The 55,689-nt window shown below is 71.4% G+C and carries 53 protein-coding genes and 1 pseudogene; 28 read left to right on the top strand and 26 right to left on the bottom strand.

Going from position 1 to position 55,689, the window contains the following annotated elements:
• Window positions 1-19: 19 nt before the first annotated feature.
• Window positions 20-1,087: an acyl-CoA dehydrogenase family protein gene (locus ACFOVU_RS12220; protein WP_378532975.1), complete on the bottom strand. Its 1,068-nt coding sequence runs from the start codon at window positions 1,085-1,087 to the stop codon at window positions 20-22.
• 98 nt (window positions 1,088-1,185) lie between these two features.
• Between ACFOVU_RS12220 and ACFOVU_RS12225 the strand changes: the two genes are divergently transcribed.
• Window positions 1,186-2,427 carry an acyl-CoA dehydrogenase family protein gene (locus ACFOVU_RS12225; protein ID WP_378532977.1) on the top strand — a complete coding sequence of 414 codons (1,242 nt, stop codon included), beginning with the start codon at window positions 1,186-1,188 and terminating at the stop codon, window positions 2,425-2,427.
• A 34-nt stretch (window positions 2,428-2,461) separates the two neighbouring features.
• On the opposite strand, the gene ACFOVU_RS12230 is transcribed toward ACFOVU_RS12225, so the two are convergent.
• On the bottom strand, window positions 2,462-4,189 hold the full coding sequence (locus tag ACFOVU_RS12230; RefSeq protein ID WP_378532979.1) for a class I adenylate-forming enzyme family protein: 1,728 nt from the start codon (window positions 4,187-4,189) through the stop codon (window positions 2,462-2,464).
• Between the two features lie 404 nt (window positions 4,190-4,593).
• Between ACFOVU_RS12230 and ACFOVU_RS12235 the strand changes: the two genes are divergently transcribed.
• A complete protein-coding gene (locus ACFOVU_RS12235) occupies window positions 4,594-5,835 on the top strand; it encodes a GTP-binding protein (protein ID WP_378532981.1) in 1,242 nt (413 codons plus the stop codon).
• A 22-nt stretch (window positions 5,836-5,857) separates the two neighbouring features.
• Here the strand turns inward: ACFOVU_RS12235 and ACFOVU_RS12240 are convergent, their stop codons facing one another.
• The 4 genes from ACFOVU_RS12240 to ACFOVU_RS12255 form a co-directional block, all read right to left on the bottom strand.
• Window positions 5,858-7,180: a ferric reductase-like transmembrane domain-containing protein gene (locus ACFOVU_RS12240; RefSeq protein WP_378532983.1), complete on the bottom strand. Its 1,323-nt coding sequence runs from the start codon at window positions 7,178-7,180 to the stop codon at window positions 5,858-5,860.
• Complete coding sequence (locus tag ACFOVU_RS12245) at window positions 7,167-8,129, bottom strand: FAD:protein FMN transferase (RefSeq protein ID WP_378532985.1); 963 nt, start codon at window positions 8,127-8,129, stop codon at window positions 7,167-7,169. Before ACFOVU_RS12245 ends, ACFOVU_RS12240 begins: the two co-directional genes overlap by 14 nt.
• Window positions 8,119-8,859, bottom strand: coding sequence for a DUF2271 domain-containing protein (locus ACFOVU_RS12250; protein WP_378532987.1), 741 nt, complete (start codon window positions 8,857-8,859; stop codon window positions 8,119-8,121). The genes ACFOVU_RS12245 and ACFOVU_RS12250 overlap by 11 nt, the downstream gene beginning before the upstream one ends.
• 604 nt (window positions 8,860-9,463) lie before the next feature.
• Window positions 9,464-9,640: a hypothetical protein gene (locus ACFOVU_RS12255; RefSeq protein ID WP_378532989.1), complete on the bottom strand. Its 177-nt coding sequence runs from the start codon at window positions 9,638-9,640 to the stop codon at window positions 9,464-9,466.
• Between the two features lie 340 nt (window positions 9,641-9,980).
• Between ACFOVU_RS12255 and ACFOVU_RS12260 the strand changes: the two genes are divergently transcribed.
• Window positions 9,981-10,610: a TetR/AcrR family transcriptional regulator gene (locus ACFOVU_RS12260; RefSeq protein ID WP_378532990.1), complete on the top strand. Its 630-nt coding sequence runs from the start codon at window positions 9,981-9,983 to the stop codon at window positions 10,608-10,610.
• Window positions 10,611-10,625: 15 nt separating this feature from the next.
• On the opposite strand, the gene ACFOVU_RS12265 is transcribed toward ACFOVU_RS12260, so the two are convergent.
• The 3 genes from ACFOVU_RS12265 to ACFOVU_RS12275 all read right to left on the bottom strand — a co-directional run bounded on the left by ACFOVU_RS12265 (window position 10,626) and on the right by ACFOVU_RS12275 (window position 15,010).
• Entirely contained in the window at window positions 10,626-11,147 is a 522-nt protein-coding gene (locus tag ACFOVU_RS12265) for a pyridoxamine 5'-phosphate oxidase family protein (RefSeq protein WP_378532992.1), read from the bottom strand.
• Between the two features lie 120 nt (window positions 11,148-11,267).
• Window positions 11,268-12,491, bottom strand: coding sequence for an aromatic ring-hydroxylating oxygenase subunit alpha (locus tag ACFOVU_RS12270; protein ID WP_378532994.1), 1,224 nt, complete (start codon window positions 12,489-12,491; stop codon window positions 11,268-11,270).
• Window positions 12,492-12,532: 41 nt separating this feature from the next.
• A complete protein-coding gene (locus ACFOVU_RS12275) occupies window positions 12,533-15,010 on the bottom strand; it encodes a GcvT family protein (protein ID WP_378532995.1) in 2,478 nt (825 codons plus the stop codon).
• A 370-nt stretch (window positions 15,011-15,380) separates the two neighbouring features.
• On the opposite strand from ACFOVU_RS12275, the gene ACFOVU_RS12280 reads away from it, so the two are divergent.
• Together ACFOVU_RS12280 and ACFOVU_RS12285 are read left to right on the top strand one after the other, a co-directional pair.
• Window positions 15,381-15,782, top strand: coding sequence for a bifunctional 3-phenylpropionate/cinnamic acid dioxygenase ferredoxin subunit (locus ACFOVU_RS12280; RefSeq protein WP_378532997.1), 402 nt, complete (start codon window positions 15,381-15,383; stop codon window positions 15,780-15,782).
• Window positions 15,779-16,936, top strand: a complete 1,158-nt coding sequence (locus ACFOVU_RS12285; RefSeq protein WP_378532999.1) for an NAD(P)/FAD-dependent oxidoreductase — start codon at window positions 15,779-15,781, stop codon at window positions 16,934-16,936. Before ACFOVU_RS12280 ends, ACFOVU_RS12285 begins: the two co-directional genes overlap by 4 nt.
• A 64-nt stretch (window positions 16,937-17,000) precedes the next feature.
• On the opposite strand, the gene ACFOVU_RS12290 is transcribed toward ACFOVU_RS12285, so the two are convergent.
• Complete coding sequence (locus ACFOVU_RS12290) at window positions 17,001-18,989, bottom strand: N-acetylmuramoyl-L-alanine amidase (protein ID WP_378533001.1); 1,989 nt, start codon at window positions 18,987-18,989, stop codon at window positions 17,001-17,003.
• A gap of 306 nt (window positions 18,990-19,295) precedes the next feature.
• On the opposite strand from ACFOVU_RS12290, the gene ACFOVU_RS12295 reads away from it, so the two are divergent.
• The gene (locus ACFOVU_RS12295) at window positions 19,296-20,015 is read left to right on the top strand and encodes a hypothetical protein (protein ID WP_378533003.1); all 720 of its coding nucleotides are present in this window, start codon (window positions 19,296-19,298) and stop codon (window positions 20,013-20,015) included.
• A gap of 46 nt (window positions 20,016-20,061) precedes the next feature.
• Here the strand turns inward: ACFOVU_RS12295 and ACFOVU_RS12300 are convergent, their stop codons facing one another.
• A complete protein-coding gene (locus ACFOVU_RS12300) occupies window positions 20,062-21,645 on the bottom strand; it encodes an OmpA family protein (RefSeq protein ID WP_378533005.1) in 1,584 nt (527 codons plus the stop codon).
• 197 nt (window positions 21,646-21,842) lie between these two features.
• Here ACFOVU_RS12300 and ACFOVU_RS12305 point away from each other — a divergent pair, with 197 nt between their 5' ends.
• Entirely contained in the window at window positions 21,843-24,233 is a 2,391-nt protein-coding gene (locus ACFOVU_RS12305) for an ATP-binding cassette domain-containing protein (protein ID WP_378533007.1), read from the top strand.
• A 53-nt stretch (window positions 24,234-24,286) separates the two neighbouring features.
• Here the strand turns inward: ACFOVU_RS12305 and ACFOVU_RS12310 are convergent, their stop codons facing one another.
• Window positions 24,287-24,661, bottom strand: coding sequence for an ArsR/SmtB family transcription factor (locus tag ACFOVU_RS12310; protein ID WP_378533008.1), 375 nt, complete (start codon window positions 24,659-24,661; stop codon window positions 24,287-24,289).
• Window positions 24,662-24,745: 84 nt separating this feature from the next.
• Between ACFOVU_RS12310 and ACFOVU_RS12315 the strand changes: the two genes are divergently transcribed.
• Entirely contained in the window at window positions 24,746-26,020 is a 1,275-nt protein-coding gene (locus ACFOVU_RS12315; RefSeq protein WP_378533010.1) for an MFS transporter, read from the top strand.
• 7 nt (window positions 26,021-26,027) lie between these two features.
• Here ACFOVU_RS12315 and ACFOVU_RS12320 read toward each other — a convergent pair whose 3' ends face one another.
• From ACFOVU_RS12320 to ACFOVU_RS12330, 3 genes are read right to left on the bottom strand one after another with little or no spacing between them, the layout of a single operon-like run.
• Window positions 26,028-26,642 (bottom strand): bifunctional 4-hydroxy-2-oxoglutarate aldolase/2-dehydro-3-deoxy-phosphogluconate aldolase, encoded by a 615-nt coding sequence (locus tag ACFOVU_RS12320; RefSeq protein ID WP_378533012.1) that lies wholly within the window; start codon window positions 26,640-26,642, stop codon window positions 26,028-26,030.
• Window positions 26,629-27,390 carry an IclR family transcriptional regulator gene (locus ACFOVU_RS12325; RefSeq protein WP_378533014.1) on the bottom strand — a complete coding sequence of 254 codons (762 nt, stop codon included), beginning with the start codon at window positions 27,388-27,390 and terminating at the stop codon, window positions 26,629-26,631. Before ACFOVU_RS12325 ends, ACFOVU_RS12320 begins: the two co-directional genes overlap by 14 nt.
• Complete coding sequence (locus tag ACFOVU_RS12330; protein WP_378533016.1) at window positions 27,375-28,367, bottom strand: sugar kinase; 993 nt, start codon at window positions 28,365-28,367, stop codon at window positions 27,375-27,377. The genes ACFOVU_RS12325 and ACFOVU_RS12330 overlap by 16 nt, the downstream gene beginning before the upstream one ends.
• Window positions 28,368-28,615: 248 nt before the next feature.
• Between ACFOVU_RS12330 and ACFOVU_RS12335 the strand changes: the two genes are divergently transcribed.
• Together ACFOVU_RS12335 and ACFOVU_RS12340 are read left to right on the top strand one after the other, a co-directional pair.
• Window positions 28,616-29,305, top strand: coding sequence for a helix-turn-helix domain-containing protein (locus tag ACFOVU_RS12335; RefSeq protein WP_378533018.1), 690 nt, complete (start codon window positions 28,616-28,618; stop codon window positions 29,303-29,305).
• A 105-nt stretch (window positions 29,306-29,410) separates the two neighbouring features.
• Window positions 29,411-30,301, top strand: a complete 891-nt coding sequence (locus tag ACFOVU_RS12340) for a hypothetical protein (protein WP_378533020.1) — start codon at window positions 29,411-29,413, stop codon at window positions 30,299-30,301.
• Window positions 30,302-30,359: 58 nt separating this feature from the next.
• Here ACFOVU_RS12340 and ACFOVU_RS12345 read toward each other — a convergent pair whose 3' ends face one another.
• The 3 genes from ACFOVU_RS12345 to ACFOVU_RS12355 all read right to left on the bottom strand — a co-directional run bounded on the left by ACFOVU_RS12345 (window position 30,360) and on the right by ACFOVU_RS12355 (window position 33,270).
• On the bottom strand, window positions 30,360-31,103 hold the full coding sequence (locus ACFOVU_RS12345) for a class I SAM-dependent DNA methyltransferase (RefSeq protein ID WP_378533022.1): 744 nt from the start codon (window positions 31,101-31,103) through the stop codon (window positions 30,360-30,362).
• A 198-nt stretch (window positions 31,104-31,301) separates the two neighbouring features.
• Window positions 31,302-32,027 (bottom strand): CE1759 family FMN reductase, encoded by a 726-nt coding sequence (locus ACFOVU_RS12350; protein WP_378533024.1) that lies wholly within the window; start codon window positions 32,025-32,027, stop codon window positions 31,302-31,304.
• 58 nt (window positions 32,028-32,085) lie between these two features.
• Window positions 32,086-33,270, bottom strand: a complete 1,185-nt coding sequence (locus tag ACFOVU_RS12355; protein WP_378533026.1) for a CE1758 family FMN-dependent luciferase-like monooxygenase — start codon at window positions 33,268-33,270, stop codon at window positions 32,086-32,088.
• A gap of 406 nt (window positions 33,271-33,676) precedes the next feature.
• Here ACFOVU_RS12355 and ACFOVU_RS12360 point away from each other — a divergent pair, with 406 nt between their 5' ends.
• Both ACFOVU_RS12360 and ACFOVU_RS12365 read left to right on the top strand, forming a co-directional pair.
• The gene (locus ACFOVU_RS12360; RefSeq protein WP_378533028.1) at window positions 33,677-34,402 is read left to right on the top strand and encodes a flavodoxin family protein; all 726 of its coding nucleotides are present in this window, start codon (window positions 33,677-33,679) and stop codon (window positions 34,400-34,402) included.
• A 24-nt stretch (window positions 34,403-34,426) separates the two neighbouring features.
• Window positions 34,427-35,368 (top strand): DUF5996 family protein, encoded by a 942-nt coding sequence (locus tag ACFOVU_RS12365; RefSeq protein WP_378533030.1) that lies wholly within the window; start codon window positions 34,427-34,429, stop codon window positions 35,366-35,368.
• A gap of 21 nt (window positions 35,369-35,389) precedes the next feature.
• On the opposite strand, the gene ACFOVU_RS12370 is transcribed toward ACFOVU_RS12365, so the two are convergent.
• Entirely contained in the window at window positions 35,390-35,746 is a 357-nt protein-coding gene (locus ACFOVU_RS12370; protein WP_378533032.1) for a MerR family transcriptional regulator, read from the bottom strand.
• A 150-nt stretch (window positions 35,747-35,896) separates the two neighbouring features.
• Between ACFOVU_RS12370 and ACFOVU_RS12375 the strand changes: the two genes are divergently transcribed.
• The 7 genes from ACFOVU_RS12375 (at window position 35,897) to ACFOVU_RS12405 (ending at window position 41,768) form a co-directional block, all read left to right on the top strand.
• Window positions 35,897-36,817, top strand: coding sequence for an NmrA/HSCARG family protein (locus tag ACFOVU_RS12375; RefSeq protein ID WP_378533034.1), 921 nt, complete (start codon window positions 35,897-35,899; stop codon window positions 36,815-36,817).
• A gap of 150 nt (window positions 36,818-36,967) precedes the next feature.
• Window positions 36,968-37,435, top strand: a complete 468-nt coding sequence (locus ACFOVU_RS12380) for a MarR family winged helix-turn-helix transcriptional regulator (RefSeq protein ID WP_378533036.1) — start codon at window positions 36,968-36,970, stop codon at window positions 37,433-37,435.
• A 290-nt stretch (window positions 37,436-37,725) separates the two neighbouring features.
• Entirely contained in the window at window positions 37,726-38,034 is a 309-nt protein-coding gene (locus ACFOVU_RS12385; RefSeq protein ID WP_378533038.1) for a GNAT family N-acetyltransferase, read from the top strand.
• A gap of 37 nt (window positions 38,035-38,071) precedes the next feature.
• Complete coding sequence (locus tag ACFOVU_RS12390; RefSeq protein WP_378533040.1) at window positions 38,072-38,317, top strand: (4Fe-4S)-binding protein; 246 nt, start codon at window positions 38,072-38,074, stop codon at window positions 38,315-38,317.
• Between the two features lie 157 nt (window positions 38,318-38,474).
• Entirely contained in the window at window positions 38,475-39,602 is a 1,128-nt protein-coding gene (locus ACFOVU_RS12395; protein WP_378533042.1) for a serine hydrolase domain-containing protein, read from the top strand.
• Window positions 39,603-39,690: 88 nt separating this feature from the next.
• Window positions 39,691-40,530: an alpha/beta fold hydrolase gene (locus tag ACFOVU_RS12400; RefSeq protein ID WP_378533044.1), complete on the top strand. Its 840-nt coding sequence runs from the start codon at window positions 39,691-39,693 to the stop codon at window positions 40,528-40,530.
• 338 nt (window positions 40,531-40,868) lie between these two features.
• Window positions 40,869-41,768, top strand: coding sequence for an extracellular catalytic domain type 1 short-chain-length polyhydroxyalkanoate depolymerase (locus tag ACFOVU_RS12405; RefSeq protein WP_378533046.1), 900 nt, complete (start codon window positions 40,869-40,871; stop codon window positions 41,766-41,768).
• A 142-nt stretch (window positions 41,769-41,910) separates the two neighbouring features.
• Here ACFOVU_RS12405 and ACFOVU_RS12410 read toward each other — a convergent pair whose 3' ends face one another.
• The 4 genes from ACFOVU_RS12410 to ACFOVU_RS12425 all read right to left on the bottom strand — a co-directional run bounded on the left by ACFOVU_RS12410 (window position 41,911) and on the right by ACFOVU_RS12425 (window position 45,407).
• Complete coding sequence (locus ACFOVU_RS12410) at window positions 41,911-43,197, bottom strand: glutaminase (RefSeq protein WP_378533048.1); 1,287 nt, start codon at window positions 43,195-43,197, stop codon at window positions 41,911-41,913.
• Between the two features lie 220 nt (window positions 43,198-43,417).
• A complete protein-coding gene (locus tag ACFOVU_RS12415; protein WP_378533050.1) occupies window positions 43,418-43,876 on the bottom strand; it encodes a carboxymuconolactone decarboxylase family protein in 459 nt (152 codons plus the stop codon).
• Window positions 43,873-44,262, bottom strand: coding sequence for a GNAT family N-acetyltransferase (locus ACFOVU_RS12420; protein ID WP_378533052.1), 390 nt, complete (start codon window positions 44,260-44,262; stop codon window positions 43,873-43,875). The genes ACFOVU_RS12415 and ACFOVU_RS12420 overlap by 4 nt, the downstream gene beginning before the upstream one ends.
• A 92-nt stretch (window positions 44,263-44,354) precedes the next feature.
• The gene (locus ACFOVU_RS12425) at window positions 44,355-45,407 is read right to left on the bottom strand and encodes a pirin family protein (RefSeq protein WP_378533054.1); all 1,053 of its coding nucleotides are present in this window, start codon (window positions 45,405-45,407) and stop codon (window positions 44,355-44,357) included.
• 440 nt (window positions 45,408-45,847) lie between these two features.
• Here ACFOVU_RS12425 and ACFOVU_RS12430 point away from each other — a divergent pair, with 440 nt between their 5' ends.
• The 3 genes from ACFOVU_RS12430 to ACFOVU_RS12440 are packed head-to-tail and all read left to right on the top strand — an operon-like array spanning window position 45,848 to window position 48,472.
• Window positions 45,848-46,504 carry a hydrolase gene (locus ACFOVU_RS12430; protein ID WP_378533056.1) on the top strand — a complete coding sequence of 219 codons (657 nt, stop codon included), beginning with the start codon at window positions 45,848-45,850 and terminating at the stop codon, window positions 46,502-46,504.
• A gap of 1 nt (window position 46,505) precedes the next feature.
• Window positions 46,506-47,768, top strand: coding sequence for an amino acid ABC transporter substrate-binding protein (locus ACFOVU_RS12435; protein ID WP_378533058.1), 1,263 nt, complete (start codon window positions 46,506-46,508; stop codon window positions 47,766-47,768).
• Window positions 47,720-48,472 carry a MerR family transcriptional regulator gene (locus ACFOVU_RS12440; RefSeq protein WP_378533060.1) on the top strand — a complete coding sequence of 251 codons (753 nt, stop codon included), beginning with the start codon at window positions 47,720-47,722 and terminating at the stop codon, window positions 48,470-48,472. Before ACFOVU_RS12435 ends, ACFOVU_RS12440 begins: the two co-directional genes overlap by 49 nt.
• A gap of 7 nt (window positions 48,473-48,479) precedes the next feature.
• Here ACFOVU_RS12440 and ACFOVU_RS12445 read toward each other — a convergent pair whose 3' ends face one another.
• The 3 genes from ACFOVU_RS12445 to ACFOVU_RS12455 all read right to left on the bottom strand — a co-directional run bounded on the left by ACFOVU_RS12445 (window position 48,480) and on the right by ACFOVU_RS12455 (window position 50,767).
• Window positions 48,480-48,872 carry a hypothetical protein gene (locus ACFOVU_RS12445; protein ID WP_378533062.1) on the bottom strand — a complete coding sequence of 131 codons (393 nt, stop codon included), beginning with the start codon at window positions 48,870-48,872 and terminating at the stop codon, window positions 48,480-48,482.
• A gap of 354 nt (window positions 48,873-49,226) precedes the next feature.
• Window positions 49,227-50,261, bottom strand: coding sequence for a helix-turn-helix domain-containing protein (locus tag ACFOVU_RS12450; RefSeq protein ID WP_378533064.1), 1,035 nt, complete (start codon window positions 50,259-50,261; stop codon window positions 49,227-49,229).
• A gap of 113 nt (window positions 50,262-50,374) precedes the next feature.
• On the bottom strand, window positions 50,375-50,767 hold the full coding sequence (locus ACFOVU_RS12455) for a hypothetical protein (protein ID WP_378533066.1): 393 nt from the start codon (window positions 50,765-50,767) through the stop codon (window positions 50,375-50,377).
• Between the two features lie 438 nt (window positions 50,768-51,205).
• On the opposite strand from ACFOVU_RS12455, the gene ACFOVU_RS12460 reads away from it, so the two are divergent.
• The 6 genes and pseudogenes from ACFOVU_RS12460 to ACFOVU_RS12485 all read left to right on the top strand — a co-directional run.
• Window positions 51,206-51,967, top strand: a complete 762-nt coding sequence (locus ACFOVU_RS12460) for a helix-turn-helix domain-containing protein (RefSeq protein WP_378533068.1) — start codon at window positions 51,206-51,208, stop codon at window positions 51,965-51,967.
• Window positions 51,964-52,131, top strand: a complete 168-nt coding sequence (locus tag ACFOVU_RS12465; protein WP_378533070.1) for a DUF397 domain-containing protein — start codon at window positions 51,964-51,966, stop codon at window positions 52,129-52,131. Before ACFOVU_RS12460 ends, ACFOVU_RS12465 begins: the two co-directional genes overlap by 4 nt.
• Before the next feature lie 545 nt (window positions 52,132-52,676).
• Entirely contained in the window at window positions 52,677-53,000 is a 324-nt protein-coding gene (locus tag ACFOVU_RS12470) for a hypothetical protein (RefSeq protein WP_378533072.1), read from the top strand.
• Between the two features lie 81 nt (window positions 53,001-53,081).
• Complete coding sequence (locus tag ACFOVU_RS12475) at window positions 53,082-53,381, top strand: WXG100 family type VII secretion target (RefSeq protein WP_378533074.1); 300 nt, start codon at window positions 53,082-53,084, stop codon at window positions 53,379-53,381.
• A gap of 61 nt (window positions 53,382-53,442) precedes the next feature.
• Window positions 53,443-53,859, top strand: a complete 417-nt coding sequence (locus ACFOVU_RS12480; RefSeq protein WP_378533076.1) for a hypothetical protein — start codon at window positions 53,443-53,445, stop codon at window positions 53,857-53,859.
• 87 nt (window positions 53,860-53,946) lie between these two features.
• A pseudogene (locus ACFOVU_RS12485) lies at window positions 53,947-55,689 on the top strand (hypothetical protein); the annotation flags it as partial.

Genomic DNA, 55,689 nt, shown 5'->3' on the forward strand with positions numbered 1-55,689 from the left:
GGCGCCCGCCCGGCGGCGCTCACCCCAGCCCGAGCGGGCCCGCCAGCCGCCGCCGGTGCCACTCCGGGCTCCCCAGCAGCAGCGCCGAGGAATGGGCGCGCTTGAAGTACCGCTGGCAGGGGTGCTCCCAGGTCACGCCGATGCCGCCGTGCAGCTGGACGGACTCCCCGGCGACCGTCCGGAACGCCTCCGCACACGCCGACGCCGCCAGCGACACCACCTCCGCGGCGTCCGGCGCACCCTCGGCGAGCGCGAACGAGGCCGCCAGCGCGGCCGAGCGGGCGCCCTCGACCAGAACCAGCATGTCGGCCAGCCGGTGCTTGACGGCCTGGAAGGCGCCGATGGGCCGGCCGAACTGGACCCGCTGCTTCGCATGGGACACCGCCGCCTCCAGACAGGCCGCCGCGCCGCCCACCTGCTCGGCCGCCAGCGCGGCCCGTCCCGCGTCCAGCGCGCGCCCCAGCACCGCGGCCCCGTCGCGGGCCACCCGGCGAACGGGGACGCGGTCGAAGGAGACGCGCCCCTGGGGCCGGGTCGTATCCACCGGTATCCGGGCGGCGACGGTCACGCCCTCGGCGCCCGGGGCGGCGGCGAACAGGCCCGGCCCGTCCGATGTGTGCGCCGCGACCAGCAGCAGCCCCGCGGTACCGGCGTCCAGGACGCGGTCCTTGGCCCCGGTCAGCCGCCACGTTCCGCCGGGCGCGGGCTCGGCGCGCGCGGCCGTGCCCGCGATGTCGCAGGAGCCCCCTTCCGCCCAGGCGAGGGCCGCGATGAGGGAGCCGTCGGCCACGCGCGGCAGCCACCGGCGGCGCGCGGCCGCGTCCTCGCTGCCCGCCAGCGCCTGACCGGCCAGGACGGCCGACCCCAGGAAGGGGACCGGGGCCAGCGCCCGGCCCAGCTCCTCCATGACCACGTGCGTCTCCCGGCAGGAGAACCCGCCGCCGCCATGGTCCTCGGGCAGGGCCAGGCCCTGCGCCCCGATCTGGCCGGCGAGCTCGCGCCACATCCGCCCCGGATCGCCGGCCCGCCGCGCGACCAGGCCGCGGACGGCCGCCCGGAGCTCCTCCTGCTCGGCACTCAAGCGCACGGCCCGCCCCCTGTTCCGAAAGACCAAACAAGTGTTTGCTAGGCTAACCGGCGTCCCGGCGCCGCAACAGGCGCCGGACCCGACCGCCGGGAGGGAGCGTGGACACCGAGCGCGAATTCCGCGACGAAGTCCGGACCTGGCTCGCCGAGAACCTCGTCGGCGACTTCGCCGCCGCCCGCGGGCTCGGCGGCCCCGGCCGCGACCACGAGGCCTTCGACGTCCGCCTGGCCTGGGAACGGCACATGGCCGCCGCCGGGTGGACCTGCCTGGGCTGGCCCGTGGAGTACGGCGGGCGCGGAGCGGGCATCGAGCGCCAGGTCGCCTTCCACGAGGAGTACGCCCGCGCCGACGCCCCGGCCCGGGTCAACCACATCGGCGAACACCTGCTGGGCCCCACCCTCATCGCCTTCGGCAGCCCCGCGCAGCGCGCCCGGTACCTGCCCGCCATCGCCGCCGTGCGGGAGCTGTGGTGCCAGGGCTACTCCGAGCCGGGCGCGGGATCGGACCTCGCGGCGGTCGCCACCCGCGCCCGCCCCGACCCCGGCACCGGCGGCTGGGTGGTCGACGGCCGCAAGATCTGGACCTCCCACGCCCGCGAGGCCCACCGGTGCTTCGTGCTCGCCCGGACCGAACCCGGCTCCCGCGGGCACCGGGGGCTGGGCTACCTGCTGGTGCCCATGGACGCCCCGGGGGTCGAGGTGCGCCCGATCACCCAGCTCACCGGCACCTCCGAGTTCAACGAAGTCGTCTTCGACGGCGTGCGCACCGGCCCCGACGCGCTCGTGGGCGAACCCGGCGACGGCTGGCGGATCGCGATGGCGACGCTCGGCTTCGAGCGGGGCGTCTCGACGCTCGGCCTCCAGGTCGGCTACGAGCGCGAGTTACGGGAGCTGATCCGCGTCGCGCGCGACAACGGAGCCGCCGGCGACCCGCTCATCCGCGACCGGCTCACCCGCGCCTGGATCGGCGTGCGCACCATGCGCTACACGGCGCTGCGCACGATGGCCGCCACCGCGGCCGGCGCACCGGGCCCCGAGGCCTCCATCGGCAAGCTCTTCTGGGCCCGCTGGCACCGCGACCTGGGCGAACTGGCGATGGACGTGATCGGGGCGCCGTCGATGCTCACCGCGGGCACCGCCGGCGACGCGGCGCCCGAAGCGGTCGCCGGGGCGGACCCGGGGGTCCCCGAGGGCTACGATCTCGACCGCTGGCAGCGGCTCTTCCTCTTCTCCCGCGCGGACACGATCTACGCGGGCACCGACGAGATCCAGCGCAACGTCATCGCCGAACGCGTGCTCGGCCTTCCCCGCGAGCCCCGCCCCGCCGGCCCGCCCGCGTGAGCGCGCGCCGCCCCGGCCCGTGCCCAGAGGGGGTCTATGCGTCCCAGCCCTGCTCCTCCTTCACGCGCTTCTTCAGCAGCTTGCCGGCCGCGTTGCGCGGGAGGTCGTGGCCGGCGATCCGGATGTGGGCGGGGATCTTGAACGATGCCAGACGGCCGTCCAGGTGGTCGCGCAGGTCCGCCTCTTCGAGGCGGTGCCCGGGCAGCGGCCGCACCACCGCGCCCACCTCCTCGCCCCAGACCTCATGGGGGACGCCCACCACCGCGACCTCGCCCACAGCGGGGTGCTCGTGGATGGCGGCCTCGACCTCTGCGCAGTACACGTTCTCCCCGCCGCGGATGATCATGTCCTTGGCGCGGTCGACGATGTAGACGAACCCCTCCTCGTCGATCCGGCCCAGGTCGCCGGTGTGCAGCCAGCCGTCGGTGAAGGTCTCCGCGGTCGCCTCGGGCCGCCCCCAGTAGCCCAGGACCACGCCCGGCCCGCGGATCCACACCTCGCCCACCTCGCCGGGCGGCAGTTCGGCCCCCGCCGGGTCCACCACCTTGACGTCGACCGTTGCCACCGGCACCCCTGCGCTGTCCGGGCGCAGCAGGTAGTCGCTGCCCCCGTTGACCGTCGCGGTGGCCGAGCACTCGGTCATCCCGTAGCCCTGGGCCAGCAGGAGTTCGTGCAGGCGGCCGCGCGCCCGCCGGACCAGCGCCGGCGCGGCCGGCGCGCCGCCGGAGCTCAGGACGAGCAGGCTGGACAGGTCGTGGTCGGCCAGCCGCGGTGCGGCGAGCAGCTGGGAGATCATCGCCGGCACCGCGGTGATCGCCGTGACCCGCTCCCGCTGCACCGCGCGCAGCGCCGCTTCGGCGTCCCACCGGTACATCAGCACGAGCGTCCCGCCGGTGGCCAGGGCGGGCAGCATGACGGTCTGCGCGCCCGTGGCGTGGAACAGCGGGACCACGCACAGGATTACGGGCGGCGGCAGCGCGCCCAGGAATTCCTGCGCCTCCGGCAGCTCCAGGCCCAGCCGCATGATCGCCCGGTGCCGGGCATAGGACGACGCCATGATGTTGGCGATCATGTTGCGGTGCGAGCCGAGCGCGCCCTTGGGGACGCCGGTGGTGCCCGAGGTGTAGAAGATGGTCGCCGGGTCGTCGGGGGCGAGGTCGGCCTCGGGCAGGGCGGCGTCGCCGGGCACCTCGCCCAGCACGTCGGGCCAGGCACGGGTGCCCGCCGGCAGCGGGCCGGGGGTGCGCACCGCGACCACCGCGATCCCCAGCCGCTGTGGCGCCCCGGCCAGCCGCTCGATGCGCTCGGCGTCGGCCACCAGCACCTTCGCGCCGCTGTCGGTGAGCCCGAATTCCAGCTCGCCGCCGGTCCACCAGGAGTTGAGCGGGACGACGATCGCGCCGATCCCCGCGGCGGCGAAGAACGCGATCACCCATTCGGGGTAGTTGCGCATGGCGATCGCGACGCGGTCGCCCTTGGCCACGCCGTAGTCGTCGGCGAGGCGGCGGGCGAAGGCGGCGGCGCTGCGGAAGTAGTCGGCGTGGCTCATCCGCTCCTCGCCGTAGACCAGCGCCGTTGCGCCCTCCTGCCCGCGGCTGCCCTCCAGGACCGCGCGCAGGTGCACCGGGGCGTTGGCCCAGACCCGCGTGGGGACCCCGTTGATGTCGGCGGTCGCGGTCTCGAAGGGGCCGCCGCTGACCAGGAGGCGGGCGGTGACCGCCGCCAGCGAGCGCACCGGCCGGGCGATGTCGGGGTCGGCCATCGGCACCTCCGCCGGGTCCCTGGCGTGTGTCGCCGGTCACAAGGAAGTCGTGCAAGCGAGGGTACGCGACCGACCGGTCGGTATCCAGAGGTCGAATGGACAGAGAGCGGGGCGGGCTGCTAGAAAGAGATTCGCAAATGAAAATCATTTTCATTTGCCCGCCCTCCGGCCGGGAGGCATGGGCACGCACATCACGCCTCGGCACTCTCGATCCCGGCCGTCCGCGGCCGCCCGGCCCCCACCGTCGGCGCCGCGGAACCGCCGGACCGCCCCTGGCGCGAGTCCCGGCCGGAGGGCCCGCCCCGCGACCCGGCCGTCCGCACCGCGGCGGCGGAAGGGGCGGCCGACGCGCGCCGCGCGAGCACACCCGACACCAGCACAGCGAAAGGGCGGCCCGCCCCACCATGTCCACATCCGCAACCGGCCGGCTGCCGGTCACCGTCCTGTCGGGGTTCCTCGGCGCGGGCAAGACGTCCCTGCTCAACCACGTCCTGCACAACCGCGCGGGACTGCGCGTCGCCGTGATCGTCAACGACATGAGCGAGATCAACATCGACGCCGCCCTCGTCCGCGACGGCGGCGCCGCCCTGTCGCGCACCGAGGAGCGGCTGGTCGAGATGTCCAACGGGTGCATCTGCTGCACCCTCCGCGACGACCTGCTGACCGAGGTCGGCCGGCTCGCCCGCGATGGCCGCTTCGACCACCTGCTGATCGAGTCGAGCGGCATCTCCGAGCCCATGCCGGTGGCCGCCACCTTCGCCCACATCGGCGACGACGGCGCCGGGCTGCTCGACCGCACCCGCATCGACACCATGGCCACCGTCGTCGACGCCGTGAACTTCCTGGCCGAACTCGACCGCGGCGACGACCTCGCCGGCCGCGGCCTCGACGCCTACGAGGACGACGACCGCACCGTCAGCGACCTGCTCATCGACCAGGTCGAGTTCGCCGACGTGCTCGTCGTCAACAAGACCGACCTGGTCGGCCCCTGGTCAGTGGAGCGCGTCGAGGCCGCGCTGCGGCGGCTCAACCCGCAGGCGCGCATCGTCCGCGCCGTGCACGGGCGCATCGATCCGGCGCAGATCGTGGGCGCCGGCCTGTTCGACCTGGACCGCGCCGCGCTCGCCCCCGGATGGGCCGCGGAGCTGAACGGCGACCACGTGCCCGAGACCGAGGAGTACGGGATCTCCAGCCTGGTCTTCCGCGCCGACCGCCCCTTCCACCCCGCGCGGCTGTGGGAGCTGGTCACCGCCGGGATGGACGGCGGGGACCTGGGCACGGTGCTGCGTTCCAAGGGCTTCTTCCGGCTCGCCACCCGTGCCGCCGTCACGGGCCTGTGGTCGCAGGCCGGTCCGGTGGCCCGGTTCGAACCCGCGGCCCTGGCCGGCGCCGACGAGATCGACGACCCCCAGGCCGGCCGGCCCTGTCAGGAACTCGTGTTCATCGGGGTCGAGCTGAAGGCGGAACGGCTCCGCGCACGCCTGGAGTCCTGCCTGCTCACCGACGCCGAGGCCGCCGCAGGCCCGGCAGCGCTGGCCGACCCGTTCCCCGCCTGGGACCTCGGCGACCTCCACGACCACCGCCACGGCCCGGGCCACGCCCACGACCACCCCGGCCACGGGCACCCCGCCCACGCGTCCCCCTGACCCGCCCCCTCCGCCGGGGCCACTACCACTCGAATTTCTCGGTGAAGCGCTGGTCGGGGCCGATGCCCTGCTCCTCCAGGGCCGCGTCCACCGCGGCGACGAAATCCGGGCCGCCGCACACGAAGAACCGGGCAGTGCGTGCGGTGCGCGGGCCGATGTGGCGCAGCACGGTCTCGGCGTCGAACCCGGGGCGCTCGCCCCGCTCCGTCCGAGCGGGGGCCAGGTGCACGTAGTCCGGGCCGAGTTCGGCGCGCAGCTCCGCGGCGAACAGTGCGGTGGCGGGCGACCGGCTGACGTGGAAGAGGGCGAGCCCGCCGGCGGGGCGCGACCGCACCAGCTCCACGAACGGGGTGACGCCGATCCCGCCCGCGATGAGGACGGTCGGCAGGTCCCCGCGCAGCGCCTCGTGGGTGAAGGTCCCGTGCGGGCCGTCGACGTAGAGGGTATCGCCGGGCGCGAGCCCGCTCAGCTCACCGGTGAACGGTCCCGCGTCGCGCACGGCGAACGTCAGCTCCCCGCTGCCGGGATCGGTGCGCACCACGCTCAGCGGATGCGACCGTGACATGAGCCGCGTGCGCACGTTGCAGAACTGCCCGGGCAACGGGCGCATCCACCGGCCCTTGGGCGCCATGGTGTAGACGGCCGCCGCGGGGCCCGCCCGGGTGGCGCCCGTCAGCTCGTAGCGGGGTGCGCCCAGCGGGGCGGCCAGGCGCCAGGCGGCCGCCGCCGCGAACGATGCGCCCAGCACCAGCCAGTAGGCGCGCAGCCAGGCGTTGTCGTGCATGAACGAGCCCACGCCGTAGGCGTGCACGAACACCAGCGCCCCCAGCGGATAGGACAGGTAGTGGACGTAGTTCCAGGTCCGGTAGCGCACCAGCGCCCGCAGCAGCGTGCTGGCCAGCCACAGCGCCAGGAACATCAGGAACGCCGCCCGGCCCAGTGAGGTGAAGCTCGATTCGGCCCAGGTGAAGTCGAACCGCACCAGGTACCCGAGGTCGTGGCGGTCGGCGATCATCTCCATCAGCGGGTGCAGCAGGATGAAGAACGCCCCCGCCGACCCCAGCCACGCGTGCAGCGCCACGATCGCGCCGCGGTCGGGGGTCAGCAGCGCCGACACCGGCCGCATGCCCAGGACGAGCTGCCACCAGATCAGCACGCCGCCGACCAGGCCGGCGATGTTGGCCAGCCCGGGGACCGGCCCGCCCACCTCGTCCACCATCCGCAGCAGGGGCACGAACGGCAGCAGCGAGACGGCGATGGCCGCCACCACGTAGCCGGTGGCCAGCGGGCGCAGCACGGTGGCCGCGCCGCGCCGGGCGGTCAGGGTCTGTTCATGAAGGGTCATCGAAGGCCGCCTCGTGGCAGTGGAGGTCGAGGTTGGGGGAGGGGCGCACCCGGCCGTCGCGGTCGACGGTCATCCACGCGGCGGTCGCGTCGAGGTCGGCGAGCAGGTCCGGGCCGTCGCCGGTCCCGAGCAGGACCAGGCAGGTCGCATAGACCTCGGCCGCGCCGAGGTCGGATGCGAAGACCGTGGCCTGCGCGCAGTCCGACACGGCGGGGGCGCCGGTGCGGGGGTCGAGCAGGTGGTGCACGGGGGTGCCGTCGGCGCCCTGCCAGGTGCGGCGGGCGATGCTGCTGGTGGCCACGGACGTGGCCGGCGCCAAGGTCAGCTCGGCGGCGGTCGCACCGGTGAGCGGGTGCTCCACCCCGATCCGCCACGGCGGGTCGTCCCGGGTGCGCCAGGCGGCGATGTCGCCGCCCGCGTCGATCAGGCCGCGCGGCGCGCCGCCGCGCCGCAGGGCGTCGGCGGCCTGCTGGACGCTCCACCCCTTGACGAAGCCGCCGAGGTCCACGTGCAGGCCGGGGGAGAGGGTGACGGTGTGGCGGTCGTGGTCGATCTCGACCCGGGGTGCGCCCGTGCCGCGCGGCGCCCGGGGCGGGGCGGCCGTGTGGCCGGATCCGGCCACCCCCTCGGCGGCGATGAGCGCGAAGTCGCGGTCGTAGCCGATGCGCTCCATGTCGGCGGCGAGGAACGGGTCGAACAGCCCGCCGGTGCGCTCGCAGTGGGCGCACGCCTCGGCCAGTGCGGCGGCGAACATCGGGGCGACCTCGGTGGGCCGCCCTCCGGCGGAGTTGACCCGCGTGGTGTCGCTGTCGGTGGTGAACCGGCTGAAGGTGCGCTCGACCGCGCCGAGCCAGCCGAAGACCTGGGCCTGATGGGCGGTGCCCAGCGCCGCGAGGAGGATCTCCGTGCCCATCAGGCGCTCGCGGGCGCCGCGGTCCTCAGGAGCCACGGGTGAAGGTGGTCAGCATGGCCGGGTCGAGCGGTTCGCCGGGGCTGAACTCCGCGCCCACGTTCTCGACCATCGTGCCGTCGCGCTCGGCCGCCGCGGGCAGGAACTCCTGCTCGGCCTGCGAGGAGGCGGGCTCGTCCCCCAGGGTGATGGTGCCGGTGAACATGATCCGGTTCTCCCAGGAGGTGTTGCCCTCGATGCGGTACACGTAGTCGCCCGGGGGGACCGGGCGGCCGGTGCGGTCGGTGCCGTCCCAGTAGAGGGTCTGGTCGCCGCTGTCCTGGGCGGGGCGGCTCGCGCTCTCGACCTCCTCCTGGGGGGCGGATTCCCACTGCGCGGCGGCGCGCCACTCCACCAGGGATTCGGGGCGGCGGACATAGCCGCCGTTGGCGGTGAAGCTGGTGGCGAAGAGGGTGCGGATGTAGGTGCCGTCCCGGTCTTCGATCCACACCGCGATCTGGTTGCTGGCGAGCTGCGGCAGGCGGTGCAGGCGGTAGTTCACCCGTACCAGGCCCAGGCCGGCCGCCGCGGGCTCCTGGGCCGACTGGCCCGGGGAGGCACCGGGGCCCTCGCTCGGCGACGGCGCCTGGGGGGCGGCCTGCTGGCCCTGGGGGGCGAAGGCCACGGCCTCGACGGGCTCGCGGTGCAGGAAGTAGGTGCCGGTGGAGACGGTGGCCACACCGGTGACCACCACCAGCGGGACGACCATCCGGATGCTGCGGTCCGACATGGGCTGCGGCGTCCTTTCGGGGGTCCGGTCAACGGCGGACGGGTCGAGCGGTCGAATGCGTGCGGATGACAACGTGTGCCGATCATCAGCTCTCGCACGAGTATAAGATCACTGACGAAAATCCGGCGAAAGACCAGGTGGACGGCGTAATCGCGGGTCAGGGTACCCCGGTGTGACCGTGGGGGCGCGGCGCCGCCCGCCGACGTCCCCCGCAGAGCCTCGGCGAAGACGAGGCCACAGGAGGGGAGTTCTTCCGGTCACGTGTCCGCGCGGGCGGTTTTTGCGGGAATCATCGGGAATATGCGTGAATCCGGGTGAATTGGCATCGCGCGGTCAATGTGTTCGCCCGGCGGGCCGTGTGGACGTGAGGGAGATAACCATGGCCGGGTTTCCCGATGGGCTGTGGAAACCGCGCCGAGATCGTAGAGTGCGAATCCAGGGATCTCGGAGGGAACCCGGATATTCGGATTTCGGACTTCCCCGGCCACATTCCGGCGAGGGGTGGGCGGGCCGGGGAGCAGGGAAGCCCCGGGGCCGTGAACCCGCCCCGGGGCTTCTTCCGGACCACGTCGGCCGTGGCCCCTTCCGGCCGCTCACGGCCGGGTCAGCTCAGGAATTCGATCTCCACCACCTCGTCCTGGAAGTGCACGGGAAGGCTCGATCCGGGGATGGAGATGAGGGAGCAGCGGGCGGCTTCGAAGCAGATGTCGCCCATTGCCGGTGTGGGTACGAGGGCGATCGCCGAGGCGGTGATGGATGCGGCGGTGAGCCGTCGCAGCATGGTGGGCTCCGTTTCCAGGAGTGTCTTTCGGGTGTGGACGTGCGATTCCGCGGCGCCCCTCCGATCCGCGGGCGCGGGGCGGTGATCCGCCGTTTTCCGACCGCTGGGAACGCCGGTAAAAGCGTGTCCCAAATCGGGTCTATGGACGCCCGGGAAATACCCAACATGGGCCAAAGGCGTGGTCGGGTGCCGGGCGGCGCCGCCGCGCACCGGGAATGTGGCGAGGGCCACCGCAGCGCCCCTGGCGCGCACGGTGCGATGGTCACACCGGGTATCCGGCCCATCGGGCCCGGCCGACGGCGGCGGGACGCCCGATGACGCGTCGGTAGGGTCGGGAACCGTGTCCAGCAAACAGAAACGGCTGCCCCGCGAGGTCCGCGAACAGCAGATGATCGACGCCGCGATCCAGGTCTTCTCCCGCTCGGGATACCACTCCACGAGCGTCGAGGAGGTCGCCGAGGTGGCGGGGATCTCCAAGCCGATGGTCTACATCTACCTCGGCTCGAAGGAGGGGCTGTTCACGGCGTGTATCCACCGTGAGGCCGACCGGCTGGTGCAGGCCGTGCGCGACGCGATCCGCGCCGACGACCCGCCCGAGCTGGGGCTGTGGCAGGGGCTGCGCGCGTTCTTCGGGTTCGTCGCCGAGAACCGCCAGAGCTGGGTCGTCCTCTACCAGCAGGCGCGCACCCAGGGCGAGCCGTTCTCCCATGAGGTGGCGGCGGCCCGGGCACGGGTCCTGGACGAGATCACCGCGATGGTGGTGGCCGGGACCGGGCTGCCCGGCGGCGGGCGCATCATCTCCGCGAAGGACGCCGAGATCCTTGCGCGCATCGCCACCGGCGCCGCCGACGCCCTGGTGGACTGGCTGCTCGACCACCCCGAGGAGACGCCGGAGAGCCTCAGCGACCGGGTCCTCAACCTCGCCCTGGTGGGGGTGGAGCGCGCCACCGCCGACTTCCCCGTCCCCTGATCCGCGCGCCGGGTATCAGCCCAGGCGCCAGCCGGTCTGGGCGAACCGGTCGTCGCCCTTGCGGAACGCGAAGACCCTGGTCGGGGTGACCTCGTAGACGCCAGCCAGGCCGCCGCCCTCGTGCCAGAAGTCGCCGTCCCTGACCTCGAAGCGCCAGACTTCGCCGTACTTGCCGACCCAGGCCGCCGCCAGCGACGCCAGCCGGCCGGGGTCGCCGATGCGCACCGCCGTGCCCTCGGCCACGACGTCGAGCCCGCCCTGGAGGGCGTTGTTGCCGGTGGTCAGGGAGACGTTGGGGTTGGTGGCGAGGTTGTGGGCCTTCTGCTCGCGGTCGCCGGTGCTGAAGTACAGCGACGTGCCGTCCCAGATGCCGATCAGCGGCGTGACGTGCGGGCGCCCGTCGGAGCGGACGGTCGACAGCCAGTACGTCTCCGCCGTGTCCAGCACCTCGCTCACCTCGCCCCACCGGCTCGGCCGGGCATCGGGCCTGCTGTAGCGCGCGTCGAGTGTGCCGGTGGGCGCGGGTGTAGCGGTCATGGCGGGCTCCTCCCGTGTGGTCCGAGGCCGGGCGGCCGGCCCGGTGCACGATAGGGGCCACCGTAGAGGGGCCCTGTGACACACCGGTGCAGCCGCCCGGCGGCACCTGCCCGGTGGCGCCTACCCGCCGGCGCGGCCGGCTACGCGCGGCTCCGCGGCGCCGCTCGCCCCGGCCTCGCCGGTCGCGGCCCCGCCGATCCGTTCGGCCAGCCAGTCGTGGAACGCCGCGATGTGGTGCTCCATGGGCACCAGCACCCCGCCCGCCCGGTAGGCGCGCGAGGCCATGGTCGGCTGGCACCGCTCGCAGGCGTCGAAGTCCTGCCGGTTGACCCGGTCGAACAGCTCCACCGAGCGGGAGACGTCGGCCCCGCCCGCGAGGGTCTCGGGCGCATAGAGCCAGTCGCACTCCACCCGCGTGCGGTCGGCGGCCAGCGGGAACATGCGGTGCACGATCACGTGGTCGGGCACGAGGTTGACGAACACCTGCGGGGCGACGGTGATCGCGTAGTAGCGGCGGTCCTGGTCCTCGCTCACGCCGTCGAGCCGGCCGAACCCCGCACCGCCGTCGACCGTGAACCCCTCGACCCCGGCACCGAACTCCGCGCCGTGGCCCACGTAGTACTGCGCGGCGTAGCCGTCGGCGAACTCCGGCAGCACCTCGGTCAGCTCGGGGTGGATGGTGCCGCAGTGGTAGCACTCCATGAAGTTCTCGATGATGAGCTTCCAGTTGGCCCGGACGTCGTAGGTGATGCGCCGCCCCAGGTCCAGGCCCTCGACCCGGTAGTTGCCGATGGCCTCCTCCGATCCCAGCCGCTCGGCCACGACGCCCTCGACCGTCTCGGCGAACGACGGCGGCTCCTCGGCCAGGCACACCCACACGTACCCGAGCCATTCGCGCACGTGCACGCCGATCAGGCCGTGCGCGGCGCGGTCCACGCCGGGCATCCCCGCCAGGTTGGGCGCGGCGATGAGCCGGCCGTCGAGGTCGTAGGTCCAGGCGTGGTAGGGGCACTGGAAGGAGCGGCGGACCTCGCCGGCCTCCTGGACGCACAGCTGCGCGCCCCGGTGCCGGCACACGTTGAGGAACGCGCGGACCTCCCCGGACCGGTTGCGGCTGACCAGCACGCTCTCCCGGCCCACCTGGACGGTCCGGAACGCGCCGGGGCGATCGAGGTCGCCGGAGCGCACGGCGCAGAACCACATCGCCTCGAAGACGCGCTCCTGCTCCCGCGCGAACACCGCGGGGTCGGTGTAGTAGTGCCCGGGCAGCGTGGCGATCAGGTCGGACGCTGCGGCGGGGTCAGGGGGCAGGGCCGGGGCGGCGGGGTCGTATGAGGTGGCCATGGTGTGTCGGGCTCCTCCGGTCGGTGCTTCGGGCGCGGTCGTCAGCGGCGGATGCGGGTCATCTTGGGGTCGACCAGGGGTTCGGCGGCGACGGTCGCCGGAACCTTTTCGCTGAAGTAGGCGATGGAGACCGGTGTGCCCGGCACGGCGGCGCGGGCGGGCAGCCAGGCGTAGGCGATCGGCCGGTCGATGGTGTAGCCGTAGGCGGCGCTGGTGACGTACCCGGCGGGGGCGCCGTCGACGAAGACGGGCTCCTTGCCCATGACCATGTGGGCGGGGTCGTCGAGGGTGAGGCAGGTCAGCCGGCGCTCGGGTGTGCGCCCGGCCAGTTCCACGAGTGCGGTGCGGCCGATGAAGTCGCCCTTGTCCAGGCGCACCGCGAACCCCAGGCCCGCCTCGTAGGGGTCGTGCTCGGCGGTCATGTCGGTGCCTGAGGCCCGGTACCCCTTCTCCAGCCGCAGGCTGTTGAAGGCGCTGCGCCCGGCGGCGATCGCGCCCAGCGGGCGGCCCGCCTCCCACAGCGTGTCCCACAGCCGTAGCCCCAGGTCGGCGGTGGTGTACAGCTCCCAGCCGAGTTCGCCGACGTAGGAGACGCGCAGCGCGGTCACGGGGACGTCGCCGATGTGGGCGCGCCGCGCCTTGAAGTACCCGAACCCGGTGTGGGAGAAGTCGTCGCGGGTCAGCGGCTGCACCAGGTGGCGGGCGCGCGGCCCCCACACGCCGATGCAGGTGGTGCCCGAGGTGATGTCGCGGACCACCACCGACCCGTCGCCGGGGGCGTGGCGCAGGAGGTGGTCGAGGTCGAGGGGGCCGTTGGCGCCCACCTGGAAGGTGGTCTCGCCGAGCCGGGCGACGGTGAGGTCGCTGCGCACGCCCCCGGTGTCGTCGAGCAGCAGCGTGTAGGTGACCGCGCCGGGTTTCTTGTCGAGCCGGTTGGTGGTGAGCCGGTCCAGGAACGCCAGGGCGCCCGGGCCCGTGACCTCCAGCCGGGTCAGCGGGGTCATGTCGTAGAGCGCGACGCCTTCGCGGGTGGCGCGGGCCTCGGCGGCGGCGATGGGCGACCAGTAGCGGGCCGACCAGGGGTCGCGCTCGGGCACTTCGGCGCCGGGCAGCCGTGCGTTGGACTCGAACCAGTGGGGGCGCTCCCAGCCCGCCGATTCCAGGAAGTAGGCGCCCAGCCGCTGCTGGCGGACGTGGAAGGGGCTGGTGCGCAGCGGGCGGGGCCGCTCGATGGGCTGGAGGGGGTGGACGACGTCGTAGACCTCCACGAAGCTCTGCCGGCCCCGTTCCTCGATGTAGGCCGGGGACAGCTGGGCGGTGCCGAAGCGGTGGACGTCGCACTCGTGCACGTCGGTGCCGGGCCGGCCGTCGACCAGCCATTCGGCGACGGCCCGCGCGACTCCGGCCGAGTGGGTCACCCACACCGCCTCGGCCAGCCAGAACCCGCGCACCTCCCGGGACTCGCCCAGCAGCGGCATGCCGTCGGGGGTGAAGGAGAACACCCCGTTGAAGCCCTCGGCGACCTCGGCCCCGGCCAGGGCGGGCAGCAGGGCGACGCTGTCGTCCCAGCTGGGCGCGAAGTCATCGGGGGTGAACTCCAGCATGGAGGGCATGACCGGGGCCTGGCCCGGTGCGGCGACGTCGTCCAGCTTCACCGGCATCGGGCGGTGGGCGTAGGTGCCGATGCCCAGGCGGTCCCCGTGCTCGCGGAAGTACAGGTCGCGGTCCTGGTGGCGCAGCAGCGGCATCGACGCCTCCTGCTCCGCGGTGCTGCGGCCGTGCAGCTCGGGCAGCGGGCCGGTGGTGGCGTACTGGTGGGCGAGCGGCAGCAGCGGCACCGTCATCCCCGCCATGGCGCCGATCCGCTGCCCCCAGAACCCGGCGGCGCTGACCACCACGTCGGCGGGGACGTCGCCGCGATCGGTGCGCACCCCGTGGACACGCCCGCCGCTGTGGTCGATGCCGGTGACCGTGTGGTGGGCGCGGAACACCGCGCCGCGCGCCATGGCCGCGCGCGCCTGCGCCTCGGCGGCGCGCAGCGCCTTGGCGATGCCGTCGTCGGGGGTGTGCAGGCCGCCGAGCACGGCGCCGGGGGCCAGCAGCGGCCACAGCCGGCGGCACTCCTCCTCGGAGACCAGCGAGGCGCGGACCCCCCAGGCTTCCGCCCAGCCGTGCTTGCGCTTGAGGTCGGCCCAGCGCTCGGGGGTGGTGGCCACCTCCAGCCCGCCCACCGCCCGGAAGCACCATTGGCCGTCGAGGTCGAGCCGCCCGTATTTGCGTACCGTATAGGCGGCGAACTCGGTCATGGTCTTCGACGCGTTGGTCTGGAACACCAGGCCGGGCGCGTGTGAGCTGGACCCGCCGGTGGCGAACAGCGGGCCCTGGTCCAGCACGGTGACGTCGGTCCAGCCGCGTTCGGTCAGCTCGTCGGCGAGGGCGCAGCCGACGATCCCGGCACCGATGATCACGACGCGCGGACCGGTGCCGGGGGAGGGGGCAGGGGCGGAGGAAGCACTCATCGCGAGGTCCCTTCTCAGGGCGGAGTGAGCACGGAAGAACGGGGGATTGGGGGGTTGCGTATGGCGCTACGAAGTGCGCGACTCCCAACAGTGCAACCCATGTGGAGCGGCGTCAAGCCTCCCGCCGTTACACCTTCTTTACCGCCGGATTGCCGGAGAAAGGCGGAATCCTGGGGCTTGACGGCCGGGCGCGAGCGCCTGAGACTGTTGCGTAATCGACCCGAGGTTGCGCACTAGGGAACACTCAGGCCCGTTGCGGACCCCGTCGACGAGCCGTCCGCACCACAGAATCCGTACCGCCGGACACCGGCCGCGCCCTCCTTCGGCGTGCCCGGAAACCCCCGGCGGCGGTACCCCACGAGGAGGCGTGATGATCTACGCATGTCACCTGGACGAGCTGCCCAAGGGGGAGTCCCTGCGCGTCACCGCCGACGTGCCGATCGCGGTCTTCAACGTCGACGGTGAGGTCTATGCCATCGACGACACCTGCACCCACCAGAACGCCTCGCTGTCCGACGGCTGGCTGGAGGGGTGCTTCATCGAGTGCCCTCTGCACGAGGCCGCCTTCGACCTGCGCACCGGGATGCCCACCTGCCCGCCCGCCAAGCGCGCGGTGCGCACCCACCCGGTGACCGTCCGGCCCGACGGCCACATCTACGTGCACGCCCCCGCAGCCGTGCCCGCCGCCCCCTCCGCGCCCGGCGCCCACGCAGCGCCCCTCGCCTCCTCCGCCGCCGCCGTTCCCGCCGCATCCGCGGAGGGCGCCGCGTGAAGGCCGTGACCGTGGTCGGCGCCTCCCTCGCCGGCCTCGGGGCCGCCCGCGCACTACGCGAACAGGGCTTCGACGGCACCCTCACCGTCGTCGGCGAAGAGCCCCACCCGCCCTACGACCGCCCCCCGCTGTCCAAGGACTTCCTCCTCGGCAAGGCCGGCCCCGCCGACCTCGCACTCCACGACGACCACGGCGACAGCGGCCTGGACATCCGCTGGCGCCTGGGCACCCGCGCCACCGGGCTCGACCCCCGGCGGCGCGCGGTCCTGCTCGCCGACGGCTCCGAGGTGGCCGGCGACGGCGTCGTCATCGCCACCGGCGCCACCCCCCGCCGGCTGCCCGGCCCCGGACCGCAGGCCGGCGTCCACGTGCTGCGCACCCTCGACGACGCCGAGGCGCTGCGCGACGACCTCGCCGCCGGCACCCCCCGGGTCGCGGTGGTCGGCGGCTCCTTCATCGGCGCCGAGATCGCCTCATCGTGCTCGGCGCTGGGCCTGGAGGTGACCGTCATCGAGGCCGCCCCCCTCCCGCTCGCACCGGTCCTGGGCGAGGAGATGGCCGCGCACTGCACGGCCCTGCACGCCGACGCCGGTGTCCGGCTGCTGTGCGGGACCGGCGTGGCCCGGCTGCTGGGCGCCGACCGGGTCACCGGGGTCGAACTGGCCGACGGCCGGCGGATCCCCGCCGATGTGGTGGTCGTGGGGATCGGCGTCCGTCCCGCCACCGGGTGGCTGGCCGGGAGCGGGGTCGACGTCGACGACGGGGTGGTCTGCGATTCCGGGTGCCGGACGTCCGTCCCCGGGGTGGTGGCCGCCGGCGACGTCGCCCGCCTGCCCGCCCCCGGCGGCGGCAGCGCCCGCGCCGAGCACTGGAGCAACGCCAGCGACCAGCCCGCCGTGGCCGTGCGCAACCTCCTGGCCGGCGCCACCGTCCAGGACTACCGCCGGACCCCCTACTTCTGGTCCGACCAGTACGGGGTCCGCATCCAGTTCGCCGGGGCCGCCCGCCCCGGAGACACCGTCCGCGTGGTCGACGGCGCCCCCGCCGACCGCTCCTTCGCCGCCGTCTACGAACGCGACGGAGCGGTCACCGCGGCCATCGCCCTCAACCGCCCCCGCCCCTTCACCCGCCTGCGCCGCACCATCGCCGCGTGATGGCGCGCACCGCCGGAGGCCCCGCGCCAAGGCGAGGCCTCCGGAAACGACGGCGAGGGCGGGGCTACTTCGGCCAGTAGAAGACGTCGGCGGTGGCCGAGGAGATGGTCGCGGGGGCGCCGCCGAACTGGGCGATGCGCACCCGCACCCGGCGGCCCTCGGCGAGGTTGCCCTTCCAGGAGTAGGTGAAGTGGCCGTTGCCGCCCACCTGGACGGGGGAGTCGATCGGGCGGTTGCGGGCGATCTCCCAGCCCCCGCCGCCCTCCTCGTACTCCGTCGCGCGGATCTGCACCTCGGCGCCCGCGGCCAGGCCCTCGATCGTGACGCCCACCGACAGGTCGTACAGCGCGCCATCGGGTTCGTCGACGCCCACCAGCGAGTACAGCTCGCCGGTGGCGCCGTCGTGGCGCCGGTCGAACACCAGCGACGCCCACTGGCCCGAGGCCAGCTCCTGGGCGTCGTCCTTCTCGAAGCGGCGGTGCTTGGGCATGTCATCCTCTCCATCGGGCGGGAAGCTCCCGCTGGGGGCCTTGCGGAACGTGCCGTCGCGCACCATGGCGTAGGCCTTGTCGCCGGGGCACGAGGTGGAGATGAAGTCCCGGTGCCCCTTCACGGTGCGGGAGATGGAGGACTCCGGCTCCACCAGCCACTGGAGGAGCTGGCGCACCGCCTCGATCTGGGCATCGGTGATCGGGTCGGAGGGGCCGGTGGCCAGGGTGACCGAGTAGTAGGTGGAGTTGCCGCCGGGCTGGGCGGCCTGCTGCTTGAACAGCCCCCGCCCCTCGATCACATAGCCGTGCGGGCAGGCCATGAAGGAGTTGCCGGTGAAGTACACCGTGCCCGCGCGCCGCGCCAGCCAGGTGCGGTCGGGGGTCGAGGGGCACCAGATCCGGCCGGTGTAGGTCTCGGTGGTGACGGAGAAGCCGGCGCCGCGGTCGGCGGCCAGCGGCGCGAGGTGGGAGTCGCTGCGCAGGTCCACCCGCCACCCGGCCCGGCCCGAGGGCGACGCCGGCGGCGTGCGGCGCAGCGCGGTGGCGTGCCCGGCGAGGGTCGCGGCGAACTGGAACGCCTCGGCGAGCCGCCGGCCGACCGGCCCGAACGACGACACCGCCCCCGCCGCGCGGCCGCCGCCGGCGGCCTCGACGAACAGCGCCAGCTGCGCCCGGGTGAGGGTGCGCAGGAAGGAATGGCGCGGGACCCCGCCGGGCGCGTGGTCCAGGGTGACCCGGGCCGCCTCGGGCCCCAGCCGGAACCGGGTGAGGACGCCGTCGGCCGATTCCCACCAGCGGGGCATCCCCCGCGACCGCGCCCCGGCTTCGGGATCGTCGGGCGAGGGCGGACCGCACGTGGCGCGCAGCGCCGCCCGGACCCGGGAGGCCAGGCCGGGGTCGGCGACCTCGATGAGGTGGCCGCCCGTCTCGTCGTCGGCGCGGCCCAGCGTGCAGCACCACGCGACCGACTCGACCAGCGGATCGGACCACTTGGCCTCGGCCGGGAGGTCGCCGCACGGGGCGCTCAGCGGGATCCGGTCGCCGGGCCCGAGGTGGGCGGTGGTGGTCCAGCCGCGCCGCGTGGCCGCCGAGGGGCCGTCGGCGGCGGCCCGCCCGTGGGGGCGCACCACCGGCCACCGGTGGGCCGTGGTCGTCAGTGACGAGTGCCCCTCGCCCTCCATGCGGACGAGCTCCCTGCGCATCGCCGGGAACTCGTTCATCGCGCCCAGCGGCTGCCAGCGCGACAGCCCGGTGGTGTGGTCGAGGGTGAGGACGACGTCGCCCGGGGCGATCTGGAGGAAGCTCCGCCAGCCGTCCTCGGTCAGGATCTCGGTCTGCTCGTCGACGCAGTAGCCGATGTCGACCCAGCCGCGGGACGGCCCGGTGTGGAAATTGCGCGTATTGCGCCAGTAGGAGATGCAGGACGAGTGGGCTTTCCCGGCGAGCCCCTGGTCCGAGCTGTCGTAGTGGATGACCAGGCCCGACTTCGGGTCGGCCGAGGAGGCCGGGGAGGCCCCCCAGCCGAGGTCGTTGCGGGAGACATATCGCTGTGGCTTTGGCACGGTCCCTCCTCTGGAGGGAAGATAGCTCACTTCCGGTGCGCTGACGATCTCTGTGGGTGAGAACGGGACGCTCCGCCCCTCTGAGCTGGAGCGGGAGCGAAAAGGAAGATTCGCCCGGGCTCCGCGGCCGCCCGCCCGGCCGGGAATGCCCGCCCGCCGCACCCTCGGGGGGCCGCCGGCGCCGGGCGCCCGCACCGCCGAAAGCGCCGCGCGGGCCCGGCATCTTGCTAACGTTCCGAGTGTCGTCCACGCCGGATCCGGCCGCCTCCGCCGGACCGGCCCGCACCGAGTCGAAAGCCCCCCACCATGCGCCTCCTGCCGTCCCCCGCTCTCCGCCGCGCCCTGCTGGCCTCGGGTGCCGCCCTCGCGACCGGCGCCCTGCTGTCCGGATGCGACTCCGTCCCCTTCGACCTCGGCGACGACTTCAGCGACCTGGAGCTGCCCGACTTCGCCAGCCCTTCGCCCTCCCCGTCGGAGGGCGCCGGGGAAGAGGCGGCGGCGCCCTTCACGCTGCCCGCCTCCTGCGCCGAGGCCGGGGCGGCGGAGATCGTCGGCGGCCTGGCCCCCGCGGGCGCGCAGGTCGACGAGCAGGCCGGCCAGGTCGAGGACGCTGAGGACGCCGAGCAGGTGGCGTGCGTGTGGACCACGGGCGGCGCGGGCACCGGCACCGGAACGGGCGCGCCGGGCGAGGACGGGGCCGGTCAGGCCGCCGAGACCATCGCGCTCGTCTTCACCGTCAACACCGACCCCTCCGACAGCGCCCAGGTGGTGCAGGTGCAGGGGGCCGAGGCCGAGGCCAACTGGGAGGTGGACGTCGACGTGAACAGCGACACCTACCGCACCGCCGCGACCGACTCCCTGGAGGGCGAGTTCGAGTACCTCTCCACCGTCGAGGGCTCCACCCGCCACCTCTACCTCTCGCTGCCCGGCGAGTTCCACATCACCGCCTCCGCGGTGCACTCCGAGGTCACCCAGGAGCAGCTGGAGGAGATCGTGGTCCAGGCCGCCGAGCAGGCCCGGTCCTGACCCGCGCCGCGGCGCCCCGGGACCCTGGTCCCGGGGCGCCCGCGGATCACCCCTCGACCGGGATCTCCTCCAGCTCGCCGAACGGCCCGGCCCGCAGCGTCAGCTCCTCCACACCGGGGGCCGGGGCGGGGAACACCGCCACCACCTCATAGGGGGCGCCGGGCTGCAACTCGTGCACCTCCTCGGCGAACCCGCTGTAGCGGCCCTCACCGAAGTTCATCTGCGCGACGTAGCGCACCAGCCCCGATTCCGGCTCCAGCAGCTGGAACCCGCCCAGGGTCCCCTTGCTGAACTGCTCGGGTCCGCCCGCGGGCAGCGCGTCCAGCCCGCCCATGTCGGGGGTGAGCGGCTCGTCGGTGGTGTTGGTCAGCTCCACCGCGCCGATCACGTAGGCGCCGTCGCGGCGCAGCGGGTACACGTCCAGCCGCACGCCGTCGCGCTCGGCCGACGCCGCCACCGACCCATTGTCCTCGGCGAAGGGGGCCGGCCAGGTGACGCTGCGCTCGGCCACGCCCAGGCCGTCGTCGTTCACCTCCGACTCCTCAGGGTCGGCGGAGCGGTCCACCTGGTAGGAGAACTCCACCCGCCGGTTGCGGGCGCGCGCCTGCTCGTCGTCGGCGCCGCCCTCGCGCGCCACCGGCTCGGTGCTCCCGCGCCCCTCGACGACGTAGTCGTAGTCGTCGCCGATCTCCTCGCGCAGCAGCTCGCGGACGCTCTCGGCGCGCTGCTCCGACAGGGTCTGGTTGTAGTCGTCGGCGCCGATCCCGTCGGTGTGGCCGATGACGGTGATCTCGGGGGTCTCGGGGTCGACGTTGTCGGCCAGCGAGGCCGCGGCGCGCCGGACGACCTCGGCGGCCTCCGCGGTCAGGTCCGACTCGTCGAACTCGAACATCACGTCGGAGTGCAGCGCGATCGTCTCCACGTCGCCGTCGCGGGTGGTGGAGGCGATCTCGGAGTCGACGAAGCTCTCGACCTCGCCCTGGTCGGCGGTCGCGTCCTCGTCGGGCTCGCGGTTGTCGAAGGTCAGGTTCTCCCCGGCGGGCGGCGGGTTGTCCGTGGTCAGGTGGTCGGCGCCGTTGGGGTTCTCCGGGGGCGGCTGCTCCTCCTCCACGTCCTGGATCGGGATGCCCGTCATGGCGCCCAGCCCGCTGCCGATGAAGGTCACCTGCTGCACCTCGTCGGGGATGCGCGGGAAGTAGCGGCGGTACTCGTTGGTCGTGCCGTCGTGCACCGGGTAGAGGCCGTCGCCGTTGGGGCTCACCGAGCCGTACTTGAGGCCCTGCGGGTCGAAGTACTGGCGGTAGACCCGGCCGGTGATCGGGTCGACCAGGGTGTGGGCCATGCTCAGGTTGCGGTTGGCGCCGGTGAAGCCGTCGGGGTAGTCGATCTCGTAGTACATGACGGTGTGGTCCTCGGTGCGCTCCAGCCCGGTGATGGAGAACCGCATCGTCTCGTCCTCGCCGGTGTCCTGGAAGATGCGCCCCTCCTTGGTGTAGGGGAACTCCTCGCGCACCTCCGGCGGACCGCCGTCCCCGAACCAGTCCGACCAGGTGTCGGTGCTACAGCCGCTCGCGAGCAGGCCGAGCGATACCAGCACGGCCGCCGCGGGCAGGGGCGTCTTACCGGACATACGGGGGGTCTCCGATCCTGTGAAGGGTGTGCCGGGTTCATCTTCCGGCAGATCGGGGGGATTGGCGAAACGGCCGCAACCGGCGCGGATCCGGCCCTGCCGGACCGGCCGGGCGGATGGTCAGGAATGGAGAAGCCCCGGCCGAAAAGCCGCAGGTAGTGTGGCCGGGGACGATGAGACGGGAGGCCGGGGGGACGATGGACACGACCACGAGATCGGGCGCGCAGGCGGCTGCGGGGCACGTCGCCGACAGCCACGACGCGATCCGCGTGTACGGCGCGCGCGCGAACAACCTCGCCGACGTCGCCATCGAGATCCCCAAGCGCCGGCTGACGGTGTTCACCGGTGTCTCCGGCTCGGGCAAGACCTCGCTGGTGTTCGCCACGATCGCCGCGGAATCGCAGCGGCTGATCAACGAGACCTACAGCGCCTTCGCGCAGGGGTTCATGGCGACCCCTGCGCGGCCCGACGTCGACGTCCTCGACGGGCTGACGACCGTGATCACGGTCGACCAGGAGCGGATGGGCGCCGACGCCCGCTCCACGGTCGGCACCGCCACCGACGCCAACGCGATGCTGCGCATCCTCTTCAGCCGGCTCGGTGAGCCGCACATCGGACCGCCCGGTGCCTACGCGTTCAACGTCCCCTCGGTCCGGGCCAGCGGCGCGATCACCGTGGAGCGCGGCGGGAAGAAGGCGGTGAAGGCGACCTATTCGCGCACCGGCGGCATGTGCCCGCGCTGCGAGGGGCGGGGCGCGGTCTCCGACATCGACCTCACCCAGCTCTACGACGACTCCAAGTCGCTGGCCGAAGGCGCGTTCACCATCCCCGGCTGGAAGTCGGACAGCTTCTTCACCGTGCGGGTCTACGCCGAGTCGGGCCTGCTCGACCCGCACAAGCCGATCCGCGACTTCACCGAGAAGGAGATGCGGGACTTCCTCTACCACGACCCGGTCAAGGTCAAGGTCGAGGGCGTGAACCTCACCTACGAGGGGCTGATCCCCAAGGTCCGCAAGTCGTTCCTGGCCAAGGACCGGGACGCGCTCCAGCCGCACATCCGGGCGTTCGTGGACCGGGCGGTGACCTTCACGACCTGCCCCGCGTGCGACGGCACCCGGCTCAGCGACGAGGCCCGGTCGTCGAAGATCGGGCAGGTGAGCATCGCCGACGCGTGCGCGATGCAGATCAGCGACCTGGCCGGGTGGATCCGCGGGCTGGACGAGCCGTCGGTGGCGCCGCTGCTCGCGAAGCTGGGGCACACCCTCGACTCGTTCACGGAGATCGGGCTGGGCTACCTCTCGCTCGACCGGCCCTCGGGCACGCTGTCGGGCGGCGAGGCGCAGCGCGTCAAGATGGTCCGCCACCTCGGCTCCCCGCTCACCGACGTCACCTACGTCTTCGACGAGCCCACCACCGGCCTGCACCCCCACGACATCCAGCGGATGAACGACCTGCTGCTGCGGCTGCGGGACAAGGGCAACACGGTGCTGGTCGTGGAGCACAAGCCCGAGGTGATCGCGATCGCCGACCACGTCGTCGACCTCGGGCCCGGCGCCGGCACGGAGGGCGGGCGCGTCTGTTTCGAGGGCACCGCCGAGGGGCTGCGGGCCAGCGGCACCGTCACCGGCCGCCACTTCGACGACCGGGCCGCCCTCAAGGAGAAGGTGCGCACGCCCACCGGGGTGCTGGAGGTCCGCGGCGCGGCGGTGCACAACCTGCGTGACGTCGACGTCGACATCCCGCTGGGGGTGCTGTGCGCGGTCACCGGGGTGGCGGGCTCGGGCAAGAGCTCGCTCGTGCACGGGTCGCTGCCCGCCGGCGAGGGCGTGGTGTCGGTCGACCAGAGCCCGATCCGCGGCTCGCGGCGCAGCAACCCGGCGACCTACACCGGGCTGCTCGACCCGATCCGCAAGGCGTTCGCGAAGGCCAACGGGGTCAAGCCGGCGCTGTTCAGCGCCAACTCCGAGGGCGCCTGCCCCGCCTGCAACGGCGCCGGGGTCGTCTACACCGACCTGGCGATGATGGCCGGTGTCGCCACCACCTGCGAGGAGTGCGAGGGCAGGCGGTTCCAGGCGTCGGTGCTGGAGTACCGCCTCGGCGGCCGCGATATCAGCGAGGTGCTCGCGATGTCGGTGGCCGAGGCCGAGGCGTTCTTCGGCGCCGGCGAGGCGCGCACGCCGGCCGCGCACGCGGTCCTGGGCCGGCTCGCCGATGTGGGGCTGGGCTACCTCCGGCTGGGCCAGCCGCTGACCACCCTGTCGGGCGGCGAGCGCCAGCGGCTCAAGCTGGCCACGCACATGGCGGCGAAGGGCGGGATCTACGTCCTCGACGAGCCGACCGCCGGCCTCCACCTCGCCGATGTCGAGCAGCTGCTCGCCCTGCTGGACCGGCTTGTGGACTCCGGCACGTCGGTCATCGTCGTCGAGCACCACCAGGCGGTCATGGCCCACGCCGATTGGATCATCGACCTCGGCCCCGGCGCCGGCCACGACGGCGGCCGCATCGTCTTCGAGGGCACCCCCGCCGACCTCACCGCGGCCCGCTCCACCCTCACGGGCGAGCACCTGGCGTCCTACATCGGCGCCTGACCGGGGACCGGCCGCGCTCAGGCGCGTGGCCTGCGTGCCCGGGCCCGCGGCCGCTACCTGCGGGGAGCCGTTGGGTCCGGGCTCTCGCCTTGGCCGGTCGCGGCGATGAGGGCGAGCAGGCCGGGGAAGCGCTGTTCCAGGTCGTCGGTGCGCAGGCGGCTGCGGCGTTCCAGGCCGTACTGCCGCTGGTGGATGACGCCGGCCGCGCGCAGGACCTTGAAGTGGTGGGTGAGGCTGGACTTGGGCCGGTCGAAGCCGAACCAGCCGCACGGGTGGTCGAACTCCTCGGAGTCCAGCAGGAGCTTGCGCGCCACGGTCATGCGCAGGGGGTCGGCGAGCGCGCCCATCACGGTCTCCAGGCGCAGGTCCTCGGCCGGCGGTTCCGGCAGGAGCGGCGGCCTCTGGGTCTGGGGCGGGGGTGCTGGCATGGGACCATCCTCGGCTCGGTTGTACGAATAATATCGTACTGCTAACTTCGTTGTACGTATTTTTTCGTACAAGGGGGTCGTTCGATGGTCGGCGGGGGTGCGGCCCCGGCGGGGGCCGGGGCGGGGTGGCGGCTGGTCAGAGCGGCGTGGGCGGTCACCGCCGTGTTCGCCCTGTCCAACTCGCCGACCCCGCTGTACGTGTACTGGCAGCGCGAGATGGGGTTCTCGCCCGGGAGCCTGACGGTCGTCTTCGCGGCCTACATCGCCGCGATGGCGGTGACGCTGCTGATCGCAGGGCGTGCGGCCGACCGGTACGGCCGCAAGCGGGTGGTCGTCCCGGGGATCGTGATCGCGCTGGCGGCCGCGGTGCTGTTCATGACCGCGCAGGGCCTGGCGGCGCTGATCGCGGCGCGGCTGCTCGTGGGGGTCGCGGTGGGGATCGTGGTCTCCGCCGGCATGGCAGCGGTCGTCGACCTCGGCGGGGAGGGCCGCCGGCACACGACGTCGATGCTGGCCTCGATCGCCATGGTCTTCGGCGCCGGCCTCGGGCCACTCGTCGGCGGGATCGTCTACCAGGCCACCGACCGGCCGGTCGTGTGGGTCTTCGCGGTCAACATCGCGCTGCTGGTCATCGCGCTGATCGGCTACGCCGGGCTGCCGCTGGGACGCCCGCCGGCCGCGGCACCGGGCTTCCCGTGGCCGCGCCTTCCACGCGTGCCCGCGCGCAACCGCGGGCACATCGCCAGCGGCGCCGCGGTCTTCGCGCCGGGCCTGACCGCGACCTCCTTCGTGCTGTCCCTCGGCCCCTCACTGCTCGTGCTCGCCGCCGGGAACGCCTCGCCGCTGCTGGCCGGCGGTGCGGCGTGCGTGATGTTCCTGGCCGCGACCGGCTCGCAGCTCGCCCTGGCGCGGCTGACCGTGGCCCGTCTGTTCGCGCTGGGGACCGCGAGCACCGTGCTGTCGATGATCGCCGTGGTGCTCACCATCGTCACCGAGAACCCGGCCCTCTTCGTGGCATCGGCCGTGTTCGCGGGCGGCGCGCAAGGGCTCGGCCAACTGGGCGGCCTGCGGCTCATCGCCCACCATGTCGCGAACGATCGCCGGGCCGAGGCCAACGCCGCACTCAACATCAGCGGCTACCTCCCCGCCGCCGTCCTCACCGTCGCCACCGGATACGCCGTCAGCGCCTGGGGCATGTTCCCGGCGGTCACGGCGCTCGCGGCGACCCTGGCGGTCCTCGGAGGGCTCCTGGGGGCGGCCGCCTACCTGGCCCAAGGCGAGCACCGGACCCGCCCGCCCCGCAACCGGCGCCTCCCGCGGCCGCCGGCCGGCGAGCCCCCGGCTCCCCTTCCGCGCTGATCCCGGGTCAGCGGCCGGCGGCGCCGATGGCCTCGTTCAGCCTCTGGAGGGCGTCGGGGTCGGACAGGGCCGATCCGACGGCGACACCGCGGCAGCCCGCGGCGAGGAAGGCGGCGGCGTTGGTGGCGTCGATGCCGCCGGTCGCGACGAAGCGTGCAGTGGGGAACGGGGCCAGGTGGGCGGTGATCCAGCCGGGTCCCAGCTGGCGTGCGGGGAAGGCCTTCAGCCAGGTCAGGCCGTAGCCGAGGGCCGTGCCGACCTCGGTGGCGGTGGCCACCCCGGGCAGGTGCGGGATCCCGCGGCGCAGCGATTCGGCGACGACGTCGCCGTTGAGGCCGGGCGCGACGGTGAAGGCGGCGCCCAGCTCGCTCACCGCCGCGAGCTGGTCGACCGTGGTCACGGTGCCCGCGCCGACCTTGCGGCCGCGGCGCTCGGCCGCGGCCAGCGCCGCCCGCAGAGCGGGCAGCGCCTCGGGCGACTGGACCGGCACCTCGACGAGTTCGGCCCCGAATTCCCAGGCCTTCTCACACATCTCGACCGTTTCCTCGGGTCCGAGATTGCGGAAGATCCCCAGAACCGGGTTGCGTGCCAAATGGTGATCGAAGAATTCAGCGCTGTCCACTCGGATCCCCTCTCCAGCCCAGTTTCCTGGACACCTGAATGGTCGCCTGCCGGAAGTCGTCGATGTGCGCGCGGAGCTCCGGCAGCGGTGCGACGGCGCTCAGTGCGGTGACCGAGATTGCGTGCGCGACCCTCCCGCGTGCGTCGAAGACCGGCAGGGCGAGGCAGTTGATGTAGTCCTCGTGCTCCCCGCGGTCCTCCGCCCAGCCGCGTTCGCGGGTGAGGTCCAGTTCACGCTCCAGCTCGGAGCGGTCGACGACGGTCGTGGGGGTGTAGCGGTGGAAGGTCGCGCCGTCGAGGATGCGTGCGCGGGTGGCGGCGTCCTGGTGGGCGGTGATGACCTTGGCGACCGCGGCGGTGTGCGTCTTGGCGGGCAGGCCGATGCGCGACCCCATGGCGACGCTGCCGCGCCCCTCGATCTTGTCGACGTAGACGACCTGGTCGCCGACGAGCTCCCCGAGGTGCACGGTGTGCCCGGACCGCTCGCTGAGCCCCTGGAGGACGGGGTGGGCCAGCGACCGCGCCTCGACCTGGTCGAGCGCCATCTGCCCGAGGGCGATGAGCCGGAACCCCATCCCGTAGCCGCCCTCCGGCAGCCGCCGGACGAACCCGCTCTCCTCCAGGGTCTGCAACAGCCGCAGCGCGGTCGATTTGTGCACACCGAGGTGCTCGGCGACGTCGCCCAGGGACCGGCCCTGGCGGGAGACGAAGCCGATGATGTCGATGGCGCGCGCTACGGTCTGTGACACGGGAGATCGCTCCTAGGGTCACGGGCGCGGTCGTCGTCCGCGCCCGGCTGCGGCCCGGTCTCCACGATCTCGGCCACACGGCCGGCCGGCGGCAGTTCGGCGAAATCGGACGGGGACATCAGGACCCGGGAGGCCACATAATGGCCCATCCGCAGGCGCATGCTCTCGGGACGGTCGTCCACCAGGCCGCTCAGCCAGCCCGCGGCGAACGCGTCGCCGGCGCCGACCGGGTCGACGACATCGACCCGGCGCGAGGCGGCCCGGACGGTCCCTTCCGGGGTGAAGGCGACGGCCTCGATGTCGGCGTCCTTGACGACCAGGTAGCGGGGCGCGTCGATGAGGTCGCGCACGCTTTCGGCGTCGGAGGTGCCCCACAGCGCCTCGGCCTCGTCGCGGCCGACGAACACGATGTCGCTGCGCCGGGCGAGCGCCAGCAGCTCGTCGGCGCCGCCGTCGGGGCCCCACAGTGCGGGGCGGCGGTTGACGTCGAAGCTGACGAGCCCGCCCAGCGGCCGGTCGAACACGATGTGGCGGAGCAGGTCGCGGCACTGCTCCGAGAGCGCGGCCGTGATCCCCGAGACGTGCACCACCGCGGCGGGGCGCGAGCGCCATTCGGCGAGGTCGTCGCGGCCGAGCGCGGAGGCGGCCGACCCGGACCGGTAGTAGTGGACGCTGGTCCCCGAGGGGGCCGGGTCCTTGAAGTAGACGGCGGTGGGCCGGTGCGGGTCGCGGCGGACGAGGCCGACGTCCACCCCGTGGCCGCGCAGGGAGCCGACGACGATGTCGCCGAGCGGGTCGTCGCCCACCGCGCTGGCCCACGCGGTGGAGTGGCCGAGCTGGGCCATGAGCGCCGCAACGTTCGATTCCGCGCCCCCCGGGCTCAGGGCGTAGTCGGCGCCGGCGGTCAGCCGGCCGCCGTCGCGGGGGGTGACCATGACCATCGTCTCGCCGATGGCGAGAAGGTCGACGTCGTGCATCGTGCGGTTCCACTCCTGGTCGATGTGGGGGCGGGGGCGCCTGCCGCCGGTGATTGCATATGCTGCAACGGTTTGTCAGTATATGCAAAAGCCAGGTTGCCCGCATCGCCGACGGCCTGTCAACGGCCCAAGCGCGGCCACTCGCGGAAACCAGGAGAGGCGGCACCGCCCGTCCGCCGTGGGCGCGCACCCCGGGCCGCGGGCGCCCGCGGCCTACGATGGTCACCTACGACGGGAGCGGATGAGGCATGGGCAGCTACACGGCACGACGCGGCGCCCGGACCGGCGCCGCGCTGTGGCGGGTGCGCTCCGACGGCCCCGAGCAGCCGGTCGCCCCCGACGGCGCGATGGACCTGATGTGGTTCCAGGGGCGCCTCGTCGTGGCGGGCCCTGATACCCGGGCGATGGTCGCCCAGACCCGGCCCGGGGCGGTGACGTGGGGCCTGCGGCTCGCCCCCGGCGTGGCCCCGGCGCTCCTCGGTGTGCCCGCACACGAGCTGACCGATCGGCGCGTCGACCTGTCGGACCTCGTCGCGCCGCCCGGGCACGACGCGCGGTGGTTCGAGGACGACGCGGCCGACGCGCTCGAACGGGTCTTCATCGCCCTATGGGCGCGGGCCGACCCCGAGCGCTCCGCTCTCCGGACGGCCGCCTCCCTCGACCGCGCCGCGCGCGAGGGCCTGAGCGTCCGCGAGGCGGCGGAGCGCCACGGCCTGCCGGAGCGGTCGCTGCACCGGCTCAGCGACCGGCTCTTCGGCTACGGCCTCAAGACGCTCACGCGCATCCACCGCTTCCAGCACGCCGCCCACATGGCCCGAGCGGGCCTGCCACTGAGCGAGGCGGCGGCACGCGCGGGCTACGCCGACCAGGCCCACTTCAACCGCGAAAGCAAACGGCTCACCGGCCGGACGCCCGCCGCACTGGCACGCGCCGCCTAGCCCGCGCCGCCGGGAGGGCGGCCTCCGGGCCTTCACCGCCCATCCGCCGCGCCTGCTGGCCGTTTCGTCCAAGACCCGCGCAGCCGCAGGTGACAGGGTTGCCCCATGAGTATCGACCTGGGCCGCGCGGAATCGTTCATGGCCGCGCACGCGCGAATCCTCGACCGGCGGCGCTTCGAGGCCGCCATCACCGGTGGCGACGCCGCCCGCCAGGCCATCATCGACGGACTCGACGCCTACCGGAACCCCGACGGCGGCTACGGATGGGGGCTCGAACCCGATCTGCGCGCCCCCGAGAGCCAGCCGGGCGGCGCCCAGCACGCGTTCGAAGCGCTCGCCGACGCCGGACCGGCGGCCTCGCCGCACACGGCCGCCCTGCTCGACTGGCTGGACGCGGTGACGCTGGAGGACGGCGGGCTGCCGTTCGCGCTGCCGATCGCCGACCCCGCGGCGTGCGCCCCGTTCTGGGTCCACGCCGACCCCGCGGAGTCTTCGTTGCAGATCACGGCGGCGGTGGCCACGCAGGCCCATCGCGTCGCGCGCTGGGACGCCACCGTGGGCGGCCATCCGTGGCTGGCAAGGGCGACGCGGTACTGCTTCGACGCGATCGGCCGCCTCGACGAAGCGCCGTTCGCCTACGTGCTCGCCTTCGCGCTCCAGCTCGTCGACATCGCCTCCGACACCCACCCTGAGGCGCTCGACCTCCTCGACCACCTCGGGAAGTTCGTCCCGGACGATGGGGCGCTGCCCGTCGCCGGCGGGGCCGAGGGCGAGACGATCGGCCCGCTCACCTACGCGCCCGAGCCCGGACGTCCGGTCCGCGGCCTGCTCGACCCGGGCGCCGTATCGGACGACCTCGACCGCCTGGAGCGCGGGCAGCGGCCCGACGGGGGATGGGAGGTCGACTTCACCTCCTACTCGCCCGCCGCGTCGCTGGAATGGCGCGGCTACGCCACGGCCGGAGCGGTCGCGGTGCTGCGCCTGAACGGGCGCTGAGGCGCGGACCGCTCCGGGGGCGGGCAGGCGCGCACCGCCCTCCCGGCGGCCCCCGTTGCTACGCGCCGTGGGGGAGCCGGTAGACGGAGACGTGGGAGCGCGACTCGGCGGTGAACTCCGCGCCCCGCCAGTCGGCGTGCCGGGACTCCAGCTCGAACCCGGCCAGCCGGCCCATGAGGTCGAGCTCGGCCGGCCAGATGTAGCGGTGCGGGCTGCGGAATACCCGCGCCTGCCTGCCCTCGCCGAACCGGAAGTGGTGGGAGACGAGGTGCTGGCGCACGACGTCGTAGGTGTCCAGGCCGACGTAGCCGGCGTCGGACGCGAAGAGCGCGCCGTCCTGGCCGGGGGGAAGCTTCCGCAGCTCGGGGACCCCGAGCTCGATGACGAACCGTCCGCCCGGGACGAGGTGGCGCGCGGCGTTGCGGAAGCACGCGACCTGCCCGTCCTGGGTGAGCAGGTTGGAGATCGTGTTGAAGACGAGGTAGACGAGCTGGAACTCGCCCGGGGCGCGGGCGCTCGCCATGTCGCCGGTGACGACCGGGATCGCATCCTCGTCGGCCTTGGTGCGCAGCCGCTCGATCATCGGCCGCGACAGCTCGATGCCGGTGACCGGCACCCCCCGCTGTGCGAGCGGAACCGCCACCCGGCCGGTGCCGATGGCGAACTCCAGTGCCCGCCCGCCGCCGGCGAGTTCGGCCAGGCGGTCCACGGCGGGTTCCAGCACCTCGGGCGCGAACATGCCCACGCCCGGGGTGTCATAGCTCCGGGCGGCTTCGTCGTCCCAGATCTCGTCCTGTCGCATGCCGGTCAACGATCCCCGAAACGCGCGGCGGTGTCGACGGGTTTTCCCGAATCGTGCCCGGGGGCGGCGGGGGAGGGGCCGGATACGTCGACGCCGCCGCCGACCGGCTCGCCGGCTTCTACTCGAACCACCTGTAAATCGACCGATCCGGTGAACCTATGCGGCCGCGGCAATCGCCGCGGCCGGTTCTCGATCGTCTCAGCGCTGGTCAGCTCTAGGTGCGCCGCCGGTTGCCAGGCGCATCAGATCGGTGTCGAAGTCGACGTCGTCGACCGACCGCTGCGAGCGGGTGGCGTTGCCGGCGAAGCGGTGCTGGTAGCCGTCCCATTCCGAGTCGGCGATGGTCGTCCGGATCCCGGCGTCGACCAGGTGGGCCAGTTCCCCCGCGGCGCGTTCGATGCGGCGGGTGAACGCCGGTGAGGCCCAGTCGTCGGGCGTCGCGAACAGCGACGTCGGGACCGGAAGCGCCCGCAGGAAGGCGAACAGCGGGCGCATCTGGTCGTCCACCACCATGGCGTGGCGTTCGCTGCCGGCGGTGGCGGCGAGGACGACCGGGGTCGCGATGACCAGGTCGTCGTCGAGGACGTCGACGAAGGACTTGAACAGGCCGCTGACGCCGGCCTTGTAGACCGGCGTGCTCATGACGAGCACGTCGGCGGCGGCGATCCGGTCGACGGCCTCCTGCACCGGGCCGTCGAGGTGGCCTGCGACGACCGCACGCGCGATGTCGCCGGCGATCGGAGCCAGCTCGATCACGCTCGCCGTCGCGTCGCGGCCGCCGCGGCGCAGGGCCTCGAGGGCCTTGCCCGCGACGCGGTCGGCGAGCATCCTCGTGCTCGAGGGATCGCTCACCCCCGCGCTGACGACGACCAGCCGGACCGGCTCGGGCCCGCCCGCGCGGGGCTGCGTCAGGTGATCGTTCATGACTGTCCTGCCTTCTTCCTACCGGGTCCGGGAGCGTCTGCGGCCGGGTGGGCGGTGGTCATACGGCCGGGTAGCGGGCCGGCGCCTTGGGGTCGCTGTCCTGGTAGGGGGAGTCCCCGGACAGGTTGTCGCCCCGGTTCGGATTGGGCCGCGGCTGACGCGGCTCGGCGTCGCCGTACTTCGCCCGCACGAGCGTGGCGTGCGTGGGCGCGTCGGGGACACCGGGTGCACGGCGGGACTCCAGCTCGCGGCGCAGCACCGGGACGACCTCGGTGGCAAGTAGCTCGACCTGCTCGAGCGCCGTCTCGACCGGAAGGGCCAGACCGTCGAGGTTCCACAGCTGGCGCTGGTAGTCGCCGAACCCCTCCTGGAAGGTCAGGGTCTTGTCGATGACCTCCTGGGGGCTGCCGACGCTGAGCGGCGTCTGGCTCGCGTAGTCGTCAAGGCGGCTCCCGCGGAAGAGACCGTAGTTCTCGAAGTAGGGACGGAACGCGGCGTAGGCGTCCTGGGAGCGGCGGGCGATGAACACCTGCCCTCCGAGCCCCACGATCGCCTGGTCGGCGGTCCCGTGCCCGTAGTGCTCGAAGCGCTTGCGGTAGAGGTCCACCAGGGGCTTGAAGTGGAAGTTGGGCGCCAGGATGTGGTTGGCGAAATAGCCGTTGCCGTAGAAGGCGGCCTGCTCGGCGATCTCCGGGCTCCGGATCGCGCCGTGCCAGACGAACGGCGGCACGTCGTCCAGCGGCCGCGGGGTCGATGTGAACCCCTGGAGCGCCGTGCGGAACCCGCCCTCCCAGTCCACGACGTCCTCGCGCCACAGCCGGTGCAGCAGGTTGTAGTTCTCCAGCGCGAGCGCGACGCCGTCGCGGATGTCCTTGCCGAACCACGGGTAGACCGGCCCGGTGTTGCCCCGCCCGAGCATGAGGTCCAGGCGGCCCTCGGCGAGGTGCTGGACCGTCGCGTAGTCCTCGGCGATCTTGACCGGGTCGTTGGTCGTGATCAGCGTGACCGACGTGCTCAGGACGATGGTGCGGGTGACCGCCGCGACGTGGCCCAGGATCGCCGGTGGCGAGGACGGGATGAAGGGCGGGTTGTGGTGCTCGCCGAGCGCGAAGACGTCGAGGCCGAGCTCGTCGGCGTGCCGGGCGATACGGACGATGTTGCGGATGCGTTCGGCCTCGCTCTGCGTCCGCCCGGTGACCGGGTCGGGGGCGATGTCGCCGATGGTGAAGATGCCGAACTGCACGGTGGGGGTCCTCTCGGTTTAGTTGACCTGTCCACTTCTATCACTGTATAACAGCCACCGGAGCCGGCGGGCGTGCCGGCGGGCGTCTCCGACGTCGCCACCACCACCGCCTCCTCCGTCGGCTTCGGCCTGGAACCCCAGGACGACGGACGGTCGTCCACCCATGACGGAGGCGGGCGACCACGGCGGTTTCCGGTCCGCGGCGTCGGCTCGCCGGACTCGTGGTCCGAGCCGGCGACGGCGACGACCTGGCCGAGCCCATGACCGGCGGCCACTCGGGTAGCTGAACCGCGTTGGCCGGCCGCGTCGCCGGGCGGCCCGGGAGGTCCACTCCTGCGGGCCGTCCACCGGCCTGCCCGCCGACCGCCCACATCCACTACGTCGCAACCGCCCCGGAGGGACACCCATGACCGCATCCGTGACCGACAAGCCCGACTTCACCGGGCTGCGCGCGATGTACATCAACTGCACCCTCAAACGCTCCCCCGAGCGCAGCCACACCCAGGGCGTGGTCGACCGCAGCGTGGCGATCATGGAGGCGAACGGGGTCGGCGTGGATCAGATCCGCGCCGTCGACCACGACATCGCCACCGGAGTCCGCCCCGACATGACCGAGCACGGGTGGGACACCGACGAATGGCCCGCGCTTCTGGACCGGGTCCTTGCCTCCGACATCCTGGTCATCGCCGGACCGATCTGGCTCGGCGACAACAGCTCGGTGACCCGCCGGGTGATCGAGCGGCTCTACGGCTACTCCGGCGTGCTCAACGAGCACGGCCAGTACGCCTACTACGGACGCGTCGGCGGCGCCCTGATCACCGGCAACGAGGACGGCCTCAAGCACTGCGCGATGAGCATCCTCTACAGCCTGCAACACATCGGGTTCACGGTCCCGCCCCAGGCCGACGCGGGCTGGCTCGGCGAGGTCGGCCCCGGCCCCTCCTACCTCGACGAGGGCTCCGGCGGCCCGGACAACGACTTCACCAACCGCAACGTCGCGTTCATGACCTACAACCTGCTCCACGTCGCGTCGATGATCCGGCGTTCCGGTGGGTTCCCGGCCTACGGAAACCAGCGCGCGGCCTGGGACGCCGGCTCCCGCCCCGGCAGCGCCAATCCCGAATACCGCTGAGCGCCGCGAAGGAAGTGCGAACCGATGTCCGTCCCGGCAACGATGAGCTGGCCGAGCCTGCGGGTTTCCGACTGGACCCCTACCCGCGACACCTTGCACATGTGGACGCAGATCGTGGGCAAGATCCGCATGGCCCACGCTCCGCTGATCAACCACTGGTGGCAAGTCACGTTCTACGTCAGCCCGCGCGGGCTGACGACGTCGACCATCCCCTACCGCAACGGGGCCTTCGAGATCGAGTTCGACTTCGTCGGCCACCGGCTCGAGGTCCGCAGCAGTGACGGCGGGGCGCGGAGCCTCCCGCTGCGTCCGATGCCGGTCGCCGAGTTCTACGCCCGGGTCATGGACATGCTCGGCCGGCTGGGGATCGAGGCGCCGATCCGGCCGCACCCCAACGAGGTCGAGCCGGCGATCCCCTTCGCCGAGGACCACGACCACGCCTCCTACGACGGCGAGGCGGTCACCCTGTTCTGGCGTCAGCTGCTCCAGGCGAACCGGGTGATCGGCGAGTTCCGGTCGCACTTCGTCGGCAAGGTCAGCCCGGTGCACTTCTTCTGGGGAGCGATGGATCTCGCCTGCACCCGCTTCTCCGGGCGGCCGGCTCCGCCGCACCCGGGCGGAGCGCCCAACTGCGGCGACTGGGTCATGGTCGAAGGCTACTCCCGGGAACTGTCCAGCTGCGGGTTCTGGCCCGGCGGTGGTGAGGAAGGCGCCTTCTACTCCTACGCCTACCCCGAACCCGACGGGTTCGCCGATCAGCCGGCCGGCCCCGAAGGCGCGTACTTCAGCAGCGAATTCCAGCAGTTCCTGCTGCCCTATGAGGTCGCCCGCGCCGCCCCCGACCCCGACCGCGCGGTCGCCGAATTCCTCCGCACCACCTACGAGGCGGCCGCGGACCGCGGGCACTGGGACCGCTCCGCGCTGGAGGACAATCCCTTCCGGTGGCAGGAGACCCCTGCGTCTTGAGGAAACGACACGGGCAGGCGATCAGTGAGGGCGCGGGTCCTGGTCGCGGGCCTCGGTGATGCAGGCGTGCAGCCGGGTGCGTGCTTGCCGTAGGTCCGTCATCTGCCGGTCGAGGCGGTCGCGCTCGGCCTCGAGCAGGTCCAGCAGTTGCGGTGGCGCTTCGCCGGAGTCGGCGAACGGCAGGACCTCGCGGATGGTTCTGCTGGGCAGGCCCTGGGGGTAGAGCCGTTGGATCAGCCTGACCCTTTCGACGGCACCGGCCGGATACTGACGCTGGCCACCCGGATTCCGGGTGGAGTGCAGCAAGTCCTGCTGTTCGTAGTAGCGCAGCGCCCGGACGCTGACGCCCGCCTTCGCGGCGACCTCTCCGATCCGCACCCGTCCTCCTGATTCGGTGGCACGTCCGACTTGCACCTGACGTTGGCGTCAGCTTTTAGCCTAGCGCCACTCACGTCTCCACCCCCAGGAAGGAACAGCAGTGCGCATCAGGAACACGGCCGTGATCGAGGAGGGCGCCGCGTGGTCGGCATGACCGAAACCAGCGGAACCGTCGTCGTCCTGGGCGCCACGGGACAGCAGGGAGGAGCGGTCGCCGCGGCGCTGCGGGCCGACGGGTGGGCGGTGCGCGCTCTCGTGCGCGATCCCTCCGGCCACCGGGCCCGCTCCCTCGCCGCCGCCGGCGTCGAGACCGTCCGCGGCGACCTCGGCGATCCGGAGTCGTTGCGCGCGGCGTTCTCCGGCGCCCATGGGGTCTTCAGCGTCCAGCCGAACTCCGGCCAGGCCGGCTCCGGCGTGACCGACGAAGACGAGGTCCGCTTCGGCACGACGGTCGCCGACACCGCCGAGCGCTGCGGCGTCGCCCACCTCGTCTACAGCTCGACGGTCGCTGTGGGGCCGACACCGACGGGCGTCGCTCACCTCGACGTCAAGGGCCGCATCGAAGCCCATGTCCGGGACCTGGGCATCGACACCACCATCATCCGGCCGGCCACGTTCATGGAGATCCTGGTGCAACCCGGGACGGGCCTGGACCGGGGACACCTGTCCTTCCTGATGCGGCCCGACCAGGCCATGCAGTTCATCGCGGTATGCGATATCGGCCAGGTCGTCGCCGCGGTCTTCGGCTCACCCGACCGGTACGCCGGCCGAACGACGGAGATCGCCGGTGACGCCCTCACCGGCAACGCCCTGGCCGGGCACCTGACCCGTGCCGCCGGCCGCCCGATCGGCTACAGCCGCCTGCCGGAGACCTTGCTGGCGCAGGATGAGGTCCTCGGCAAGGTGGCGGCGCTCGCCGACAACGGCAGGCTGGCGGGAAACGCCGACCTCGACGCGCTGCGCGCGGAGTTCCCCTTCCTGCTGCGCTTCGAGGACTGGCTGACGGGCCCTGGCGCGCGCCTTCTCGAAGCGGCGCTCCGCTCCACGGACACGGGCTTCTCCCTGCGCTGAAGCAGGCCCTATGGGCGATCGGGCCTGCCCTCAGGGCGGGGCCTGAACTGCGTGGGCTTGGGTACGGCGGACGTTGGCTCGCTGATGGGCGCGTCGCCGTGACGTCGACTTGAATGGATGAGGCGTCAACCATGTCGTTACACTGCGATTATGAACGCGACGCCACGCTGGCTCGATCCGGATCAGAAGGCCGCCTGGGACAGCTTCATCCGCATGCAGGAGACGCTCATGGGGCGGCTGTCCCGGCTCGTCCAGTCGGACTCCGGGATGTCCGCCTCCGACTTCATCGTGCTGCACAATCTCACCGAAACGGGCGGCGGGCGGATGCGCGTTCTGGAGCTGGCCAAGCTCCTGGAGTGGGAGAAGAGCCGCATGTCCCACCAGACCACGCGGATGATGAAGCGCGGGCTCGTGGTCAGGGAGGAGTGCCCGGAGGACGCGCGCGGAGCGTTCATCGTCGTCACTCCGGACGGCTACAAGGCGATCGCAGAGGCCGCGCCCATACACGTCGAGCACGTCCGCCGTCTGTTCATCGACGCCCTGACCCCGAACCAACTCAGCACGTTCGGCCGGCTCTCCCAGCGCGTCTCGGACCACATGCTGAACCAGTTGGACTGAACGGGCGATACGGAGTTCTCGTCGAGGGGCCGTGCCGGCGCCGGCGGTTGCCACGACCGCCGACGCGCGGAACCGTGCCGTTCGCGCCTGCCTGGACGTGCATCGGTGAACTTCGGTTGACCTGTCATCGATCGTAGCGGCGTGAGGCTGTCGCAGATGCTCGCTTGAAGTGGGGTTTCGATGGTGCCGGGAGCGGCGATGGTGCGCGTCGCCTTGCGTGGAATAAGTTGATGGATCAACTGAATCCGGTTAGTGTGGTGGCATGGTCGACCGACCCCGGAGGAGGACGTATGGCGGTCGAAGTGAGCGACGTGCCCGAGGCGAAGCGCTACCAGGCCCGCGTTGACGGAGAGCCCAAGGTCGCGGGCGTCGCGGAGTACATCCGTACGTCAGAACTCGTCGCGTTCGTGCACACCGAGGTCACGCCGGAGTACGAGGGCAGGGGAGTCGGATCCGCTCTGGCCCGCACCGCCCTTGACGAGGCGCGGGCCGCGAACCTGCGGGTGCTGGCGACCTGCCCCTTCTTCTCGGGCTGGATCGCCCGTCATCCCGAATACCAGGACCTGCTCTACCGGTCGCGCAGCAAGGTCAGCGACTGAACGGCCGGAGTCGGACACGATGGTGACGGAGGCCGGTATGAGCGGTGGATCCGAGAAGAAGGCGTACGAGGGGCGGTCGATCACGGTCACCTTCGAGGCCCGGCGCTGTCGGCACGCCGCCGAATGCGTCCGCGGTCTGCCCGAGGTGTTCGACACGGCCCGGCGCCCGTGGATCCAGCCGGACCGCGCCCCTGCCGACCGCCTGGCCGAAGTGGTGCGGCGCTGCCCCTCAGGCGCACTTCAGTACCGGCTCGCGGACGAGGGCATCGACAAGGTCACCTGATGGTGTGACGGCGATGCACCACGGCCCTGATCGCCACCGCCGTTCATCGGATCCGTGTTCCTGATCATCACTGGCTGATGTAGTGGTCGGAGATGAGCCGGCGGAGCGCATTTCTGCTGTATCGAAATGTCCGTGACAGTGAGAAAGGGGTTGCCCGGTGCAGGTGCACGGGTGGCACGACCCCTCATTCCGGCCGGTGCGGGAGATATTCGCGCAGCAGTTGGAGACGGGGAACGAACTGGGTGGTGGCATCGTCGTTGATGTCGACGGGTACGTCGTGGTCGACATCTGGGGCGGTTGGCGCGACGCCGAACACCGCGAGCGGTGGTCGGGGAATACGATCACCAATCTCTGGTCGACCACCAAAATGGTCACCAACCTCGCCGCGCTGATGCTGATCGACCGAGACCGGCTCGACCCGTATTCGCCGGTGGCGCGGTATTGGCCGGAATTCGCCGAGAACGGCAAGGAGCACGTCGAGGTCCGTCACATCCTCAGCCACACCTCCGGAGTCGCCGGCTGGGAGGCGCCGTTTCAGGTGGAGGACATGTACGCCACCGCCACGGCCACCCGCCGGCTGTCCGCGCAGGCACCGTGGTGGGAACCGGGAACGGCATCCGGGTATCACGCCCAGAGCCAGGGCCATCTGGTGGGTGAGCTGGTTCGCCGGGCCAGCGGCAGGTCCCTGACGGATTTCGTTGCCGAGGAGATCTCCGGCCCACTCGGCGCGGACTTTCAGATCGGCGCGACCGAGGCCGACTGGGGCCGGATCGCGGCGATCACGCCTCCACCGCCGCTGGACATGGACCTGGACCGGGACGGCCTGCCGTACAAGGTCCTCATGAGGACGCCCGTCCCCGCCGAAACGGCCAATTCCGCCGCGTGGCGTCGCGCCGAATTGGGTGCGGTCAACGGTCACGGCAACGCGCGCTCGGTGGCCAGGATCCTGAGTTCCCTGGCGCTGGACGGCGTGGTGGACGGGGTGAAACTCCTCTCCCCGGATACCATTTCGCTCATCTTCGACGAGCAGAGCCATGGAATTGATCTCGTCCTCGGTATCCCGCTTCGATTCGGAATCGGCTACGCCCTGCCCGAAACCGCGACACTGCCGTATGTGCCTCAGGGTCGCGCCTGCTACTGGGGAGGTTGGGGCGGGTCGCTCTCCATCATGGATCTCGATACACGCACGACGATCAGCTATGCGATGAACAAGATGGCGCCCGGGATCATCGGATCGGACCGATCCGAGGCCTACGTGCGCGCCATTCACGATTGCCTGCGATAACGGACACGCTGAAAGGCTGAAAGCAGGAGGCGGCTCCACGCCCCTGCCCTCCAAGGCGCACCCACCGGGAAACGACGGGAAAGAGACCATGGGATACATCAATGTCGGAACCGAGAACAGCACGCCGATCGACCTCTACTACGAGGACCAGGGCGCGGGTCAGCCCGTCGTGCTCATCCACGGGTACCCGCTGAACGGTCACAGCTGGGAGCGCCAGACACGGGAGCTGCTCGCCGCCGGATACCGCGTCATCACCTATGACCGCCGCGGCTTCGGCAGATCATCGAAGGTCGGCACCGGCTACGACTACGACACCTTCGCCGCCGACCTGAACACCGTGCTCACCACCCTCGACCTGAGCGACGTCGTCCTCGTGGGGTTCTCGATGGGCACGGGCGAGCTCGCCCGCTATGTGTCCCGCTACGGCCACGAGCGCGTCGCCAAGCTCGCCTTCCTCGCTTCGCTGGAGCCCTTCCTGGTCGCCCGCGACGACAACCCCGAGGGGGTGCCGCAGAAGGTCTTCGACGGCATCGAGGCCGCGGCCAAGGGCGACCGCTACGCCTGGTACACGCAGTTCTTCTCCGACTTCTACAACCTTGACGAGAACCTCGGCGTCCGGATCAGCGCGGAAGTGGTCACCGGCAGCTGGAACGTGGCGGTCTCCAGCGCTCCGGTGGCGGCCTACGCCGTCGTCTCCTCCTGGATCGAGGACTTCCGCGCCGATGTCGAGGCGGTGCGCGCCAGCGGCAAGCCGGCCCTGATCCTGCACGGCACCGCCGACAACATCCTCCCGATCGATGCCACGGCCCGCCGCTTCCGCACGCTCCTGCCCGAAGCGCGGTACGTGGAGGTCGACAACGCCCCGCACGGGCTGCTCTGGACGCACGCCGAGGAGGTCAACACCGCGCTTCTCGACTTCCTCGGCTAGATCGACGAGGCCGGCGGGGCGGCCACCGCCCGCTGACCGAGAGGCGCGGGCCGGCCCCGTCCGTCCCCGCCGCTCGGCCTGATGCCCGAGCGGCCCCCGCACGACGCTGAAGACACCCCCCGGACGAGCACGCTGGAGCCCGGATGCCGACACGACCCCGAGAACCGGACCCCGACCATGGCCATACGGGCTCCGGCCGTGTGCGGCGCCGGCGGCGATGGCCCTGGATCACCGCGACGGCCGCCGTCGTGTTCATGGTCACCGCCGGGCTCCTCACGGCGGCCTTCCAGTTCGGCCTTCCCACGGGGATGGGGGAGGGGGACCGCAATCACGTGTATGTGAGCGACGAGGGTGACCAGCGGTACCAGGTGCACCTGCCGCCGCAGCACGACGGGACGACCCGGCTGCCGGTCGTCATGGCGATCCACGGCTGCGGGATGACCGGCTACGGCTGGAACTCGATGAAGGCCACGACCCGGTTCAACCGGCTGGCCGATCGTGCGGGATTCATCGTCGTCTACCCCACCCAGCGGCTCTTCCGCAACGCGATCAACTGCTGGAACTCCTCCGATCCGCACCAGCAGCGGCGCGGCTCCGGTGAGCCCGCGCTCCTCGCGGGTGTCGCCCGAGAGGTGGTCGAGGAGTACGACGCCGACCCGGCGCAGGTGCACGTCGCCGGCGCCTCGTCAGGCGCGGGGACCGCCGTCATCCTCGGTGCCACCTATCCCGACGTCTTCGCGACGGTGACGTCGGTGGCGGGCGGTGAGTACGGGCTGAACCAGGTGGACCCGGACTCCCCGGACCTCACTCCGCCGACCTCCACCGCGCGTCAGGCGTGGTCCCAGATGGGCGAACACGCGCGAGTGGTCCCGCTGCTCGTCGTCCAGGGCGGGGACGACGAGGTCGTGCCGCCCCTTGTCGGTGAGCGGCTGGTCGCGCACTGGACGGCCGTGAGCGACCTGGCCGACGACGGCATGATCAACGACAGCCTCGGCCTGCGCGAGGAGACCACGGAGGTCGCGCCGGCCGGCGGCAGGTACGGCGGTACGCACACCACGGTGTCCACGGCGGAGGGGACCTCCGTCGTCGAGGCGCACGTCGTCGACGGTCTGGGGCACGCATGGCCGGGACCGCACGGGGCCGGCGTGTACACCGACCACGCGGGGCCCGACGCCACCGCCCTCGTCTGGGACTTCGCGCAGCGCCACCCGATGCACGAGGCGCGCGGCAACGGCTGAGCCGGACGTCTGATCCGCGCATCCGGCGCGGTGCGCCGGGATGGGCGACGCGGTGCCGCTCAGTGCCGTCGCCACATGCGGGACGGGGCCGGGCCACCCCGTGTGCCGTCCGGGCCGTGTGCGCGGGCGAGCGCCCGGCCGGTCATCCTCCCTGACGGTGCACGAACTCCTCCACCGTGCCAACGACGACCACGCGGCCACCGTCGCCGGGATCGGGATCGGGCACCACCGTTTCCGGGTCGACCAGATAGACCTCGTGGCCGTCGAGGGTGAGCCGCCGCACGACCTCCAACAGCATCCTGCGAGCCACGTCGTCGATGGAGTGGACGTGTGTGAGGTCCAGGGCCACCCCGGGCTCGCTGGGTGCGATGGACACGATTTCGCGCACGAGCCGCTCGGCACCGGTGAAGCGGATCGCGCCCTGGAGCTCCACGACCCGGCCCGCGGCCGCCCCGGTACCGACGACGCGTGTGCCGCGTACGACCGCGCGCGCCGATGCCGGAACGTCCATCAGATGCAACCCCATGTCAGAGGAGAAGCGTTTGAACAGTGAGACCCCGCGGACACTGTTGCCGTGTGCGTCGAGCCGTGGGGAGAACGTGGCTATACCGACCTGCCCGGGAAGGGACCCGATCAGCCCTCCGGCCACACCGCTCTTGGCGGGGATGCCGACCTGGGTCGCCCAGTCTCCGGCGGCGTCGTACATCCCGCAGGTGGACATCACGCTCAGGACCTGTCGTACCACCGGACCCGGCACCACCTGCTGCCCGGAGACCGGGTGGACGCCGTTGTTGGCCAAGGTCGCGGCCATGACGGCGAGGTCGCGCACGGTGACCAGGACCGAGCACTGCCGGGTATAGCCCTCGACCACCTTTTCGGGGTCCTCGGTGAGGATGTCGTGGGTCCGGAGCATGTGCGCGATCGCGAGGTTGCGGTGGGCGTGCGCCATCTCCGAGGCGAACACCGACTCATCGGTCTCCAGGCTGCGCCCGGCGAACGCGGACAGCCCGTCGATCACCCGTTGCACCCGGTCGCCGGCCCCCATCTGCCCGGTGCCGGCGAGGGCGTGCGTGGCGATCGCGCCCGCGTTGATCATGGGGTTGAGCGGGCGGCCGGTCCCCGGTTCCAGGGAGATCTGGTTGAAGGCCTCTCCCGAGGGTTCCACCCCGATCTTGTCCAGCACGGTGTCGAAACCGCGGTCCGCCAGCGCGAGCGCGTAGACGAACGGCTTGGAGATCGATTGGATGGTGAACGCCTGATCGGCGTCGCCGCAGGCGTGGACTTCGCCGTCCAGCATGGCGAAGGCCATGCCCAGGCGCTCGGGGTCGGCTGCGGCGAGCTCGGGGATGTAGCCCGCGGGCGCGCCGGAGCGGTCGGGTTCGACGGCTTCGCGCACCTCAGCGAGATAGTCGGGTATCGGTGATCGCATGGCGCGCTCCTTGGGACCGGGACACGACGACGCGTGAGCGGCCCTCACAACGGCGGTCGGCCCCTGCGCGTCACGGTCCGATGTCGGCAAAGTGAGACGCCGAGGGCGGGCAGCCCCGGCGGTGAGGCGCGCCATCGCGAGACGGCGTGCCCCGGACCTGCCGCCGCAGCACGGTTCATTGAACCCGGTGGCCACGGCGGCAGGGCCATTCTCCTGTCTCCTACGATGTCAGCGCAGGGTGGCCACTGGCGATCGAGACGCGGTTGAACGCGTTGATCATGGTGGTGATCCACTCCACCGCGGAGATCTGGTCCTTGGTCAGGTGGACGGCCGCACGCGCGTTGACGAAGTCCCGGTCGATCGTGGGATCGATCACCGTGAGGGACTCCGCCAGGAGGAGCGCGGCCTTCTGCTCATCGGTGAAGACGCCGGCCTCCCGCCACGCGGGCAGCAGGTCCAGGGTGCTCTGCTGCACCCCGGCCTTGAGCGCCTTGGGGAAATGGACGCTCAGGCAGGTCGGGCACCCGTTGATCTGCGACACGCGGATGTTGATGATCTCGATCGTGTCGTCGCCGAGGCCGGCCTCGTGTGCCGCGGTCCGGGAGGCCGCAGCCGCCTTGACGGCTGCCTTGTACACCTCGGGGTGCTGCTTGTCGATGTAGGGCCGCTCCGCGCTCATGCCCCGACCTCGGTCGCCTGCCGGACGGTGGAGAGGTCGGCCGGCCGCGGCCGGCGGAACCGTCCGCCTTCGGCCGCGTAGGCCTCGCCGTGCTTGTCCAGGTGGCTGCGGAAGAGCGGGCACACGGGCACGACGGTGAGGTCCTTGCGGATGCTGTCGGCCAGCGCCTCGCGGACGAGGAGCCCCGCCAGGCCACGACCGCCGAACTCCTCGGCGATCTCGGTGTGGAAGAAGATGCGCTCGCCGTCGGCCCCCGGCGGGTCGACGAAGGCCGCACGGCCGGCGAGGGTCCCGTCGTCCAGGCTCACGGTGTAGGCGCTGATGGCGTCGGTCTCATCGAGCTTGATCTGCACGGGGGCGCCGGTTCTGTCGGTCCGTTCGGTCACTTCGACTACCTCTCTGTGGGGATGGTGTCCAACTCGGTGGGTGGGCACAGCGGTTCGCGGCGCCCCGGCGGGGCGAGCGGCAGCGGGGTCTGTCAGGCGTCGAACCGTGCGTGTGGTGGGGGGTTCTTCCTCGGCAGCATCGGGACCTGGGGCAGCTCGGGGGCCGGTATTCTCGCCATCTGCTCGCGGTTGCGTCCCGGGCCGCCGTGTCCCACGTAGCCTTCGACACGCCCGAACCGTTCGCCGTGGTTCTCCCACTCCTGCCGGAATCGCCGGATCTCCTCGGTCGAGCGGCCCAGGAAGTTCCACCACATGAGAACCTCCTCGCCGAAGGGGGCACCTCCCAGGAGCACGAGCCGGGCCGGTTCGCCGCCACGGTTGGCGATGCGCAGCGTCTGCGACCCCACCCCGGTGTAGCCCACGGCGTCCTTGGGCACGTGCACGCCTTCGAGCGTGACGGAGTCGCCCGCGTCCACCAGGAGGCCGTGTTCGAACCCGGGATCGGCCTCGACATCGATCTCGGCGCCGGGGGCGAGCCGGAGTTCGGCGCCCACGACCGGCGTGTACGTCTTCACCGGCGACCGCGAACCCAGGAGCGAACCGAGGAAGACGAGCGCGTCCCCTCCGGGAAACGCGACGGGTTCGGGCACGAAGCGCTCGAATCGGCGTTCGGTGGTGTGACGGGCCTCCTCCGGCAGGGCGAGCCACAGCTGCACCCCGTGGAGCCGGCCTGAGGCCGGGTCAGAGGTCTCGGAGTGGCAGATGCCGGCCCCGGCCGTCATGAGGTTCATCTGCCCGGGGAGGACGTCCGCGCTGTGGCCGCCGGAGTCGAGGTGGGCGACGGCCCCCTCGAAGAGCCACGTGACGGTCTGCAGCCCGGTGTGGGGGTGCGGCGCCACATCCATCCCGCCGGTGGCCGCCACGTCGTCGGGCCCGTAGTGGTCGACGAAGCACCAGGCTCCGATCAGCGAACGCTGCCGTTGGGGCAGTGTGCGGCGCACGTTCATCGCGCGCGGCCCGCCCAGCGGAACGTCACGGGCGCTGATGATCTCGACCGGGGCTCGGCCCGCATGTTCCGCCCACGGCCCCGGGAGACCGCCTTCGGTGCACACGTGGGGAGCCGGGCGGGCCTCTGCGTTGGTCATTGCGGTGTCCCTTCTGCCTCGCGGGCGCGACTGCGAACCGTCCGTCCCGGCTCATCCTCGACCAAGGAGGGGATGCCGGCCTACGGCGGGACCGCCTCTCATCCCTTGTCGGCGCACGGCCCCAAGCTGCTCTCGATGGATGATAGATGATGTATCAACTCTTGGCTCCAGGGTGCGCCCGTGGGGGCGGACATAGGGTTGGCCTGCATGGTTGACACATCATGTATCTGCCCTAATGTAGGTGAAGTATCAACTACTTGGCCGGGCCGTCACCGACGCGAAGGCCGTGCTGGTCGCCGGAGCCGGCAACCGGCACGGCGCGATGTTCCACCGATTCGGCTCAGGTGCGTCGGCGTGGACGCACACGGCCCTATCTCCCGCGCCGAGAACGACGGTGTCCCGCCAAAGCCCCCAGAACACCAACCCCTGGAGAGGGATCCATGAGCGCTGCAGCGAAGTCCGGACTCGAGGCACTGCTGACGCCCGAGGAGAGCGTCCTCGTGCTGATCGACCACCAGCCGTTCCAGTTCGCCAACCTCCACAGCCACGAACCGTCGATGGTCGTCAACAACGTCCTCGGCCTCGCCAAGACCGCGAAGGTCTTCGACGTCCCGACCATCCTGACGACCGTGCTGGAGGAGCGCGGCGGCTACCTCATCCAGGCACTGCAGGACGTGTTCCCGGATCAGAAGCCGATCAACCGCACGCTCGTCAACACCTGGCAGGACCCCAACGTCGTCGACGTCGTCAAGGCCACCGGCCGCAAGAAGCTGATCATCGCCGGCCTGTGGACGGAGGTCTGTGTGGCCATGCCGGCGATTCAGGCGGCGGGCGAGGGCTTCGAGGTCTTCGTCGTCACCGACGCGTCGGGCGGGGCCTCGGCCGAGACCCACGACATGGCCGTGCGGCGCATGGTCCAGGCCGGCGTGGTGCCCATCACCTGGCTGGCGGTGGCCAGTGAGTTGCAGCGCGACTACGCCCGCGAGAAGACCTTGCCGGGCCTGTCCGAGATGCTGATGCAGCACGCCGGTGGCTCCGGCATCGCCCTCACATGGGAGACGCAGCTGCTGGGAACCCACCTGGGAAGCGGCGCCTGACGTGAGCGGGGGACAGGCTCCTATCCGCATCGGGTACTGCCTGTCCCTGACAGGCCCCCTCGCGGACAACGGCCGGTCGGCCCTCCTCGCCCACGACATCTGGCGCGAGGACGTCAACGCCCGCGGCGGCCTGCTCGGCCGCCGGGTCGAGTTCGTCCGCCACGACGACCAGGGGAATGCCTCCCTGGTGCCCGGTATCTACGAGCGGCTGATCGACAAGGACGAGGTCGATCTCGTCATCGGTGGTTACGGCACCAACACCCTGCTGGCGGCCATGGGGTTGATAGCGGAGCGGGAGCGCTTCTTCGTCGGGCTCATGGGCCTCGGCGTCAACAACGCGCTCGCCTATCCGAACTACTTCGCCATGATCCCGACCGGACCGGATCCCAACGCCGCGCTCACCGAGGGGTTCTTCGAACTCGCCGCGCGACAGGACCCGCGGGCGGCGACCGTGGCGCTCGTATCGGCCGACGCCGAGTTCTCACGCAATCCGGTTCTCGGCGCCCGCTCCAATGCGGAGAAGTACGGGATCCAGGTCGTCCACGAGGCCACGTATCCGCTCTCGACCGAGGACTTCACGCCCGTCATCGACGCCGTCGCCGAAAGCGGCGCTGATCTGCTGTTCCTGTGTTCCTACCTGGCCGACTCCATCGGCCTGGCGCGGACACTGCGGTCGCACCGCTACCGTCCGCAGATGGTCGGCGGTGCCATGATCGGCCCGCAGAACACGGCGGTGAAGACGACACTCGGGCCGCTGCTCAACGGCTTCGTCAACTACGAGTACTGGGCTCCGGTCCCCACGATGATGTTCCCGGGCGTCGGGGAACTGCTGGACACCTACCAGGCACGGGCCGGCGAAGCCGGCGTCGACCTCCTGGGGCATTACATGGCGCCGCTCGCCTACGCCCAGATGCAGGTGGTCGCCCAAGCCGTCGAGGCGACCGGCGGTTTCGACGACGCGAGCCTCGCGGCCTACGCACGCAAGGAGACCTTCCCGACCGTCATGGGCGATGTCCGGTTCGGTGCCAAGGGGGAGTGGTCGCAGCCGCGGGTCCTCCAGGTCCAGTTCCAGGGCATCTCCGGCCATGAGGTCGGGCAGTTCCGGGACGGGTCGCGGCAGATCGTGGTATCGCCGCGGGAATCGTCCTCCGGAGAGCTGGTCTTTCCCTACGCGCAAGCCCTCACTGCCGGCCGGTGTGAACGAGGAGAGATGTCGTGGCATGGAGCACCCGTGAACTCGCCGAACTGGCGAACATCAAGGTGAGCGCCATCCGGCACTATCATCGGATCGGGCTGCTCAAGGAACCCGCGCGCCAATACAACGGATACAAGAAGTACGGCGTACTGGATCTCGTGCGCGTTCTCCACATCCGCCGGCTCGCCGACCTCGGAGTCCCCCTCTCCCAGATCGACGAGTTGACCGACGACCGCGCCAGAGCCCCGGATGTGCTGCGGGGGATCGACGCCGAGCTGGCGCTGGCCATCGAGCGCATTCAGCGGACCCGCGCCGATATCGCGGCCATGCTGCCCGACAGCGCCTCGGTCGACGTGCCCGCAGGATTCGAGCCCATCGCGTCGCGCCTGTCGGCGGCCGACCGGGCGCTGCTCCACATCTACACGCAGCTCTACGACGACGCCGCGATGTCGGACCTGCTGCAGATGATGAAGACCGGCGCCGGCTCCGTCGATGACGACATCGAGGCCTTGCCGGCCGACGCCGACGAGGCGACCCGGCAGAGCCTCGCGAAGCGGCTCGCACCGATCATCGCCGAGAGTCTCAACGACTATCCGTGGCTGAGCGACCCGGCGACGCACCTCTTGAAGAGCGAGCAGGTCACACGGGAGACCTTCATCAAGGCGATCCTCGAGCTGTACAACCCCGCCCAGCTCGACGTGCTCAAGCGCGGCAGCATCCTGGCGCACGAGCAGGTGCGCGCCATGCGGGAAGCCAATGAGGACGCCGAATGACGCGCCGTCAGCCCTTCCCCTTCACCCCGTGGCCGGTGGGCGCCTGGTCGGCAAGCAAAGCGCGGGCGTCGGTGTCGCTGACCAGGATGCGTCCTGTGGGGGTACGGAGGTGGGGCACGCGCCGTTGCTGGACTATCCACCTCCACACCGTGATCCGGCGCACGTTGCAGGCTTCGGCGATCTCACCCGTGCCCCACCACCGGTTCCGTTCCGGGGCCGAGTAGCGCCGGTCCTCGCCGGGCGCGTCGGCCAGCCGTGCCGGTGCGATCGGTGGGGCGGGGTGTACACCCGGGCGGAACGTGTTCGTGCCGCGGTCTCGGCGCGGCAGGGGCTCTGTGGTGTCGGCGTCGGTCATGCCGCCGGCCTCGACGGTGCGGGCGGCTGGGGGAGCTGCTGCCATGACCACCCTCCCAGACACACCGCGGGGGCGTGGCTGCGGGCGCACGTGCAGTGGGAGAAGGGCTTGTTGCACCCCGTGCAGATGTTGGTCGGGGGGTACTCTGACATGCGAGAGATCCGTTCGTGTGAGCGAATGGGCGTCGCGTGTCCCGGTCCTGGTCAGGTGTGGGACACGCTCGTGAGGGACCGTCCGGCGGCAACCGCGACGGTCCCTTCGTCGTGTGCGCTTCCGTCCCCTGCCGGGGCCTGGAACAGGACGGAAACGGCCGTCCGGCACACGGGGGTACCGGTCCGACGGAGAGAGCCGTGTGTTTCTGCCCCTGCCTCTCCTGCTGCCGGGTCGGGACACGCGGGGTCAGGTACGGGCATCAGGGCCGCGACGTTCCTCGTCGGCGCGTTCGGCCATCGCGCGGATCTCGGCGCTGTAGAAGCGGCGCGTGTGGGTGAGGGGCCAGCGGATGGACCGGATGATGCCCTGGTTGGCCACCCGGTGCACGAAGCTGCTGCTCCTGCCCAGTAGGCGCGCGGCTTCCTCAACGCCCATGTCCGGCACCACCCACGGTCGACCGGTGGCGGTGGGCGTCGCCGGGGCGAGCCACTGTGCCTCCAGCTCGTGCACGGCATCGGCCACGATGCGAAAGCGCCTGTACAGGGACCGGACCGGAAGAACCCCGTTGTGCACCCAGCGGCGTATGACGCTCTCACCGGCTGCGAGGATGCGCGCGGCCTCGGCAACCGTGTAGGTGTCGTCCCGGGTGCCCTCGGCCGTCACCCGGGTTTCGAGCCGTCGGCTCACAATGCCGGCGAGGTCGGACTCCCGGTAGCAGCGCGGCGTCTGCCCGGGGATGCCGACGCCGGGAAGTGCGCCGCTCACCGCCCAGCGGCGGATGGTCGCGATGGTGACCCCGGCGATCTCCGCGGCCTCGCCGGTGGACACCTCGTCGATGGCGGTGGGCGCCACGGCTGTCGGTCCGGGGTGCACGGCCGCCACGCGCATGACATCGGAGCGCCGGTAGCGACGCAGCGAGCTTGCGGGGCTGCGGACGACGGGGAGAACGCCTTGATCGGCCCACCTGCGGATGTCGATGGTGTCCACCCACGCGAGATCCGCGGCTTCCCCGACCCACAGCAGGTCATCGCTCTCGGTGGTGAGGGCTTCGAGATCGGCGGCCAGGCGGAAGATGGCTTCGCGGTCGAACCAGCGGCGCCCGTCCGGGGCCTGTTCGGTGGGGATGTGGCCCTTGAGAGCCTTGGCTCTGACGGTGCATGGGGCGAGATGCAGGATGCGGGCGACCTCTTCGGGGTGGATGGCGTTGGGGGGAAGGGGCCGCATGGGGGAGGGGGCGGCCACGCTGCGTGCTGCGGTGCGCGCCTGTGATGTGTCGAACACGGGGGGCTTTCCATCTCGGGGGCTTGGGGGTGCCCCCTCCCGCGACCGGGGTCGGGCACGGGAAGGGGTTGCGGTCGGGCGATCGGCGACCCGGCCCGATGGGCTCCTTGGAGTCAGGTCTGCCAGTTGAGGAGGAAGTACCGGCCTTCGTCGGGGAGCGCCCCCCACTGGGTGGTGAACGCCTCCATGAGCGCGGTCGCGTACATCCGGGTGTCGGCGTCGGCGACGGTCCGGGGCGCGCGGGTGCGCACGCCGGTGGTGGGGCGGGACTCGACGTAGAGGTGGTCGGCGCCCACCGAGACCGACAGCTTGGCCGCGCCGGTGCGGGCCGTGGTGGCGGTCATGACCTCCGACAGGCACAGCGCCGCCGCGGCGGCCATGTCGTCGGGCATCCCTGCCTCGATGGGCAGGAGCGCGGTGAGCCACGCGCGGGCCTCGGCGATCTCGGCTCCGGCGTGGAAGGTGCGGGCGTGCGTGCTCGCATGATGGGGTGCGTGGGTCGCCATCACGCGCCCACCAGTTCCCCGACGCTGAAGGCCCCGGTCTCCCACGCGATGAGTCCTCCGCGCACGACTTCGGCGGGCGGCGAGACCTTGTCGGGGTCCACGACCGGCGCGGGCCGGCGCTGGACACCGGGGCGGATCGGGTCGGGCTGGGGCGGTGGGGAGGAAAGGCGGTGCCGGGCCGCATACCTCTGGTTTCGGGTCCTGGTCCCGGTATGCGGGGGCCATGCGAACCGGACGATCAGCCACAATATGGCGGTAATCTGCATGACGTCATCAGCTCCGAACTGGTGGCCACGCCCCCGGGTGATTCGCCGTCACCGCGGGGGCCTCGCGTTCAGAATTGTTCATGAGCGGGAAGAGGCGCTACCGACATCAGAGGCTCCCGTTATTTTCGAGATTCGCTGTTCGTTTCCGAACGCTTACTGAATACTTCTGGCTATGAGTGACTTCACGAGTGCGCTCCGCTCTCTGGTTCGGCAGTCCGGGATCAGTCAGGCGAAGCTTGCGCGAACGGTCGGTTGGTCCCCTGCTCAGATATCGGCGCTGGTGAACGGCAAGGCGAACCCCAAGAGGGATCACGCGGAAGCACTGGACAGGGCGCTTGGCGCTGAGGGCCTGTTGGTGCGCCGCTGGCTTGAGCAGAAGCGGCGCGAGGCCGAGCCGGAATGGATGCAACGGATCTCTGATGTGGAAGACCACGCGGTTGAGATCCGGATCTGCCAGCCGTTCCTCATGCCGTTCATTCTCCAGAGCCCCGACTACACGCGAGCAATTGTGCGCATGGGCCGTCCGCTGGACACAGATGAGCAGGTGGGAACGATTGTGGACCAGCGCATGCGACGCAATAAGCACCTGCTACGAGAAGACGGCCCCAAGATCTCTGTGATGCTGCCCGACGCCGTGGTCAGGGCCGCTCCGCAGATAGCCCCCGATGCGCTGTCCCACGTGCTCGACCTGACAGAATCATCCGTGTGCTTGCAGCTCATCCCCGACGCTGTGCACCTGGCTGCCGCAACAGGAGCGTTCCGCCTCATCAGCTTCGAAGACCGCCTGCCCGTGCTGTTCGCCGAACATGCCATGGGAGGAACGCCCTTCGATCTTCCCCGAGAGGTAGCCGCGTTCAACGCGGCGGCCAACCAGTTGCAGGCATGGGCGCTCAGTCCTGAGGAATCCCGCAAGAGGATCGAGGAACTAACGTGAACGACTTCCACAAATCCAGCTACTCCACCGCATCCGGTGAGTGCGTAGAGGTTGCAGAGGGCCCGACGACCCTTGTGCGGGACACGAAGCACCGCGACGGCGTGGTCCTCGCCGTGCCCGCGGCGGAGTGGCGCGCGTTGCTGGCCGACCTCGACTCCCTGTAGCGCCTGCGCCCCCTGGCCTCCTCTCCCGTCGACGGCGAATTCCAGGGGGCGTTGCAACACGAGTGATCCACTGGCTGTCGCCAGGAGCTTAGCGAGACGCTCGGCTGGGGTTTCCCAGCCGAGCGTTCTGCGTGGCCGGCTGTTCATCTCCGCCGTGACGGCGCCCCAAGCCACCGTCCACGACCCGCGCTCCACGGGCCACAGCATCCGCTCGCTCCGACGTCGGCCGCGCGTGGGCACCGGCACCGTGCCCCGCTGCATCCGCGCGCGCTTCTGTGCTCACGTTGGGTAACCGCTCCATGGAAACCGGGCGAGAGCAGCTAAAACGCGAATAACACCGACTGGATCTCCGCGGCGGCTTGACCATGCTCTAGGAGCATGGTTTTGGCTATCCGTGCGCCCGCGGTTTCGGGGGAACGGAGTAGACGCCGGATCGCGCGTCCTGGTCGCGCGCTCGCATGCGCGTAGTCGGCTCGATCCAACCGGTCTGTGACCACCTCCCCGCCCGGGCAGCGCTGCCCCATATGTCGCGAGGAGGAGCGGACATGAGTCTGACTACCAGTACCGAATACGGGATGACGACCGGCCGGGACGCCATGGAGGAGGCCCACGGCGAGTGCAATGCCGTCTACACCAAGGTGGACTTCCTGCGCGACTCGCTGAAGTCGAGCTGGCAGGGCGGCGCGGAGGCGGGCTATGAGACCGCGCTGGTGAAGTGGCTGGAGGAGCTGCGGCTCATCGTCAACGGCATGAACAACATGATCGGCACCTTCGGCGGCACCACGAAGGGCATGTTGAACCTGGAGGACGAAAACCTCGTCACCTCCAACGCCTGGATGAGCCAGCTCAACCCCAACCAGAGCGCCTGACCGCCACCTCCTCCCCCTTTTACGTTCTGAATCCGGCCGTCCTCTGGGGTGCCTCCGGGAAACGAAACGAGGCAGCAGCAAATGAGCGATTTTTCCGTCAAGTATTCGGGCATGGACGATTCCGCGTTCGACCTGCGTGCGCGCACGCAGGAGATCCGCGAATCCCTCGACAAGCTGGCCTCGAAGATGGCCCGGGTCCGCGGCGAGCTCGACGGTGCCACGGCCGAGAACTACGACAACAGCATGGCGCAGTGGCAGCTCAACGTGCAGGACATGGAGTTCCTGCTCACCAGGGCGGAGCAGGCGCTGATCCTGATCCGCGACAACTACCAGAACACCGACAACAAGCTGTCGCTCGAATGGGTCTCGCGGACCATGTAGCCGCCGCCCGCCGGTGACGGGTGCGACCGGCCGGCGGGTTGAGGAGTGAGGAGGTTGAGCAATGGCGGAGAAGACCGAGATCACCTTCGGCTACCTGCGCAAGTTCCGTGAGGAGCACATCACGCAGATACTGAAGGACCTCGAGGAACAGAAGTTGGCCCTGCAGAAGTACATCGACGATGACGTCGGCGAGGATGCGCCGATCATCAACGGCATCAGGGCCGGTAATTCGACCATTTTCCCCTCGGCGGGCACCTTTGCCAACACGCTGAATAACAATGTACGCGCGATGCGCGATCAGATCAACGGTCTGATCAAAGAGTTCGAGACGCTCGACTCCCAGTTGGAGAATTCGCACAGACTCTTTGACGACGCCGAGAACGACGCCGTGGTGACCGTCAATGACCTCGCATTCATCATCGACCCCGAGAACGCTGGGCCAGGCGGATCCGGCGGGGAGGACAAGGACGAGGGCTGACAGGGCCGGGGTGCCACGGGCCGTAGACGTCACGGTCCGGTGGCCGAGCGAATGGCGGTTCCGAGGGAGAGCGAGTGAGGAGGAGATATGCCAAAAAAAGCTGAGGGGGATATCGAGCTTGGGCACGATGGGCTGGAAAATAAACCGGCCGATCGCGATCTTGAAGGCGCTCCGCTCCCCACGGAACTTCACGACATCATCAACATCTTCGCCGATCGGGAAATGGAATCATCCGTACCTCCGATGATCTCCATTGACGCGATGATGAAAGCCGACTGGTTCGAAAGCTTCAAGTCCGACCAGAAAAGCCCGGGCGGACTCACTCATTGGCTGGAATCGCATCTCGCACCGACCGAAGCGACATGGGTCCCGCATCCCTCGGGTGGCGGAAGTTTTGTCGGGGGCTCCGACGAGAAGACGTACTACTCCGGTATCACCTACGCCAACTCCAACGTGGAGACGGGTGCCGTCGGAAAGGCGTTCTTCGACCACATGATCAACATCCTCAACGGGCCGTGGAGAGGGGACGACAGCAAGACCTTCAGCCCGAGAAGGATGGCGGGGCTCGCCGAGACCCTCGACGATCTGGTGGCCATGGTGAACGGCGCCGGGGACCGCGTCGGGGAGTGGCGCGCCACCGCCGACGACGCCCTGGAAGGAGCGACCGCCGATGTTTTCCGGGAGCACCTGCGCAACATCCAGACTCGCTTCTACACCCTCAGTGACCAGGTCGGCCCCTACCCTGAGGCCATACGAAACGTCAGGGACACGGTCGTCTGGACGGCCGCACCGGCCCTGACCGGTCTCAACAACGAATGGGCGGGAAACGGGCTAGCGGACCCGTCCGATGTCGTCACCCACTGGTTTGAGCAGAACAAGGACATCGCGCGCCTCGAACATGGAGACGAGACCACCCAAATCGGCGATGTCGGCAAGGCCAACGATGTTAATACCTGGAAGGAGATCCAGGAGCGAGTCAAACAGATATGGCGTGACGGACTGAACGATTTCGTCGCCGGTGCCAACGAGACCATGAGGACGGTCTCCGACTCCTACATCAGCAACAGACACAAGTTCGAAGAGATCGTGGAGCCGATCCCGCGACCGCTCGACTGGTCCGGCGTGGGCGGCGGGGGTGGCGGCTTCGGACCCGACGACGATGACGAGAGTGAGGACAACGACAAATCCGACACTCAGAAGGAGTATGAGGAGCTACTCGAGGATTATTACGAGAATGAGATCGAAAACCTCAAGGATCTCATGAACGACGATGACGGCGATGGCGAGGGAGATGAGAACGATGACGACGGGGGGCCGTCCGACTCCCAGAAAGAGTACGAAGAGGCGCTCGATAAGTACTACCAGGACCTGCTAAAGGATCTGGAGAGTGGTCCCGAGAGCAGCGAGGACGACCTCACGGAGGACGGTGGCGGGGGAAATAACGATGGCCCCGACATGGAGGACGAGTACAACAACGCGCTCGACGACTACTACCAGAACGCCATCAACGATCTGAACTCCGGTCCCGAGGGCGGCGGTGGCGACCTCGACGAGGACGGCGGTGGCAACGGCGGTGACGGCCCGGCCTCGGAGGACCGGTTCAACCGGACGCTGGACGACTACTACAACCGGCAGTCCGACGACCTTGAATCGGAGATGAACAGTGGACCGCCTCCGCCGGTCGGTGGCGGCGGGTCTCTGGGCGGTGGCGGAGGCGGGAACAACGGCAACCGCCGGTCGTCGGAAGATCGCTACAACCGGCAGCTGGACGAGTACTACGACCAGGCCGCCCGCGACCTCGACCGGGAGCTGGACTCCGGCCCGAACGGT

It is taken from the genome of Nocardiopsis sediminis (assembly GCF_042650565.1).
GTDB classification, from domain to species: Bacteria; Actinomycetota; Actinomycetes; order Streptosporangiales; family Streptosporangiaceae; genus Nocardiopsis_B; species Nocardiopsis_B sediminis.

Excerpts from the sequence above, each read along its gene's own strand:
- ACFOVU_RS12375 (WP_378533034.1), top strand. The coding sequence starts at position 35,897 with ATGACCGAAACCAGCGGAACCGTCGTCGTCCTGGGCGCCACGGGACAG.
- ACFOVU_RS12340 (WP_378533020.1), top strand. The coding sequence starts at position 29,411 with ATGAGTATCGACCTGGGCCGCGCGGAATCGTTCATGGCCGCGCACGCG.
- ACFOVU_RS12480 (WP_378533076.1), top strand. The coding sequence starts at position 53,443 with ATGGCGGAGAAGACCGAGATCACCTTCGGCTACCTGCGCAAGTTCCGT.
- ACFOVU_RS12305 (WP_378533007.1), top strand. The coding sequence starts at position 21,843 with ATGGACACGACCACGAGATCGGGCGCGCAGGCGGCTGCGGGGCACGTC.
- ACFOVU_RS12345 (WP_378533022.1), bottom strand. The coding sequence starts at position 31,103 with ATGCGACAGGACGAGATCTGGGACGACGAAGCCGCCCGGAGCTATGAC.
- ACFOVU_RS12250 (WP_378532987.1), bottom strand. The coding sequence starts at position 8,859 with ATGTCGGACCGCAGCATCCGGATGGTCGTCCCGCTGGTGGTGGTCACC.
- ACFOVU_RS12280 (WP_378532997.1), top strand. The coding sequence starts at position 15,381 with ATGATCTACGCATGTCACCTGGACGAGCTGCCCAAGGGGGAGTCCCTG.
- ACFOVU_RS12270 (WP_378532994.1), bottom strand. The coding sequence starts at position 12,491 with ATGGCCACCTCATACGACCCCGCCGCCCCGGCCCTGCCCCCTGACCCC.
- ACFOVU_RS12385 (WP_378533038.1), top strand. The coding sequence starts at position 37,726 with ATGGCGGTCGAAGTGAGCGACGTGCCCGAGGCGAAGCGCTACCAGGCC.
- ACFOVU_RS12380 (WP_378533036.1), top strand. The coding sequence starts at position 36,968 with ATGAACGCGACGCCACGCTGGCTCGATCCGGATCAGAAGGCCGCCTGG.
- ACFOVU_RS12315 (WP_378533010.1), top strand. The coding sequence starts at position 24,746 with ATGGTCGGCGGGGGTGCGGCCCCGGCGGGGGCCGGGGCGGGGTGGCGG.
- ACFOVU_RS12475 (WP_378533074.1), top strand. The coding sequence starts at position 53,082 with ATGAGCGATTTTTCCGTCAAGTATTCGGGCATGGACGATTCCGCGTTC.
- ACFOVU_RS12230 (WP_378532979.1), bottom strand. The coding sequence starts at position 4,189 with ATGGCCGACCCCGACATCGCCCGGCCGGTGCGCTCGCTGGCGGCGGTC.
- ACFOVU_RS12400 (WP_378533044.1), top strand. The coding sequence starts at position 39,691 with ATGGGATACATCAATGTCGGAACCGAGAACAGCACGCCGATCGACCTC.
- ACFOVU_RS12425 (WP_378533054.1), bottom strand. The coding sequence starts at position 45,407 with ATGACCAACGCAGAGGCCCGCCCGGCTCCCCACGTGTGCACCGAAGGC.
- ACFOVU_RS12410 (WP_378533048.1), bottom strand. The coding sequence starts at position 43,197 with ATGCGATCACCGATACCCGACTATCTCGCTGAGGTGCGCGAAGCCGTC.
- ACFOVU_RS12265 (WP_378532992.1), bottom strand. The coding sequence starts at position 11,147 with ATGACCGCTACACCCGCGCCCACCGGCACACTCGACGCGCGCTACAGC.
- ACFOVU_RS12470 (WP_378533072.1), top strand. The coding sequence starts at position 52,677 with ATGAGTCTGACTACCAGTACCGAATACGGGATGACGACCGGCCGGGAC.
- ACFOVU_RS12255 (WP_378532989.1), bottom strand. The coding sequence starts at position 9,640 with ATGCTGCGACGGCTCACCGCCGCATCCATCACCGCCTCGGCGATCGCC.
- ACFOVU_RS12430 (WP_378533056.1), top strand. The coding sequence starts at position 45,848 with ATGAGCGCTGCAGCGAAGTCCGGACTCGAGGCACTGCTGACGCCCGAG.
- ACFOVU_RS12365 (WP_378533030.1), top strand. The coding sequence starts at position 34,427 with ATGTCCGTCCCGGCAACGATGAGCTGGCCGAGCCTGCGGGTTTCCGAC.
- ACFOVU_RS12460 (WP_378533068.1), top strand. The coding sequence starts at position 51,206 with ATGAGTGACTTCACGAGTGCGCTCCGCTCTCTGGTTCGGCAGTCCGGG.
- ACFOVU_RS12335 (WP_378533018.1), top strand. The coding sequence starts at position 28,616 with ATGGGCAGCTACACGGCACGACGCGGCGCCCGGACCGGCGCCGCGCTG.
- ACFOVU_RS12390 (WP_378533040.1), top strand. The coding sequence starts at position 38,072 with ATGAGCGGTGGATCCGAGAAGAAGGCGTACGAGGGGCGGTCGATCACG.
- ACFOVU_RS12330 (WP_378533016.1), bottom strand. The coding sequence starts at position 28,367 with ATGCACGACGTCGACCTTCTCGCCATCGGCGAGACGATGGTCATGGTC.
- ACFOVU_RS12275 (WP_378532995.1), bottom strand. The coding sequence starts at position 15,010 with ATGAGTGCTTCCTCCGCCCCTGCCCCCTCCCCCGGCACCGGTCCGCGC.
- ACFOVU_RS12235 (WP_378532981.1), top strand. The coding sequence starts at position 4,594 with ATGTCCACATCCGCAACCGGCCGGCTGCCGGTCACCGTCCTGTCGGGG.
- ACFOVU_RS12455 (WP_378533066.1), bottom strand. The coding sequence starts at position 50,767 with ATGGCGACCCACGCACCCCATCATGCGAGCACGCACGCCCGCACCTTC.
- ACFOVU_RS12415 (WP_378533050.1), bottom strand. The coding sequence starts at position 43,876 with ATGAGCGCGGAGCGGCCCTACATCGACAAGCAGCACCCCGAGGTGTAC.
- ACFOVU_RS12300 (WP_378533005.1), bottom strand. The coding sequence starts at position 21,645 with ATGTCCGGTAAGACGCCCCTGCCCGCGGCGGCCGTGCTGGTATCGCTC.
- ACFOVU_RS12240 (WP_378532983.1), bottom strand. The coding sequence starts at position 7,180 with ATGACCCTTCATGAACAGACCCTGACCGCCCGGCGCGGCGCGGCCACC.
- ACFOVU_RS12310 (WP_378533008.1), bottom strand. The coding sequence starts at position 24,661 with ATGCCAGCACCCCCGCCCCAGACCCAGAGGCCGCCGCTCCTGCCGGAA.
- ACFOVU_RS12445 (WP_378533062.1), bottom strand. The coding sequence starts at position 48,872 with ATGGCAGCAGCTCCCCCAGCCGCCCGCACCGTCGAGGCCGGCGGCATG.
- ACFOVU_RS12350 (WP_378533024.1), bottom strand. The coding sequence starts at position 32,027 with ATGAACGATCACCTGACGCAGCCCCGCGCGGGCGGGCCCGAGCCGGTC.
- ACFOVU_RS12360 (WP_378533028.1), top strand. The coding sequence starts at position 33,677 with ATGACCGCATCCGTGACCGACAAGCCCGACTTCACCGGGCTGCGCGCG.
- ACFOVU_RS12295 (WP_378533003.1), top strand. The coding sequence starts at position 19,296 with ATGCGCCTCCTGCCGTCCCCCGCTCTCCGCCGCGCCCTGCTGGCCTCG.